At 33.5% G+C, this 41,636-nt stretch carries 30 protein-coding genes and 3 tRNA genes (1 of these 33 only partly in view); 14 read left to right on the plus strand and 19 right to left on the minus strand.

Annotated features, from left to right (window positions below; genetic code table 11):
• The 7 genes from E0F91_RS12090 to E0F91_RS12120 form a co-directional block, all read right to left on the minus strand.
• Positions 1-1,615, minus strand: partial view of a serine hydrolase domain-containing protein gene (locus E0F91_RS12090; protein WP_132066740.1) — the 5' portion only. Its footprint begins 1,382 nt before the window's first position; the window shows 1,615 of its 2,997 coding nt (coding positions 1-1,615); the start codon lies at positions 1,613-1,615; the stop codon falls past the left edge of the window.
• Between the two features lie 13 nt (positions 1,616-1,628).
• Positions 1,629-2,111, minus strand: a complete 483-nt coding sequence (locus E0F91_RS12095) for an ABC transporter ATPase (protein WP_132066741.1) — start codon at positions 2,109-2,111, stop codon at positions 1,629-1,631.
• Between the two features lie 80 nt (positions 2,112-2,191).
• Positions 2,192-2,983 (minus strand): (Fe-S)-binding protein, encoded by a 792-nt coding sequence (locus tag E0F91_RS12100; RefSeq protein ID WP_132066742.1) that lies wholly within the window; start codon positions 2,981-2,983, stop codon positions 2,192-2,194.
• A 70-nt stretch (positions 2,984-3,053) separates the two neighbouring features.
• Complete coding sequence (locus E0F91_RS12105; RefSeq protein WP_132066743.1) at positions 3,054-4,388, minus strand: 4Fe-4S dicluster domain-containing protein; 1,335 nt, start codon at positions 4,386-4,388, stop codon at positions 3,054-3,056.
• 5 nt (positions 4,389-4,393) lie between these two features.
• Positions 4,394-5,359, minus strand: coding sequence for an MlaD family protein (locus tag E0F91_RS12110; protein WP_132066744.1), 966 nt, complete (start codon positions 5,357-5,359; stop codon positions 4,394-4,396).
• Positions 5,360-5,409: 50 nt separating this feature from the next.
• Positions 5,410-6,540, minus strand: coding sequence for an N-acetylmuramoyl-L-alanine amidase family protein (locus tag E0F91_RS12115; protein ID WP_132066745.1), 1,131 nt, complete (start codon positions 6,538-6,540; stop codon positions 5,410-5,412).
• Between the two features lie 48 nt (positions 6,541-6,588).
• Entirely contained in the window at positions 6,589-7,755 is a 1,167-nt protein-coding gene (locus E0F91_RS12120) for an N-acetylmuramoyl-L-alanine amidase family protein (protein ID WP_132066746.1), read from the minus strand.
• Between the two features lie 83 nt (positions 7,756-7,838).
• Here E0F91_RS12120 and E0F91_RS12125 point away from each other — a divergent pair, with 83 nt between their 5' ends.
• Together E0F91_RS12125 and E0F91_RS12130 are read left to right on the plus strand one after the other, a co-directional pair.
• Entirely contained in the window at positions 7,839-10,589 is a 2,751-nt protein-coding gene (locus E0F91_RS12125; protein ID WP_132066747.1) for a putative LPS assembly protein LptD, read from the plus strand.
• A 57-nt stretch (positions 10,590-10,646) separates the two neighbouring features.
• Complete coding sequence (locus E0F91_RS12130) at positions 10,647-11,027, plus strand: RidA family protein (RefSeq protein WP_132066748.1); 381 nt, start codon at positions 10,647-10,649, stop codon at positions 11,025-11,027.
• Positions 11,028-11,160: 133 nt separating this feature from the next.
• Here E0F91_RS12130 and E0F91_RS12135 read toward each other — a convergent pair whose 3' ends face one another.
• The 5 genes from E0F91_RS12135 to E0F91_RS12155 all read right to left on the minus strand — a co-directional run bounded on the left by E0F91_RS12135 (position 11,161) and on the right by E0F91_RS12155 (position 21,096).
• A complete protein-coding gene (locus tag E0F91_RS12135; protein ID WP_132066749.1) occupies positions 11,161-12,012 on the minus strand; it encodes an N-acetylglucosamine kinase in 852 nt (283 codons plus the stop codon).
• A 132-nt stretch (positions 12,013-12,144) separates the two neighbouring features.
• A complete protein-coding gene (gap, locus tag E0F91_RS12140; protein WP_073353102.1) occupies positions 12,145-13,149 on the minus strand; it encodes a type I glyceraldehyde-3-phosphate dehydrogenase in 1,005 nt (334 codons plus the stop codon).
• Between the two features lie 74 nt (positions 13,150-13,223).
• A complete protein-coding gene (gene pfkA / locus E0F91_RS12145) occupies positions 13,224-14,210 on the minus strand; it encodes a 6-phosphofructokinase (protein WP_132066750.1) in 987 nt (328 codons plus the stop codon).
• Between the two features lie 489 nt (positions 14,211-14,699).
• Positions 14,700-16,115 carry an MBL fold metallo-hydrolase gene (locus tag E0F91_RS12150; RefSeq protein WP_132066751.1) on the minus strand — a complete coding sequence of 472 codons (1,416 nt, stop codon included), beginning with the start codon at positions 16,113-16,115 and terminating at the stop codon, positions 14,700-14,702.
• Positions 16,116-16,662: 547 nt separating this feature from the next.
• Positions 16,663-21,096 (minus strand): translocation/assembly module TamB domain-containing protein, encoded by a 4,434-nt coding sequence (locus tag E0F91_RS12155; RefSeq protein WP_132066770.1) that lies wholly within the window; start codon positions 21,094-21,096, stop codon positions 16,663-16,665.
• 199 nt (positions 21,097-21,295) lie between these two features.
• Between E0F91_RS12155 and tsaD the strand changes: the two genes are divergently transcribed.
• The 8 genes from tsaD to E0F91_RS12195 all read left to right on the plus strand — a co-directional run bounded on the left by tsaD (position 21,296) and on the right by E0F91_RS12195 (position 29,327).
• Positions 21,296-22,318 carry a tRNA (adenosine(37)-N6)-threonylcarbamoyltransferase complex transferase subunit TsaD gene (tsaD, locus tag E0F91_RS12160; RefSeq protein WP_132066752.1) on the plus strand — a complete coding sequence of 341 codons (1,023 nt, stop codon included), beginning with the start codon at positions 21,296-21,298 and terminating at the stop codon, positions 22,316-22,318.
• Between the two features lie 2 nt (positions 22,319-22,320).
• Entirely contained in the window at positions 22,321-23,028 is a 708-nt protein-coding gene (locus E0F91_RS12165; protein WP_132066753.1) for a 16S rRNA (uracil(1498)-N(3))-methyltransferase, read from the plus strand.
• A 13-nt stretch (positions 23,029-23,041) separates the two neighbouring features.
• Complete coding sequence (locus E0F91_RS12170; protein WP_132066754.1) at positions 23,042-23,680, plus strand: DUF4159 domain-containing protein; 639 nt, start codon at positions 23,042-23,044, stop codon at positions 23,678-23,680.
• Positions 23,681-24,216: 536 nt separating this feature from the next.
• A complete protein-coding gene (locus E0F91_RS12175; protein WP_132066755.1) occupies positions 24,217-25,161 on the plus strand; it encodes a zinc metalloprotease in 945 nt (314 codons plus the stop codon).
• 296 nt (positions 25,162-25,457) lie between these two features.
• Positions 25,458-26,405: a zinc metalloprotease gene (locus E0F91_RS12180; protein WP_132066756.1), complete on the plus strand. Its 948-nt coding sequence runs from the start codon at positions 25,458-25,460 to the stop codon at positions 26,403-26,405.
• A gap of 78 nt (positions 26,406-26,483) precedes the next feature.
• Positions 26,484-27,575: an AI-2E family transporter gene (locus E0F91_RS12185; RefSeq protein ID WP_132066757.1), complete on the plus strand. Its 1,092-nt coding sequence runs from the start codon at positions 26,484-26,486 to the stop codon at positions 27,573-27,575.
• A gap of 2 nt (positions 27,576-27,577) precedes the next feature.
• On the plus strand, positions 27,578-28,759 hold the full coding sequence (locus E0F91_RS12190; protein WP_132066758.1) for a THUMP-like domain-containing protein: 1,182 nt from the start codon (positions 27,578-27,580) through the stop codon (positions 28,757-28,759).
• Between the two features lies 1 nt (position 28,760).
• Positions 28,761-29,327, plus strand: a complete 567-nt coding sequence (locus tag E0F91_RS12195; protein ID WP_132066759.1) for a hypothetical protein — start codon at positions 28,761-28,763, stop codon at positions 29,325-29,327.
• Positions 29,328-29,331: 4 nt separating this feature from the next.
• Here E0F91_RS12195 and ddpX read toward each other — a convergent pair whose 3' ends face one another.
• From ddpX to E0F91_RS12215, 4 genes are all read right to left on the minus strand, one after another.
• On the minus strand, positions 29,332-29,991 hold the full coding sequence (gene ddpX, locus E0F91_RS12200; RefSeq protein ID WP_132066760.1) for a D-alanyl-D-alanine dipeptidase: 660 nt from the start codon (positions 29,989-29,991) through the stop codon (positions 29,332-29,334).
• 93 nt (positions 29,992-30,084) lie between these two features.
• A tRNA-Arg gene (locus tag E0F91_RS12205) sits at positions 30,085-30,158 on the minus strand.
• 20 nt (positions 30,159-30,178) lie between these two features.
• Positions 30,179-30,253: transfer RNA gene (locus tag E0F91_RS12210), tRNA-Pro, on the minus strand.
• A gap of 18 nt (positions 30,254-30,271) precedes the next feature.
• Positions 30,272-30,355, minus strand: a tRNA-Ser gene (locus E0F91_RS12215).
• 228 nt (positions 30,356-30,583) lie between these two features.
• Here E0F91_RS12215 and E0F91_RS12220 point away from each other — a divergent pair.
• Both E0F91_RS12220 and E0F91_RS12225 read left to right on the plus strand, forming a co-directional pair.
• Positions 30,584-31,762: an acetyl-CoA C-acyltransferase gene (locus E0F91_RS12220; RefSeq protein ID WP_132066771.1), complete on the plus strand. Its 1,179-nt coding sequence runs from the start codon at positions 30,584-30,586 to the stop codon at positions 31,760-31,762.
• A 71-nt stretch (positions 31,763-31,833) separates the two neighbouring features.
• Positions 31,834-32,595, plus strand: coding sequence for a C40 family peptidase (locus E0F91_RS12225; RefSeq protein ID WP_132066761.1), 762 nt, complete (start codon positions 31,834-31,836; stop codon positions 32,593-32,595).
• Between the two features lie 59 nt (positions 32,596-32,654).
• Here the strand turns inward: E0F91_RS12225 and E0F91_RS12230 are convergent, their stop codons facing one another.
• Both E0F91_RS12230 and gyrA read right to left on the minus strand, forming a co-directional pair.
• On the minus strand, positions 32,655-33,923 hold the full coding sequence (locus tag E0F91_RS12230; RefSeq protein ID WP_132066762.1) for a tetratricopeptide repeat protein: 1,269 nt from the start codon (positions 33,921-33,923) through the stop codon (positions 32,655-32,657).
• A gap of 49 nt (positions 33,924-33,972) precedes the next feature.
• The gene (gene gyrA / locus E0F91_RS12235; RefSeq protein ID WP_132066763.1) at positions 33,973-36,594 is read right to left on the minus strand and encodes a DNA gyrase subunit A; all 2,622 of its coding nucleotides are present in this window, start codon (positions 36,592-36,594) and stop codon (positions 33,973-33,975) included.
• 256 nt (positions 36,595-36,850) lie between these two features.
• Here gyrA and E0F91_RS12240 point away from each other — a divergent pair, with 256 nt between their 5' ends.
• Positions 36,851-39,397, plus strand: a complete 2,547-nt coding sequence (locus E0F91_RS12240) for an ATP-dependent Clp protease ATP-binding subunit (protein ID WP_132066764.1) — start codon at positions 36,851-36,853, stop codon at positions 39,395-39,397.
• 138 nt (positions 39,398-39,535) lie between these two features.
• Complete coding sequence (rimK, locus tag E0F91_RS12245; protein ID WP_132066765.1) at positions 39,536-40,918, plus strand: 30S ribosomal protein S6--L-glutamate ligase; 1,383 nt, start codon at positions 39,536-39,538, stop codon at positions 40,916-40,918.
• A gap of 453 nt (positions 40,919-41,371) precedes the next feature.
• Here the strand turns inward: rimK and E0F91_RS12255 are convergent.
• Positions 41,372-41,636: IS3 family transposase (locus E0F91_RS12255; protein WP_132066767.1), on the minus strand; the 265-nt coding region annotated here is incomplete at its 5' end.

Consider the following 41,636-nt stretch of genomic DNA (forward strand, 5'->3'; position numbering starts at 1 on the left):
GCAATAACGAATATGGTTTGGCAAAAACATTAAGAATTACTGTATTGTTCTTAGCTAAAAAATTAATTTTATATAATTCATTTGATTTTAAATCATCATTTCTAAAAGCAACATCAGATTTATGATACCCAATAATCACCATTGTAAAAGGCTGTAATTTAGCTTGAAGACTATCCAAATTAGTTTCTGTAAATTCAGTTACTTCAGCATATTTTTTTAAAGTTGAAACAAAAGCATCGTTGCTATCATCGCCAATTTTTACATAAGCAATTCTTTGTTTGTCGAGATTTTTAATTGGCAAAACAGCCGAAGTATTTTTTAGAACAGTAATCGCATTTTCATACAATTGGTATTGTAATGCATCATTTTCGACAGGATTTAAATCGTCGTATAAATTTTCTGTAACAATTGGTTTATAGACGTTCAGACCAGCTTTATACTTGAATTTTAAAATTTTCTTTACAGAAAAAGCTAGTCGTTCGTCTGAAAATAAATTCAGAGAATATGCTAATTTAAATTTGTCAATCGCAGCAGGGACATTTTCAGGAAACAACAAAACGTCATTTCCGGCCATAAAAGCTTCAAAGTTGATTTCGCTGGGTAATTTAAAATTACTAACGCTTTTCATATTCAAAGCATCAGTAAAAATAAGTCCTTTGAAACCTAATTCCTTCTGAAGAATATCAGTGACTACAGTATAGGAAATCGAAGAAGGAAAATTAGGTCTTGGCTCTAAACTGGGTACGCTTAAATGTGCCACCATCACTGAAGAGAGCCCTTCATGAAACATTTTTTTGTAAGGGTAAAACTCAATATCATTTAGTCTTTCTTTTGAAGAATTAATGATTGGTAATTTTTTATGAGAATCAGTATCTGTATCGCCGTGACCTGGAAAATGTTTGCCTGTCGAAAATACACCTTGACTTTGAACCCCGTTCATAACGGCAATTGCCCGTTCTGTAACTTTGAATTTGTCTTCGCCAAAAGAACGAAAACCAATAATAGGATTTTTAGGATTTGAATTGATATCCAGCACTGGTGCAAAATTAAACTGCATTCCCAATCGCTTACTTTGCTGTCCCATTTGAACACCAACTTTCTCTAACAATTTCAGGTCTTGGATGGCGCCAAGTGTCATATTCCAAGGATAACGATACGTAGAGTCTAAACGCATTCCCAATCCCCATTCGGCATCACTTCCTATAAAAAGAGGGGTTTTTGATTTGGATTGAAAACGATTAGTCAAATCAGCCTGACGAACTGGACCGCCTTGAAAGAAAATTAATCCTCCAATTTTATAATCCAAAATGAGCTTTTCAATGGCATTACTATGAACAGAATCTTTATTGGAATAAGCAGCAACCATAAATAATTGCCCCAATTTCTCCTCTAAAGTCATTGCATTATAGAGACTGTCAACCCATCTAATTCCATCGGGAGATAAGTCAAAAAGTTTAGGAATATTACTGGTATTTATGCTGTCCAAATTTTCTATTTTGGACGGGACAGTCGATACAATTGTTTTATTCTTATTCACTTTTGTACCAACGCAACCAGCAGCAACAAAAATAAATAAGACATAAGAAAAAACAATTTTGATGCCTATTTTTTTCATTGAACTGTTTTGTTTAAAAAAACCTACTGTGCCAGCTGTCAATGGCTGGTACTTCCCAGGATTCATTATATTCTTCAATATTATTCACCAGATTATTGAAAACGATTGTGTTTTCCGTAACCGCTTTATCTTTGACCATTTTCTTAAAATCAATCAAAGGCTTGTGTGCAATATGCTCTCCAAGCTTGAAAGTGACATTCATTTTATCCAATAAATCAACTGAATATTTTTGTTCTAAACTTTGGATAAATTCCACAGAGGAATCAATAGAACAACCTGTTGCAGCTTGAACATCCTGATTTACAGAAATAATAATAAATCGATTGTATTTTAATTGATACGAAGATTCTAAATTGGTTCCGTGAGCAGCCCAACCTTCAAGAAAAGTTTGCAAAGCAGTTTCTATTTCAGAAAATTCCGCATCCGAAAATTTTCTATTCGATTGATATATCCAAATTCTGGATTCTTCAGGTAAATTTTCAAATGGAACGTACATGGTAATTCTGAGTTATGAGTTATAAATTTTGAATTATAAAATCAAAATTCGTAATTTTAAATTTTTAGGACACTATTGATTTACAAATCCTGTGCATTAGCAATCAGTTCTGCAATATCCATCACTTTTACATCGCCTTCCTTTTCTTTATTTTTAATTCCATCTGTCATCATGGTATTACAAAAAGGACAACCTGCAGCAATAATTTCTGGTTTTGTTTCTAATGCGTCTTCGGTTCTTTCAATATTAACTTCTTTATTTCCAGGTTCAGCATCTTTAAACATTTGAGCACCACCTGCGCCACAACACAATCCGTTAGCTTTAGAACGCTTCATTTCTACCAATTCAGCATCCAATTTAAGGATCAACTCCCTTGGTGCTTCATATACATTATTAGCTCTGCCTAAATAGCAAGGATCATGAAAAGTAATCCGTTTTCCCTTAAATTGTCCACCTTCGATGGTCAATCTTCCATCATCTAACAAAGATTTCAAAAATTCCGTATGATGCACTACTTCATATTTACCGCCTAATTCCGGATATTCATTTTTTAGTGTATTGAAGCAATGAGGACAAGCGGTAACAATTTTTTTTGCTTCATAAGCATTTAGAACCTCGATATTCATCATGGCTTGCATTTGGAATAAAAATTCATTCCCAGCTCTTTTAGCAGGATCTCCGGTACAGCTTTCTTCGGTACCTAAGACTGCAAAAGGAACATTCGCTCGATTTAAAATACGAACAAATGCCTTAGTTATTTTTTTTGCTCTATCATCAAAACTTCCTGCACATCCTACCCAAAATAAAACTTCTGGTTGTTTTCCTTGAGCTAACATTTCGGCCATTGTTGGCACTATTAAATTCTCTGACATAACTTATATTTTTTTTCAAATGATCAAAAAAGACCTACTTGTAAGCATTGTAAAATCCTGTTTGGACAAATTAATTTTCATTCTTCCAATTCAATCTATCTTGCTGATTGTATTGCCATGGCGCTCCATTATTTTCAATATTGGTCATCATAGCATTTACAGGCATTGGGGCTGCACTTTGCTCCATTACTAGATAACGTCTCATATCCATAATAATTGAAAGTGGACTAATATTTACCGGACATTCTTCAACACAAGCATTACATGATGTGCATGCCCACAACTCCTCAGCTGTTATATAATCGTTTAAAAGGGTTTTGTTATCAGGAATAAAAATACCTTTATTGGCATCTATATTTCTTCCTACTTCTTCCAATCTATCCCTTGTATCCATCATGATTTTACGTGGAGACAATTTCTTTCCTGTTATGTTTGCTGGACAAGACGACGTACAACGACCACATTCAGTGCAGGTATAAGCATTCAATAACTGAACCCAGTTTAAATCCTGAACATCACTTGCACCAAATTTACTTGGAACTGCATTTTCATCTACTGGCACTGCTGCAAAAGGATCAGCGTTAGGATCCATCATCAATTTTACTTCTTTAGTGACAGATTCTAAATTATCAAATTGCCCTTGAGGATTCAGATCTGCAAAATAAGTGTTAGGAAATGCCAACAGGATATGTAAATGCTTAGAAAAATATAGGTAGTTCATGAAAATTAAAATACCCACAATATGCAACCACCAGAATATCTCTGAAAGCAACATTACTAATTCATTTGACATTCCATTGAAGATAGGTTCAATAAATTGACTTACTGGAAAAAACCCTGCTTTTATGAAATGAGAAAAACCTCCTGGAACATTTTGCAAATGCAAATCAGACGCGTTCATTAACAAAAATAAAGTCATTAATACTACCTCGAAATACAAGATATAATTAGCATCATTTTTAGGCCATCCTTTCAAGTCTGAGCTTACAAATCGTTTCAGTTTGATTGCGTTTCTTCTCGTCCAGAATACAAAAACAGCTATTAAAACTAAGAAAGCCAAAATTTCGAAAGAAGCTATAAGTACATCATACGTAGTCCCTAAAAAAGCAAAAATACGATGCGTACCAAAAAGGCCGTCGATTATAATTTCTAACAACTCTATATTAATAACCACAAATCCTACGTAAACGATAATATGAAGTATTCCCGCAATAGGGCGTTTGACCATTTTGGATTGACCAAGAGCAATCATAGCCATATTAGTCCAACGTGCTTTTGGATTATCATAACGATTTACATCCGTTCCAAGATTAATGTTTCGTCTAATTTTTTTAACACTTGTAAAAAAATATCCAAAACCAATTACCAATAGTATGGCAAATAAAATGTTGTCTAAGTAGCTCATATTTACTATTTTTTTTCTACTGAAATAGAATCATTTTCAGGACCAACGTAAGGTTTATTTTTTTTACCAAAAACAGAGATATTAACATATCGCGTTGGATAAAGTCTTATATCTTGTAATAACAATTCTAATTCTTTGGTAGAAGTTTTAACATTTTGATAGAAAGCATCATCATTTAATAATTTACCCATCGAACCTTTGCCGGACTCTAATCCAGTCACAATACCATCTACTCTTGCTAAAGTTGCATTCAAATTTTTAACGGTTTTACCCAAATCAGCTTTATCAAGTGAGTCTGAAATTTTTGAGAAATTTCCAGATATTTTATTAAAATTGGTAACCACACCATTTATTTGGGTTTTATTAGTGTTCAATAAATCATTAACACTCATAGAAACTTTATGGAATTGTTCAATAGTTTTACTCAATTCAGCCAAAGTGAGTTTTAAATCCTGTTGCCCTTTTGGATCTAATACGTTATTTAAACCTGAAATTAATACTTCCGTGCTTCCCAATAACTTTTCTAATTTTTCTTGAAGTGGCGCTAATTGATCTCCTACTTTATCAGTAAGTCCCATTTTGACTCCCGCTTGCAGTTTTTGGCCATCAACAGCTAAGGTTTTATCTTGGAAATTTGGAATAATTGCAATTTGTTTTCCTCCTATAAAGCCTGGCTCATATATGGAAGCAATACTTGTTTTTGAAATTGGAAAATCCGTTTTCAATTGCAATTCTACTAATAATTGACCTGTACCTTCAATTATAGAGATTTTAGTCACTTTACCTATAACTAAACCGTTTAGCGTAACTGGTGCTGATGTAGCCAGGCCTTCAACGCTTTTATATTCTACGTAAAATGTTTTGTAATTAATAAAAAGGTCTCTGCCTTTCAAAAAACTGTAGCCCCAAATAAACAATAATATGGAAGCAATTACTAAAATAGCAGTTTTAATTTCTCGTGTTATTTTCAAAATTTAAGTATTTTTTACAAATTTAATATAAAATATTTGACTTGTTGTTATTATTTAAGCGCTTCTTCTACACTTATGCTTTTTCCGTCTCTAAATGCAATAATATACGCAGCAGAATACCCTTTGGATTTAACCTCTTTTAAATCTTTTTTTGCAACCGCATAATCTGATGTATCGCCATAAGCATATTTGTAAAACGACCCATTTCTAGTTCTTACTGACACCTTTTTTAATCCTTTAAAATTAGAAGGATTTAATTCAATGTTTTTATTTCCTGCAGCAAATTGAACTTTAAAAACAACATTTGAATTTGTTGTTTTTGATGCTTTATTATCAGCAATTCGTTTTGACTTGGCACGCACCACCGTTTTATTAGACGGTATTTCATCATAAGTGACGTACCCTTGAGATCCAAAATATTCTTTTTTATAAGAAATGATCGCAGTTGCAATTGCCTGTGCCATCTTGTTTTGTCCCGCATCTGAGTTTAGAAAAACGCCCTCCTCTTTATTGGACAAAAAACCTAATTCAATCAATACACTGGGCATGTAGGCGGCATCCAAAACCCATAACGGAGTCTGTTTAATCCCTCTTGATTTTCGATGTACTTTATTTTTAAAATTATTTTCAATTTTTGAAGCTAAATTTATACTTCGATCTAAATAATCTTCTTGAAGAATTTTTAATCCTATTAATGTTTCGGGATTTTTTGGATCAAATCCTTTATAGCTTAGCTTGTAATCTTTCTCTAATAATATCACTGAATTTTCTTGTTTTGCAATTTCCAAGTTGCCTTTGCTCCTTGCCAAACCCATTACAAAAGTTTCTGTACCAAAAGGAACTGGATTTTTGACAGAATTACAGTGTATAGAAATAAATAAATTGGCGTGAAGACTATTGGCTTTCTTTGGCCTGTCCTTTAAATCTATAAAAATATCTGATTTTCTGGTATTTATAACTTGAATACCGCCCTCTTTCCCAAGGAGCTTTTCTAGTTTAAGAGTTGTTTTAAGTGCGATCTCTTTTTCAACAAAACCATGATAAGAATTTCCCGGATCTTTACCTCCGTGCCCAGCATCTAAAATTACTATAAAATTAGAATTAGATTGAGGAAAAATGTTGAGAGAAGAAAATAAAATTAGGATTCCAATTACGGCTTTAATTTCTTTAGCTAAATTCAATGTACTATTGTTTTTTTGTTGCAAATTTAATAAAAATAACAGCGGTTGTTATTTAAGAGCGTCTTGAATGGTTATTTTTTCACCGTTTTTGAATGCAATTAAAAATGCTGAATCATACCCTTTTTCTTTGGCTTCCTGCAACTGTTTTTTAGCTTCATCAAAATCAGAAGTTTCTCCGAACATGTATTTGTAGACTCTATTTTCATAGGCTACCGATATATTTTTTAATCCTTTAAAGTTTCTAGGTACTAATTCTAATCTTCTGCTACTTGCCGAAAGTTGTACTTTGAAAATTGCTTTGGAAGCATCAACTGATTTATTGGAGAGCACTGATCCAGAAGACTGTGCTGTCATTTTTGCTTTTGCAGGAGTAACAGTGTCTCTTATTATTTTCTCGTTGATTTTTTGGGAAGGAAGTTCCTCAAAGATTTCTACTTCGCCATTTCCAAAATACTCTTTTTTATAGCTTAAAATTGCTTCGGCGATAGCTTTAGCAATTTCATTTTGACCCTCCTCAGAATTCAATATATTTCCTTCAGTAGAATTTGAAATAAAACCCATTTCAATCAATACTCGTGGCATATAAGCCTTATGCAGCACCATAAAGGGAGCTTGTTTCACTCCACCACCTCTTATTTTTTTTCCTAAATCACCAAAAGCATCTTCAACCTTGCTAGCCAAGGAAATACTATTATCTAAATATTCTTCCTGCATCAAAGTCATTCCGATCATGGTTTCAGGAGAGTTAGGATCAAATCCTTCATATTTTTGTTTGTAATCTTTTTCCAAAGTAATAACGGAGTTCTCTTTCTTGGCCGCTTCTAAATTAGAAGCCACCTTACTCAAACCCATTACATAGGTTTCTGTTCCATCTGCCGCAGTATTTCTATTGGCATTACAATGAATGGAAACAAATATGTTTGCATTAAATCGGTTGGCAATGTTCGCTCTTTCAATTAAATCTATAAAAACATCCGTTTTCCTGGTATAATTGACTTGCATTTGAGGTGTCGCCTCTAATATTTTACCTACTTTCAAAACGACTGCCAAAGCAATATTTTTTTCTATACGCCCCTCATATACAGCCCCAAAATCATGCGCACCGTGACCAGCATCTAAAGTCACCTTAAAAGTATTGGATTGACTATGCCCGATTACCGAAAATATTATCAAAATAAAAGTTAATATTCTTTTAATTTTATATGTTTTGCGCATAAAGCTGTAAGTTAATTTAATTAAAACACTACCGTTATAAATTTATTTATTTGACTATTTTTGACAAAAAATAATATGTAAGTTTGACATGTCAAAAAACAGGCCATAATTTTACAAAAATAGCATTTAAACCTTTGCATACAAACTTATTTAATATCGTTTTATTATCAATTTTCCTATCTCTAGGTTCTGGTAAATTATATTCACAAGATATAACAAAAAAAAAGACTGTTATACCCGCTAAAAAACAGGCAGATAGCGTAAAACCAACTGTTGACACCACTAAAACTCCCATTTTAGCAGTTAGAATACAAAGAGACACCGTAAAAGGTGATAGCATCAAACCTAAAAAAGCTTTTTTAGACGGCAAGGTAAAATACAAAGCAGATAAGTATGCGAAAATTGACCAAAAGAAAAAAACCATTACGCTTTACGATCAAGCAGAATTATACTATCAAGATGTCGAGCTAAAGTCCGGTATAATTGTGATGGATTATGAGAAAAATGAAGTATACGCTGGCCGCATAAAAGATTCCACTGGTGCATACACACAATTCCCCAATTTCAAGCAAGGTGCTAACGTCATTGAACCAGATTCTATTCGTTTTAACTTTAAAACAAAAAAAGCATTAATATGGAATTCAAGATCGGAACAAGGTGAATTCAAAATAAAGGCGGCTGTTACCAAAAAAGAAAATGATTCTGTTTATTTTTTAAAAGGAGCACGTTTCACCACATCAAAAGACGTGGACAATCCTGAATATTATTTTCAAACGAATAAAGTAAAGTTTATTCCAGGCAAAAAGGTGGTAACCGGATTAACCAACATGGTTATTGCTAACGTCCCAACCCCTATAGCTCTTCCGTTTGCTTTTTTTCCAATGAGTAAAGAAACCAGTATTTCAGGGCTTATTTTGCCCAGTTATAATGATTCAAACAACAGAGGATTTTCTCTCCAAAACTTAGGTTATTATTTTGCGCTAAGTGATAATTATGACTTAACCGTTTTAGGGGATTATTACACCAATGGTAGTTATGGTTTGCGATTTGAAACTTCCTACGCCAAAAGATACAATTTTTCTGGTAATTTAAATATTCGATTCGAAAACTTGATTACTAGTGAAAGAGGCTATCCCGATTATTTGAAACAAAATATTTATAACATACAATGGTCCCATTCCAGAGATTCCAAATCGAATCCCAATTCTAGTTTTTCAGCTTCTGTCAATTTGGGGAGTAGTAGATACTTCCAGCAATCGATCAATCAAGTCAATATTGGTTCCAACCTAAATAACACATTGAGTTCCTCTGTCTCTTATTCTAAAACTTTTACTACAGTACCCCAAGTACGAATGTCTTTGACTGCAACTCACTCCCAAAATACACAAACCGAAGAAATAAATATGACCTTACCAACACTGCAATTAAGTGTGGATCGAATTTATCCATTTGTAGGCAAAGATGGGGTTAGAAAAGGATTTATAAAAAACATCAATTTACAATATAATTTGAACGGAAGAAACAGCATTGTTACCAATGACTCTTTATTTTTTAAACCACAAATGTTCCGAGATGCTAGAATTGGATTTCAACATAGCATTCCCTTAAGTACCAATTTCAAGTTATTTAAATATTTCAGTGCATCAACGGCTGTAAATTATGAGGAAATCTGGTATACCAAAACAATTGAAAGAAGCTATGATACCGACCAGAGCAAAGTAGTAGACAAAACAATCAATGGATTTGACGCTTTCAGAACGTATTCCTTCTCCTCTAGCGTGGGAACTACTATTTATGGAACATTTAATTTTGGCAATGACAAAAAAATAAAATCAATACGACACGTCATGAGACCTTCTGCTTCCTACGGATATACTCCTAGTTTTGAGAAATATTATGACACCTATGCTTCAGATGCCAGCGGAACGATGATACAGCAATATTCCCGATTTGAAAATGGAATTTTTGGCGCTCCAGGTTTAAGTAATTCCAATACCTTGGGTTTTGATTTGAGCAATACTTTTGAAGCCAAAGTTACAGATCGAGATAGCACTAAAGTTGAACCAAAAAAAATCATGTTGCTGAACAATTTAAATCTTTCTACTAGTTACAATATGGATGCTGATGGCATAACCTCCCTAGCTTTTTCTCCAGTAAGAGTTAGTGGCGGTACAACATTATTCGACAATAAAATGAATGTCAATTTTGGAGCAACATTAGACCCTTACGCAATTGATAATTCTGGCAGACGAATTAATGTTTTTAATATAGATAACGGAGGAAGCCTTTTTAGAATGACAAGTTCTAATATGACCCTAAATTATTCGATTGCTAGTACAGGCAAAGACAAAACCAAAAAGGACAAGAATTCACTAAGTCAACGAAATGGTGGTCGTGAAGATGACTTATTTGGAACAAATACAGACTTAGGAGACAGTAGAAGAAGCCAGTTTGAAGATGAAGAAGAAAGTGAAGGAGAAGATAAAATTTCAGAATTCTTTAACTCTAAATTACCTTGGGACATGACCTTCGCTTATTCCTTGACTTACGGAAACAACAACAGGGAAAATAAAATCATTGGGAATTCTATTATGATATCTGCCAATGCCGATATAACTCCAAAATGGAAAGCTGGTGTCTCTACGGGCTATGATTTTGTACAAAATGGAGTTACTTTTACGCAATTGCGATTTGAAAGAGATTTATTAAGCTGGAGAATGGATTTTAACTGGTCGCCTTTTGGTACCAATGCGAACTGGGGATTTTTCATTGGAATAAAATCTGGTGTGCTTAGCGACATTAAATGGGACAAACGAAGCGTTATCAACCGATAAAGCGTTTCAAAAATCTACAATAAATATAAATTTAGAAATTATAACGATATGCCTTTTATGAAAAAGATAATTTTTACCGAAAAAGCACCAGCACCCATCGGTCCTTACAACCAAGCAGTGCTAAAGGGAAACACACTTTATACCTCTGGACAAATTGCGATCAACCCTACAACAGGAGAATTAGTAACTACTTCTATTGAAATCGAGACAGAACAAGTAATGCAAAATATGAAAGCGGTGTTAGAAGCTGCTGGAATGACATTTGAAAACGTGGTCAAAACAACCATCTTTATAATGGATATGAATGATTTTGTGAAAATAAACACGGTTTACGGTTCTTATTTTGATGAAAAAACTGCTCCAGCACGTGAAACAGTTCAAGTAGCTTGTTTGCCAAAAAATGTAAATGTTGAAATTTCAATGATTGCGATTCTTTAAACAATTGTATCATCAAATAGTGTTGTCAACTCTAAGATAACCATGCTAAACTTAAATAAAAAAAACACTACTATTTTACTTGAATCGAGTAAAATAGTAGTGTTTTTTTGAGTTTAAAGCAACTTTTAAAAAATTACTTATTCTTAATGTGATAAGCAATCAATCCATCGATTGGTCTTCTTAGGACATTACCTAATTGTAATTCGTATTTATCAAATGTTTCTTGTAGTTCTTCTTTCAAGTAAAAGGCAATAGAACCAACAAAATGCACCGGAACCTCTTTGCAATTATCATATTGTTTAATATAATTTTTGACAAAAGATTTCATGCCTTTGAAGATAATTTTTCTACAAAACTCTGTTTCTTTATGTTGAATTAAAAACTTGGCAAAAGTCGCCAAATAAGCATTTGGATTCGGCTCTTTGTACAATTTGCTTTTTATAGCATCTGGATCTAGATCGTATTCTTTTTCAAATTCGACTGCCAGTTCTTTTGGCATTTTATTGAAATAATATTTTCTAATTAATTCTTTACCAAAAACGTTTCCACTGCAATCATCCATGGCAATATAACCCAAGGATTGTACTTTTTGATGCAATTCTTTCCCATCAAAATAGCTACAATTAGATCCTGTTCCTAAAATAGATACAATCGCTTTTTCGCCTTTTGGTGTAGTTGCATACACTGCTGCATACGTATCTTCCTTAACATCTATAATAGCATTAGGAAAATAAGTTTGAAAAACCTGAGAAAGGCTGATTTTCATTTTTTCAGTACCACAACCTGCACCATAAAAGAAAAGATGGCTTGCATTTTTCTTATTCTGTAAGATATCAAAACGATCATTTAGACGGTCTATGATCTCATCTGCTTCAAGCACTTCAGGATTCAAGCCTAAAGTTTGTGTAGTAAACAATATTTTTCCCTCATCATCTATTGCAATCCAATCGGCTTTTGTAGAACCACTATCAACTATTAATCTCATTTTCTTTTGGTTTTTTTGGTTTGGGAGCTATCTAATTTAAAAATGAGTTTAACTGAAAACGCTTCTTCAAAAAAGTAACAAAAAATAAAATCCCGTCAAAATTAATATAACGGGATTTGTAAATATAAAGAATTATTTTAAACCTGCAATATGAACAGATAAATCAATCAATTTGCTAGAATAACCATATTCGTTATCATACCAAGATATGATTTTGAAGAAAGTAGAGTTCAATCCAATTCCAGCATGTACATCGACAATTGAAGTTCTAGGATCCGATACAAAATCTTGAGAAACCACTAAATCTTCAGTATATCCTAAGATCCCTTTCATTGTAGTTTCAGAAGCAGTTTTTAATACCGCCATGATTTCTTCGTAGGAAGTCTCTTTAGCCACTTTCACGGTCAAATCTACTGCAGAAACATCTGTTGTAGGAACACGGAAAGCCATACCTGTTAATTTTCCATTTAATTCAGGAATCACCTTTCCTACTGCTTTTGCAGCACCAGTTGAAGAAGGTATAATATTTACTGAAGCAGCACGTCCACCTCTCCAATCTTTTTTAGAAGGACCATCCGTTGTCATTTGAGTAGAAGTTGTAGCGTGAACAGTAGTCATTAATGCTTCAACGATTCCAAAATTATCATTAATAACTTTAGCTAAAGGAGCTAAACAGTTAGTAGTACAAGAAGCATTAGAAACGATTACGTCAGAAGCTTTAGCAGTTTCATGGTTTACACCCATTACAAACATAGGAGCATCAGCTGAAGGCGCAGAAATAATTACTTTTTTAGCACCACCTTTGATATGCTCATTTGCTGTTTCAATTGTGGTAAAAAAACCAGTACATTCAGCAACTACATCAACATCAACTTCATTCCATTTCAAATCGGCAGGATTTCTTTCAGCAGTAATGCGGATATTTTTTCCGTTTACATATAATTTTCCTTCTTTAACTTCAACGGTTCCATTAAAACGACCGTGTACTGAATCATATTTTAATAAGTAAGCTAAATGATCCACATCTAATAGATCATTAATTGCAACTACCTCAACATTATCTCTATTGTAAGACTCTCTGAATACAATTCTTCCAATTCTTCCAAATCCGTTTATTCCTAATTTTACTTTTGACATTTTACTTTAATTTTTTTGTTTATTTCTATTAACTCAACCTAAAGTCTAATTTCCTCACAATAAACTTTAACCACTTATGTAGACATAATGTCTGAAACTCTTAATAATTCTCTATCAATCATTGTTTTTCCTTTTATTGCTTGCTCTAAAGGGGTCAATGAAACTTGATCATTTTGCAAGCCAACCATATAATTGGATTTTCCTTCTAATAAGGATTCAACCGCTTTTACACCTAATCTACTTGCTAGAACTCTATCAAAACAAGAAGGTGATCCACCACGTTGCATGTGCCCTAATACAGAAACTCTAACGTCATATTCGGGTAAATTCGCTTCTACATAATCTTTTAATTCGAAAACATTTTTACCTATTTTATCGCCTTCTGCAATAACAACTATGCTGGATGATTTTCCTGATGCCTTACTTTTTTGTAAAGATTCCAAAAGTCGGTCTAGACCTAAGTCTTCTTCAGGTATAAGAATTTCTTCGGCACCTGCTCCAATTCCGGCATTCAACGCAATATGACCGGCATCTCTACCCATAACCTCAACAAAAAATAGGCGATTATGAGAACTTGCAGTATCTCTAATTTTATCGATTACATCCACTACAGTATTTAGAGCAGTATCATAACCTAAGGTATGACTCGTTCCAAAAATATCATTATCAATTGTTCCTGGAATCCCCATTACTGGAAAATTAAACTCCGTATTAAATAGCAATCCTCCGGTAAACGTTCCGTCACCACCAATTACTACCAAAGCATCAATTCCTGATTTAACTAGGTTTTCGTGTGCTTTTTTTCTGCCTTCTGGAGTTTTAAATTCTAAAGATCGAGCTGATTTTAAAATGGTCCCACCTTTATTTACAATGTTGTTTACACTTCGAGGTCCCATTTCCTTGAAGTCTCCCTCAATCATTCCTTGATATCCTCTATAAATTCCGATACATTCTATGTTATGATAAGCACAAGTTCGAACAACTGATCGAATAGCTGCATTCATACCCGGTGAGTCACCTCCCGAAGTTAGAACACCAACTTTTTTTATTGTTTTTGGCATTATTTAAAGTATTAAAGTGTAAAATTAGCAAACATTAACCACTTTCAAGGCCGCGTTTTTAATAAATTAGGAAAGTATTCTAAATTCAAACGTTTTCGTTGATAAGTTTATTGGAATACCCAAATAAATTGAATTTTATTTAACAAAAATGAAAAATAGGTAACTTTTATTTAACAATTAACAATTCCTCTGTCTTTAATTAAAAGAAAAGCCAATCCTTTGTATTATTTATCAATCACAATTTAATAACAATTTCATTTTTCAAGTTGAAAAATTATAAAAAGTAGTTTTCAATATTAGTGCTATTCCATTTTTTTTTAAGAATGTTAAATTGAAGAGAAATGAAAAACCAACGCACTTGAATACAAAATAATTTTGTGAAGAGCTGGGGGAATTTAGTAGGCTGAATGGACTGAATAACAAAAATCAAGCGCTAAAAAAAACGCTACTTTTATGTAGCGTTTTGATAAAAATAGATGAGCTGTATTTCTATAATAATGTAGTTGGACAAACATAATCAGTGATTGAGAGATTGGTTTTTTTGATCGCTTCAAATCCACCAACAACATCAACAAAATTATCCCAACCCCGCTGTTTTAATATAGATGCTGCAATCATACTGCGATACCCTCCAGCACAATGCAAAATAAATTTCTTGTCTTTTGGAAATTGAGCAAGATGACTGTTTATTTCGTTTAGCGGAACATTAGTTGCCTCTATTAAATGTTCCGATAAAAATTCACTTTTTTTCCTAAGATCAAAAATTAGAGTTTCTTCAAAATTGATATTTTTTTCCAATTCTTCAGCAGTAATTCGATCAATAGTATCGGTTTCAAAACCTGTGTTCTTCCATGAAGAAAAACCTCCTTCCAAGTAACCAATGGTATGGTCATACCCTATGCGAGATAATCGTACCATACTTTCCTCTTCATTTCCCAAAGTGGTAACCAATAAAATTTCTTGTTTTATATCAGCGATCATTTCACCAACCCACATTGCAAAATTTCCATCTAAACCAATATTAATACTGTTTGGGATGAAACCTTTTGCAAATTCATCAGCAGCTCTTGTATCCAAAATTAATGCTCTTGTTTCATTTGCAACAGCTTCAAATTCAATTGGGTTTAGCGGCGTTTTTGCTTTCTTCATCACTTCGTCTAAACTTTCATATCCTTTAATATTCATTAAAACATTAGCAGGAAAATAGGCAGGAGGAGCAGTTAAACCCGTTAAAACAGCCGTAACAAATTCATCTTCGCTCATTTTTGGATTCAAAGCATAATTGGTTTTCTTTTGGTTTCCTAAAGTATCAGTGGTTTCCTTGCTCATCATTTTACCACATGCTGAACCCGCACCATGATTTGGATATACAATTAAATCATCTGACAAAGGCATTATTTTTTCTCTCAACGAATGGAATAGATGACGCGCTAATTTATCTTGCGTTAACTCTGCAATAACGTGTTGCGCTAAATCCGGTCGCCCAACATCTCCAATGAATAAAGTATCTCCAGTGATAATGCCATGTTCTCTTCCATTTTCGTCAATCAGCAAGTAGGTCGTGCTTTCCATGGTATGTCCTGGAGTATGGATAACTTTTACTTTGTAATTTCCGACTTCAAAAACTTGTCCATCAGTAGCTGAAATTATCTCATAAGCAGGCTTGGCTGTTGGACCGTAAATAATTTTAGCATTTGTTTTACTAGCTAAATCCAAATGTCCAGAGACGAAATCAGCATGGAAATGAGTTAGAAAAACGTATTTTATTGTAGCATTATCCTTAAATGCTCTGTCAATGTAAGGTTGAACCTCGCGTAAGGGATCAAAAATTGCTGCCTCACCATTGTTCTCAATATAATAAGCTGCATGAGCAATACATCCTGTGTAAATTTGTTCTATTTTCATAATCAAGAGTTTTTAAATAAATACTATTCTTTCGAATTTTAACTAAGCAAAAGTAGGTGCAACCTATTTCAACTTGTGTGATAAATATCATGGAAAAATAACTATTTTATGAGTAAATACAGTATGTGACAAATGTCACAGAAGAAAATTAAAGAGGATCAAACATATAAAAAACCATCCTGTTTAAAATGTTTTTTTATAATTGTTGAAGAAGTTTAATAAAATATTTTTTTGGCCGATAATCTGTATCGCTTATTTAGAAGGAGACAATAAGTACATTGCCATATTAACAGGAATCACAATCCGGAAATACTTAAAGATTATTCGCTGGAAGTCCACACCGAGTATTTCAAATAGAAAAAACATCAGGCACTAATCGCTTGCAAACCTCAAGACAACTTTACAATAGTGCGTCAAAGACCAAATATATGAGGAATTGATTTTTTGTCTGTGCATTCTCGCTTTTGAAGCATTTGGAATTACCAACAATTCATTTCTGAGGCACTTTAAAATAACGCTCTACATCGAACTAACAAACCCTTATGAGTTAATTTTCCTCTGGAATCAAGCCCTCTTGATTTTTTTTAATTTTTGCAGTAGTGGTTTTCTTAGATTTGGTAAAATTAATGTAGTCGGGAGATAAGTTGGAATCTTGATCTTCGGATGCAGGAGTTGTTACTTTATCAAATTTAAGGTTTTTAAAAATCTTATCTACAAATTCTTTGAAAGTATCAAAATCTACCTCATAAGAAACCCCTAATCCCTGTGTGTATCCAATTCCTTGACCAATGTAATTAATATCATTCTCTTTGTTAAAAAGTCTTAGATTTAGTGTTCCGTCTTCGTTAACACGAAATAGAACTTCCACATCTCCTACAATTGCAGACTCATTTATACCTCCAAAAGGAACTCCAAGTTTACCATTTATAGTCACTCTTTCATTAATCTTAGATGAAATTGTGGCAACGAATCTTCCGTCTGTTTCTTTCCCAATTCTTCGATCTGCACCAATAAAATTAAGCCCAACCTTAAACTTTTCATCATCTGATTGTATGATCCCTCCTAAAATACTTGAAGCAGTTTCAAATAAACTACCGGAAAAATCAGATTGATTAACTCCTTCTGGACTTAAAAAACCTCCAGAGGATAACAAATACAACGCTTGTGTTTGTCTGACATCTTTATCGTTAAGTTTGTACTGAATCTCTGATTTCAATACATTACTAACTGTTGGAAATTCGATGTTAAAATCGGGTTCCGGACTGGTTAAATCTCCACGAACTCCTATGACAACTTCCACTGGAACTTTGGTATTGAAAGACGCGTTATCTAATAAAACTGCTGGATTTGCTGATGTTTTATAAATGGCCTCTAGGTTTAACTGTGCTTTCATAGGGTTTCCTTCCCAAGTGATTGACCCTCCCTTTTTTACTTCAAATTTCTTATCAATAAGTCCTCCGTATTTAAAGTTATAAGTTCCCTCATAAGCTTGAAAATCTCCCCACATGTTAAATTTCCCTAATGTATTGATTTTAAATAGTAACGACCCAAAGCCTTTCCCTTTCATTCCGTGACCGGTATTGCGATCCAAAATCACTTCTACTTCGGCATCTGGAGTAATATCAAAGTCAAATTCAAGTTCGAGTCCGTTGTAGTTCCTGGTGTTATCAACGATACCATTCATTAAATTGTATTTTTCTTTAGCTGTTACAAAATGAATAAAGATATTATCACTTACACTCTCCGCATTATTAATGGGGATTTTTACAGCAGTTCCTTTCTCTGATTTAGCTTCTACTTTTATAAAAAGAGAATTCGTAGGTCCTTTAATCGAAGCAGTGCCATCTATAAAGGCAGTTCCATAATAAGCAGCATCTTCACTATCTTTAGTGTCTAAGGCTAATAATCGCTTAGAACTAATTGTTAGATCTAATTTCCAATCTGTAAAATTATTGTGCTCAATGTTTCCATTTAAGCTTCCTATAGTTCCATATTTAGTATCCGTTAGCGTATTATTTCTAAATAAGAATCGCTCATCTGTTAAATCTATAATTGCATTATCAGCTAATCCATAATCTACATTCAAATAGGGAATGGTTATACCTGCATTATCTAAGTAAAGGCGACCATTGATGTTTGGTTTTTTAAGATTTCCTTCGATGGTAGAATTCCCTGAAATAGAACCTCTAATATTAGACAATACTTCTCCGCCAAGCGAGTTCAATGTGGCTATATTAAATTTTTCGAATTTTAATTTTAAATCAAGGATTGTCTCTTTGTTCACGATTTCAAAACTCCCATTTGCATTAAATGCCTCAATATTTTCATTTTCTAAATTCGAATTGATCGTAAACTTTTTCAGATTCTCATCTCCTTCTATATCAAAATTTAAAGTTCCTAAAGGGGTTTTATTTACATCTAAATTGTCAATCACTATCGAAGCCGTAGGTTGATAAACATCATTATTCTGTTTAAAATCAACTTCTCCATTAATATTCCCCTGCAAAACAAACTTATTATTCGTAGGTGTAATCTGATTTAAATTAACATCTTTAAAACTCAATTTTAAGTCCTTTATAGTCGTATCCTTAAAAACCCCAGCTAATGAAATCGACTGATCTTCATGGGATAGAATTATATTATCGATATTAAAATTTTTAAATGACTTATCAAAAACAATTTGATTATCTGGAGTTTCATTTTCATTTAAAAACCATAGATAGTCCTTGAACTTAATTTCTGATTTGCTAATGCCCACAACATTATTATTATCCTTATTTATAGTATGGTATAAATTCAGATTGTAATAGTCTTCTGCATTTGGACCCCCTTTAAATTCTGAACGAAAGAATAATGTATCCTTCATCGTAACATTTATCAAACTAAAATCACGTATTTTATAATATTTTGTTTTGATACTATCGAGCTCAATAAAGGCATTATAAAGAGGATTTTTGTTGTCAACTGCTACTCTGATATTATCAAATGTCGTATTTGATGCTTTAATTTGAGGCGAATCAAAGTTGAATTTAAATTCCTGACTATCTGAATTGATGTTTCCTTTAACAATAGTATTAGCCCCTATTGAAATTTCAGGATAAAATATTTCGATTATTTTATTATAAATCGAAAAATTAAACTTTAGGAACTGTCCTCTTTTGACCTTATTTGGCTTAAAATTAGTGTATAAACTTCCTAAAGAATTTTTTACTAAATTTTCCAGTTGATTGAATTCATATTTACCCACAATTTCTCCTTGGACAATATCCGGAGAATTTACAGTTATCGTTCGTATCCTATCTTGATCAAAAGCAGAATTTATAGTGAAATCATCAAAATTATACGTGTCTTTCGCATTTTGATAAGAGGTTTTGTTTATATAAACATTTCCTTGAAAATTCTCTATGTTATTTCCTGAAGCCTGAACCACAACATCACCCCTAAATACAGAAACCGAGTCTTTTACTAATTTTAGTTTGTTTAAATCTGCATTTTCAACAATGATATGAAAGTCATACCGACTGTCTTTTTTACTTAAATCCAATAAGCCATCAAATGTCATTTTCAAATTTGGGTCATTTATTTCTATTTGACCTTTATAATTGGGACTCTCTAGCGTTCCATTAACAACGATATTAGTATAATTATACGTTTTATACTCTATTTGACTTATATCACCCTTTATGGCCGTATTCAAATATTCTTGTTTAAATCCTTTACCATCCACATCAATATTTAAACTTACCCGACCTATTTCTTTTTGATCCAATAAAGTTCCAATGTCAAAATTTTCAAAAATTACATTTCCTAAATAAGAAGCCTTATCAATTACGTTTATATTTTGAATGGCTAATTTTGAAGTTACTTTCCCTAATGCAGTGCTCATAGAAAAATCTGCTTCGACTGCGGTAGTGGAAACATTGGAAGATCCTGAAGCTGAAAATCTACCTAGTTTTTTTAAGGAAGTCGGTAATTTATTCCCCAAAATATTAGGCAGAATTACGATCAAATCCTCGTAGCTGGAGGTTAATTTATCAAATTTGGCATACATAGAAAATTTTTGCCCCTTTTTAGCAAAAAGATTCTTAAAATTTACGTCTCCAATTATTTGGGTCTTTCGATCGTCTACTAATTCCAGATTTTTAAATTTCAAATCGTTAAGTGTACCTTTAATACTTGCCTTAACGTAAAAATGTTGATTTTTTCCAACTTCTTTATAGAAATACCGAATATCATTTGAAGCTATAGAAGCCGAATTCAATTTGATATCAAAAAGAACTTTATCGGTAAAATTAGAGAAATCTTCTATTTTATAATTCAATAAAACCGTTCCTACTAAGGTGGATTCTTTCGTTAATAAGTCTAACTTTTCGAGCTTTATATTTTTTTTCGAATAGGTGAATTTTGATTTTAAATTTTTAACATACAAACCTCTAAAATCCAAAAATGACATTTTATTGATATTGGTTGTAACATCGGGACCAAATATTTTAAAATCAGTTACGGAAGCATTCAGTTTAGTAAAATCCAACTCTTTTGGAATCTCCCGATTTTCATCAGTTAACATGAAATGTCCAGAAAAAATTTGAAGTTTATTTGCTTTAAGCAAAAATTTTCTACTGGACGGCTTTCCGGTTTCGAATGCTTTAATGAATTTATCAAGATTTGACTCTTTTTCGTTTTTATACGTTTTTAGATTAAAAATTAACCCATGCAAATCCAATCCATCAAAAATTAAATCACCATCCAATAATTTTTTCCCTTCCAAAATGGTAGTTGCAATTCTTTGGGAATAAATTAAGGTATCTTTACGATGATCGCGAATCAATACATTTTTGAATTTTATTCCCCCAAAAACGGAAATTGCAACCCCATCAATAGCAATATTTGTCCCAAAATCTTTATTAATACTGTTCGTGAAATAGCGAGCAATTTTAGTTTGAACAGCTGGCAAAGTGAGTGCGATAGCAAGAACTAGCAAAAGTAGGATTAGCCCAAGCAGGGAACGAAGCACTATTTTTATAACTTTTTTGATACCTATTTTCTGTTTAAATTTTTCACTACTGCATTTTGCCTTTAGAAACGGGGTCCTTTGATAAAAATTCTCTAATTTTGTCCTTTGACAAAATATTTTTTCTTTAATTGACCCGTCAAATGTAATTCAAAATTTGTGCCTTTTTATGCAAAATTCCGAGGTTTTTATTCTTGCCATCGAAAGTTCGTGTGACGATACTGCCGCTGCCGTTTTACACAACGACAAAGTACTATCAAATGTTGTGGCGAATCAGCTAATCCATACCCAATACGGCGGCGTAGTTCCTGAATTAGCCTCCCGTGCACATCAACAAAATATTGTTCCCGTAGTTGCTGCAGCACTCCGCAAAGCAAATATACAAAAAGAACAGTTATCAGCAATTGCATTCACGCAAGGTCCTGGACTCATGGGATCTCTTTTAGTAGGCAGCTCTTTTGCAAAATCAATGGCGCTAGCATTGCAAGTTCCGCTAATTGCAGTCAACCACATGCAAGCCCATGTTTTAGCTCATTTCATACAGGAAGAAGGCTATGAAAAACCGGACTTCCCTTTCCTAGCCCTAACCATTAGCGGCGGACATACTCAAATTATTAAAGTCGATCACTTTTTTGACATGACTGTTATAGGCGAGACAACTGATGATGCCGTAGGTGAAGCATTTGATAAAAGTGCCAAAATTTTAGGTCTGCCCTATCCCGGAGGTCCTTTAATTGATAAATACGCACAAGAAGGAAATCCAAAAGCTTTCGTTTTTACAAAACCTAAAGTTCCTGGATTAGACTTTAGTTTTTCTGGTTTAAAGACCGCTATTTTATATTTTATACAGAAGAAAAAAGCAGAAAATCCAAATTTTATCGAAGAAAACCGAGATGATATTTGCGCCTCTATTCAACATACGATTATTGAAATTTTGATGGACAAATTAAAATTGGCCGTGAAAGAAACAGGAATAACTCAAATCGCTATTGGCGGAGGGGTTTCTGCCAATTCAGGCATCCGAAAAACTTTAAAAGAGGCCGAGAACAAATACGGCTGGAAAACCTTTGTTCCCAAATTTGAATATACCACTGATAATGCTGCAATGATTGGAATTGTAGGTTATCAAAAATTTTTAACTCAAACATTTGAAACTTCAGCTGTGGTTTCTAAAGCAAGAATACAACTATAATTATGCAATTATTTTACAGTCCTACTATTACTGAAGCTACTGAAATTTTTTCTTTTGACAAAGAAGAAAGCAAACACATCATCAAAGTTCTGCGCAAAAAAGACACTGACATACTGCAGGTCACTAATGGTTTAGGTTTTTTATTTACAACTGAAATCACCTTAGCCTCAGACAGTAAATGCACGGTTAAAATTATTTCTTTTGAAAAAGCACCTCCATCAAAATTTAGATTGCATTTGGCTGTTGCTCCCACTAAAATGAACGATCGATTTGAATGGTTTTTAGAAAAAGCCACTGAAATTGGTATACATGAAATTACCCCAATCATTTGCGACCATTCTGAACGAAAAGTTATCAATATCGAACGATTTGATAAAATCCTTTTGGCAGCAATGAAGCAATCCAATGAAGTGTACCTTCCAAAATTAAATAATGCCGTGACTTTCAAGGAATTTATTAATCTTAAACAAGAAGGTTTAAAAATGATTGCTCACTGCGAGGAAACAGATAAAAGAACGCTAAAATCAGTTTTAAAACCCAATCAAGAGCTAACAATGCTTATAGGTCCTGAAGGCGATTTTTCAGAAAAAGAAATCGCATTGGCACTTGATAATGACTTTATTCCTGTTTCATTAGGCAATACAAGATTACGAACGGAAACTGCGGCCATTGTCGCCTGTCACAGCGTAGTCTTTATTAACGAAGAATAACGGATTATACCACATGAAAAAAATATTTTATCTTTTATTACTCTTGTCCATACCATCATTTTCACAAGAAATTGCTTTGGTAAAATATAGTGGCGGTGGTGATTGGTATGCCAACCCAACATCACTGCCTAACTTGATAAAATATTGCAACGCCAATATTAACACCCGCATAAAATTAAAGCCGGCCACTGTCGAACCTAGTAGCCCTGATTTATTTTCGTATCCTTATGTTCACATGACGGGTCATGGAAATGTTGTTTTTAGCGATGCAGATACAAGTAACCTAAAAAATTATTTGCTAGCGGGTGGATTTCTACATATTGATGATAATTACGGAATGGATCAATATATTAAAAAAGAGATAAAAAAAATATTCCCAAACAACAACTTAGTAGAAATTCCTGCTAATCATGTAATTTTTCAGAAACCCTATTCGTTTCCAAATGGATTACCGAAAATACATGAGCACGATGGCAAACGGCCACAAGCGTTTGGTATTTTCATCAAAGAAAAACTCGTTTTACTTTACACCTATGAATGTGATTTAGGAGACGGCTGGGAAGATCCTGAAGTAAACAATGACCCAAAAGAGATTCGTGAAAAAGCTTTAAAAATGGGTGCTAATATTATAAGTTATCTTTTTACTAATTAGGCATTTTTTTTACTTACTACCCTATTCTTCATTCCGTTTGCAGCGCTTCCTTTTTGATTTTAAAAGTCAAACGCCCTACTCCTTTAGCATAACTTTTGATATTTATATTTTAACATAAATTTTAGAAAAAAAACACTTTTGATCTACTTAAAATCAAAGAATAATTAGACAAATCAAGTACCAAAATCTCATGATTAGCTTGACCCATTACTGAATTTGTCTAACAAAATATAAAATAAGCTAAACAAATTCGTTGTTGTTTTTTATTGAAATTAGTATTTTTTAAAATAATTTAATAAAAAAAAGCATAATTACTTCCATAAAAAACTAAAAACTAGAAGATTGTTTACATTAAAACCAAAATGAACTATCAGAAAATACTTTGAAACAAAAATATTAAATATTACGGAAACCCGTAAAATGAAAGAGTTACAAATTATTTTTAAAATAAAACAACCATTAATTTTTTTTATGAAATAATTGTTATAAAATTGTGAAATAATTAACCAAATCTATTAATTTATAACAAATTCATTATGAAAAAAATTCTTTTATCTGCAGCAGCATTAGTAATGCTTTTCTCTTGTCAAAATGACACTACAGAAACAGCTCCAGAAACCAGTGCTGTAGCAAAACGTGGTTGTGCGTCACAAGAAGTTCTTGCAGCACAAATGAAAGCAGATCCAACCTTAGCTTTAAGAATGAGCAAAATTGAAGCTTTTACTGAAAAAGCGATGCTATCCGGACGTTTAGTAAACGGTAAAATAGAAATTCCAGTTGTAGTAAACGTGTTGTACAGAACAGCAGCCGAAAATATATCTTTAGCTCAAATCCAATCTCAAATTGACGTTTTAAACGAAGATTTCAATGCAACAAATTCTGATTTTAGTAGTACTCCAGCTCTATTCTCTGGTGTTGCTGCCAATGTTGGAATTACATTTGTTCTACAAAATGTTGTAAGAAAAGCAACAAGAACAACTTCATTTTCAACTAATGACGCAATGAAAAGCGCTAACAAAGGAATTGCGCCTACTACACCTAACACAGTATTAAACATGTGGTCTTGTAATTTGGGAGGTGGTATTCTTGGTTATGCTCAATTCCCTGGGGGATCATCTGCAACGGATGGAGTTGTAATGGATAATAATGCATTTGGACGTACTGGAACAGTTTCAGGAGTTTACAACTTAGGAAGAACTGCTACTCACGAGGTGGGTCACTGGATGAATTTACGTCACATTTGGGGTGATGCAACTTGTGGAAGTGATCTAGTTTCTGACACTCCTACACACAATACGGCTAACTATGGTGTTCCAGCTTACCCTCACTACAGTACTTGTACAGGTACTCCAGTAGAGATGACAATGAACTATATGGATTACACAGACGACAGAGGGATGTATATGTTTACTAACGGTCAAAAATCCAGAATGGCAGCCATTTTTGTTTCTGGTGGAGCAAGAGCAGGTTTCGGAATTTAATTCAATTCACTTTAATAGTTTAATCTCTAGAGGTGGCTAATAGTCACCTCTTTTTATTCAAAATATACTCCTTTCTTTTTACCTATTATAAAACATCTTAAGAAGGTGATTTTATAAAAGTAGTCGTTCAGCATGTATTTATTCCTGAGCTACTGTATTTACGATTAGTATCCTAAAGACACAATTTTAACATATTTTCTCAATCATTTGAAAAAATATTTAAATAATCATTCGAACTAGTTATCATTAAATTGTCAAATAATTAACCAAATCTATCTATTTATAACAAATTTATTATGAAAAAAATTCTTTTATCTGCTGTAGCATTACTAATGCTTTTTTCTTGTCAAAATGAAAATACAGAAATTACTCCATCAGCTGATGCAATTACAAAACGTGGTTGTGCCTCTCAAGAGGTCCTAGCCGCCCAAATGAAAGCAGATCCATCGCTAGCGTTAAGAATGAACGAAATTGAAGCATTTACTCAAAAATCAATGTTGTCAGGTCGTTTAGTAAACGGAAAAGTTCAAATTCCGGTTGTAGTGAATGTTCTTTATAGAACAACTGCTGAAAATATTTCATTAGCGCAAATTCAATCACAAATTGATGTTTTGAACAGAGATTTTAATGCTACAAATTCTGATTTTAATCAAGTTCCTTCTTTATTTGCAGGTGTAAAAGCAAATGTAGGAATCTCATTTGTACTAGAAGCTGTTTACAGAAAAGCTACTACCAAAACCTCTTGGGGTACTAACAATGCAATGAAAATTGCTTCTCAAGGCGGAATTGCTCCAACTACACCAACTACTAGGATGAACCTTTGGTCTTGTACTATTGGTGGTGGAATTTTAGGTTATGCTCAATTTCCTGGTGGATCTTCTTCTACGGACGGAGTTGTAATTGATTCTAAGTATTTAGGAACTACTGGTACAGCTACATTTCCTTTCAACTTAGGAAGAACGGGAACTCATGAAGTAGGACACTGGATGAACTTACGTCATATTTGGGGTGATGCAACTTGTGGTAGTGATTTAGTATCTGATACACCTACTCACAATGCAGCAAATTCTGGAGTTCCAGCTTATCCAAGTTACAGTACTTGTTCTGGTAATCCAGTTGAAATGACAATGAACTATATGGATTATACTGATGATAGAGGAATGTATATGTTCTCTAACGGTCAAAAATCAAGAATGGCTGCCGTTTTTGTTTCTGGTGGATCAAGAGCAAGTTTCAGATTGTAGTTTTTTAGTTTTTTAAGAATTCAAAACTCGCTACTTGTTAGCGAGTTTTTTTTTATATTTACCAACTAAAAATAAAAAATGATTACATCAAAGACGATTTCCAACGGTATTTTGAGAGCGCTATTGACTTTAGCTTTCTGCGGTTTAATTTTATTATTTTTTTACCAAATTCAATCAGTCTTAATTTATCTGGTAATATCGTTTATAATGACGTTAATTGGAAATCCAATTTTAGACTTTTTTAAAAGACGGCTAAAATTCAATCATATCTTTGCTACAATACTAGTTTTATTCATTTTTATATTAATTATCTTTGGGTTTTTAATGATGTTTGTTCCGCTGGTTTTATCACAAGGACAAAATCTTTCCTTACTAAATACGGTAGAGATTGAAAAAGATATTGTTCAACTAATGGAGCAAATAAGTGTTTTCCTTGACAGCCATCAAATTGATTCTGCACAACTTTTAAAGGAGGCTAACGTAACCTCAAAAGTTAACTTTAACTTTATCCCTAATTTTTTAAACACGATATTAAACACCATTAGTAGCTTGGGCGTAGCTTTAGGATCGATTTTATTTATAACCTTTTTCTTTTTAAAAGACCGGTTGATGTTTATTGTTGGTGCTAAAAAATTAATTCCAAATAGCCATGAGGATCAGATCTTACATTCTTTAGATAAAATAAACCATTTATTGTCACGCTATTTTATTGGTTTATTGATTCAATTATTCATCGTATTTATTTTATATATGATTGTATTATTTATTTTTGGAGTACCCAATGCGCTTGTTATTGCATTTCTATGTGCTGTGTTAAACATTATTCCCTATATCGGTCCGTTAATTGCTTCGGTGTTAGCCGCAATTTTAACAATGCTAAGTAATTTGGGCAGTGATTTTCAATCTGAAATTTTACCAACAACAATATACGTTTTAATCGGTTTTTGGATGGTACAAATAATTGACAATAATTTTTCTCAACCTATCATTTTTTCTAAAAGTGTAAGTTCACACCCCCTAGAAATTTTCCTAGTAATTCTTATTGCTGGTTTCCTTTTTGGAATTTTAGGAATGGTGGTAGCAGTTCCTCTTTACACAATAATCAAGGTAATTGGCAAAGAATTCTTCCCAGAAAATAAAATTATCATGTTATTGACTAAAGATATTTAATTGTGGATACATCCTTATTAAATCCAGAAATACAAGCTTTTATAAATGATACTATTGGTGCAAACATATCAAAATTAGCACTGCAAAAAAATCCATTTCCACAGTCTAATTGGATTGGTGTTTTGAGCCAAATTGAAGCAAAGACAAAAGCAAAAAACAAATTACCGACTTGGTTTGCAACCAAAAATATAATTTATCCAAGTAAAATTTCAATCGAACAAACCTCATCTGAAGCAACCGCTTCCTATAAAGCCTCCATTGTTTCAGGAGAATGTCTAATTGATTTAACTGGAGGTTTTGGAGTAGATGATTATTATTTTGCAAAAAAAATAGAAAAAGTATCCCATTGCGAAATTAATCCTTTACTATCTGCTATTGTAGGACATAATTTTAAACAATTAAATACTTCTAACATTACTTGCTATTCCGCAGATAGCTTTGATACTTTAACAACTTTACAAACAACATGGGATTGGATTTACATTGATCCGTCTAGGAGAAATGATTCAAAAGGAAAAGTATTCATGCTGAAAGATTGTTTGCCAAATATTCCAGAAAATCTAGCTTTTTATTTTAAAAATTCGAATGCAATTTTAATAAAAACAGCGCCTCTTCTTGATATTTCTGCTGGATTATCTGAATTGCAACATGTAAAAACAATTCATATAGTAGCCTTAGAGAATGAAGTAAAAGAATTATTATGGGAATTACACAAAGGATATTCTAAAAATATTAGCATTAAAACCATAAATATTTTAAAGGGTAAAACAGAGAAATTTGATTTTATTTTGAATGAAGAATCCAAATTCATACACTTTAGTTTGCCTCAAAAGTATCTCTACGAACCCAATAGCGCTATCATGAAATCAGGTGGATTTGATGAAGTTAGCTTGTTTTACAACGTAAACAAATTACACAAACATTCGCATTTATATACTTCAAACAACTTAATATCCTTTCCAGGGCGTGTTTTCGTAATTGAGAAAACATTTCCATACAATAAAATGGAAATGAAAATTCACTTAGAAAACAGTCAAGCGAATATTACAACTCGTAATTTCCCAGATAGCGTAGAAAATATTCGAAAAAAATGGAAAATCAAAGATGGAGGATTCAACTACTGTTTTTTCACAACTGATTCAAATAACCATAAAATAGTTTTAATTTGCACCAAAATAACATAAAATGAAACACTTGCTCCTTCTTGCCTTATTTCTTTTCAGCTGCAGTTTATTTGCTCAAAAACCTTGTGAATACAGTTCAGAAGTAGCTGATTCCTTAGGAACTTATAAATCCACAAAGGAATACATGATTAGCGAAAAAAAATTTGCTGGAAATTCTAGCTATATTTTTTATTCCCTTGCTTTAACAGACGGTATGCCCACATTGAATATACAACTTATTCAAAAAAGTAAAGATTTTTTAAAAGCGAATTGTTTTGATAAAAATTCTAAATTATTTTTACAATTAAATAATGGAAAAATAATTACACTGATTCATGTTGACCAAGAAAATTGCGGAACGCTATTGCGGGATGATAAAGGTTTTGACAACAGAGTTAATTCTGGAGTTTTCATGTTCATGAAAGGTAGTTTTGAAGAATTAAAAAACGTTCCAGTATCCATGATGCGTATAAAATATTTGACTGATACAGAAGATTATATCTTGAAAAAAGAGTTTACATCGGAATTGACAAATGAAGTGTACAATCCGGAGACCTACTTCATTAATTACCTACAATGTATAGAATAAGGTACTATTTGCAATCCCATTTAGCATTAGATACTTTATCATTCAAACCTGACTTCAAATTGTAGTGCCACCATTCGGAATCAAAAGAATTGAATCCACTACTAGTCATAAGGGTTTTTAATAGTATTCTATTTTGTTTTACTGCTTCTGAAACTTTCGGATAGTTATGACTGGCTTCGATTCCAAAAAAATCGAATGTGGTACCCATATCGAGTTCTGTTCCGCTATCATCTACCAAAGTAATATCTACCGCTCCTCCTCTATTATGAATAGAGCCCTTAGCAGGATTTGCTACATATTTAGGATTCGAAACGATAGTCCACATTTTCTTTTGAATATCCAAAGGCCGGTAACAATCAAAAATTTTGATTTTATATCCTTTTTCTATGAATTTTTTATTGGCTTCAATAAGTGCCTTCACCGTTTTTAATCTTAAAAAGCATTCGGCACAATCGTACACTTTTGTCTTTAGAAAATTATCTTCTGTTGCGTACTTCATGTCATAAACAAAATCACTAGTATACTCTTTCAAATTTACAAATGTGGTATCATTACTTAATGAACTATTTATTTCCAGTTTATCAGACAAAATGGCTTGCGACTTACAAGAGGCGAAACAAAAGAAAATACAAAAAGGCACGAGAAGTTTGAAGTAGGAAAGCATATAATCTATTTTTTATAAAAATACCATAAATAAAGAGATTTCAGGAATTATTAAAACAAAAAAAACCGATACTAATAAAAGTATCGGTTTTTGTGAAGGCAGAAGGATTCGAACCTTCGACCGCCTGCTTAGAAGGCAGGTGCTCTATCCAGCTGAGCTATGCCTCCATTACTGCTGTAAAAACTAGTCGGGGTGGCAGGATTCGAACCTGCGGCCTCCTGCTCCCAAAGCAGGCGCGATAACCGAGCTACGCTACACCCCGTAAACAAAAACTATAAAGCGGAGGGACAGGGACTCGAACCCTGGCACCGATTGCTCGATGACAGTTTAGCAAACTGCTCCATTACCACTCTGGCACCCCTCCAAGCTCAAGGAAACGTGTCCTGTTTTGCGGTTGCAAATTTAAGACATCTTTAGACTTCTCACAACTATTTGAACCCTTTTTTTTAAACTTTTTTATCCTTTTTTTAAAAACACTTCACAATCAAACAAATACAATAGAAATAAATATAAAAAAGATAATCTCTTTATCAAAATATGAAATTGTTTAAAAAAGATTAAATTTGCTTCATAAACCAACATTATGAAAGTCATGAACAAAAGAGTTGTTATCGTTTCTGCCGTTAGGACACCTATCGGAAGTTTTATGGGGGGATTATCTACAGTCGCTGCTCCTAGATTAGGCGCAATTGCTATTAAAGGCGCTTTGGACAAAATAAAATTAGATCCAAATTTGATTGATGAAGTATATATGGGCAACGTAGTTCAGGCTGGCGTAGGTCAAGCTCCTGCTCGTCAAGCCGCTATATTTGCAGGTTTACCAAATACTGTAGCCTGTACCACAATAAATAAAGTATGTGCTTCTGGAATGAAAGCAGTGATGCTAGGCGCGCAAGCCATTCAATGTGGTGATGCCGAAATTGTAGTAGCAGGTGGAATGGAAAACATGAGTTTAATTCCACATTACATGCATTTGAGAAATGGAACAAAATTTGGCACTACAACTATGATTGATGGAATGCAGCGAGACGGATTGTCTGATGCCTATGACAACAATGCTATGGGCGTCTGTGCTGACTTATGTGCATCGGAATATAATTTTACCCGAGAAGACCAAGACAAGGCCGCAATTCAATCCTACGAGCGTAGTGCTAAAGCATGGAAAGAGGGAAAATTTGATAATGAAGTTGTTCCCGTTCCTGTTCCTCAAAGAAAAGGAGATCCGATTATCGTTTCTACTGATGAAGAATTTACAAATGTAAAAATTGACAAAATACCCTCTTTAAATCCAGCATTTACAAAAGAAGGCACGGTGACAGCCGCTAATTCTTCCACAATTAACGATGGGGCTGCTGCAGTAATTTTGATGAGCGAGGAAAAAGCACTTGAATTAGGTTTGAAGCCTTTGGCTTATATCAAAGGATATGCAGATGCGGCTCAAGAACCAAAATGGTTCACAACAAGTCCTTCAAAAGCAATTCCTAAAGCTTTAGAAAAAGCAGGAATAGCCATTGGCGATGTTGATTATTTCGAATTTAACGAAGCTTTTGCAGTTGTAGGTTTAGCTAATTCTAAAATTTTAGGCTTAGACAGTAGCAAAGTAAATGTAAATGGAGGTGCTGTATCTTTAGGACATCCACTGGGTTGTTCTGGAGTGAGAATCATTGTCACATTACTTAACGTTTTAGAACAAAATAATGGAAATATCGGTGCTGCTGCAATTTGCAATGGTGGTGGTGGTGCTTCAGCAGTTGTTATTGAAAGAATTTAATTAATTATGAGTTATGAGTTATACATTTTGAAACGTATGGCTCATAACTCTTACCTCATAATTCAACATACATGTTTGGAATTTGTAATCTAGCAATGATACCGCTTCGGTTTGAACCAAGTGATAAAAGCGAAATTGTTTCTCAAGTTTTATTTGGAGAACATTTCGAAATTTTAGAACAACACAAGCAGTGGTCTTTTATCAAAATGCAATATGACGGTTATGAAGGCTGGGTTGATTCTAAACAATTTCAATTAATTTCTGAATCAGGTTTTAATCAATTATCAATAGAAGCCATCATTCTAAATGCTGATTTAATTGAATATATAACCACGCCATCCAATTTATTGATTCCAATTCCTCTAGGTTCCTCCGTGTCGTTTATTAATAACAATGAGATCAATACGTCTAATTTTGATTTCGAAGGAACTAAAACAAGCGGAGAGAAGACCAAAGAGAACCTTATTAAATCTGCTTTTATGTATTTAAACGCTCCTTATCTTTGGGGGGGGAAAAGTCCTTTTGGAATAGATTGTTCAGGATTTACTCAAATGGTGTATAAATTAAATGGGTACAAATTACTCCGTGATGCTTCTCAACAATCAACTCAGGGAGAAGCTTTGAGTTTTATTGAAGAAAGTGAGCCTGGAGACTTAGCTTTTTTTGATAACGAGGAAGGCAAAATTATTCACGTAGGCATCATCATGGACGATAATTACATCATTCATGCTAGCGGTAAAGTTCGCGTGGATCGATTGGATCATTTGGGAATTTTTAATGCCGAGACAAATAAACACACCCATAAATTACGAGTTATTAAAAAGATTATATAAAAAAACCTATCTAGAATTCTCTAGATAGGTTTTTTATAGTATCAATGCGAATTGACTTTCTAATTCTTAGCTTTCAACGCTTTGTATTCTGCTGTCATTTCCAAAGCATTATAAACCCCTAAAAGTGTTTTAGAAACATCCGAGTTTTTAGGATCTAATTCTACTGCTTTTTGAAGATAAGGAATAGCACTTTTGAACAAATCTTCTCTCTTCTTTTTCAAATCATCATAACGCTTCATATCCTTAGTAGAAGTTCCAAGTTTATTCATTTCATCAATAATAACTTTTTCATTTTCTAATTTCAAAGCGGATAAATTAATATAGGCGTTGATGTATTTTGGATCGATTTCAATCACCCTTTTATAGTATTTTTCAGCCTCAGTAACGTTTTTGGCATTGGCACTTATCACACCTAAGTTAAAAACTAAATCTGCGTCGTTAGGGTTTTTTTCTAAAACTTCAGCGATTAGTTTTTTGTACATTTCAAAATCTTTAGTTTCCAAGTAAAGATTAGCCTCTGTCAAAAGCAAAGAATTATCTTCTGGATTTGCTTTTCTAGCTTCAGAAATTGCTTTTTTAGCCTCGTCTGTTTTTCCTTTTTCAACTAAAATCAAAGCCATATTTTTATAAATCTCTCCTCTTTTAGAAGGAATAGCTTCGGTTCTTGGCTTTTCATGCGTTCCTAACTTCACCATTCTATCTCTTTCAGCAGCAGTAGCAAAAAAATCTTCTTGGCTGGTTAATTTATTCACTGCAAAATAGCTAGTACCTTGTCCTGAATAGTTCAAGTTTTTTAAATTCTCGTATAACTCTAGCGCTTTATCATATTCATTTGCATTTACATAAGTAGAAGCTGCATAATATAAATTGATAGTGTCTTTTTTATCTAACAAATAAGCATCATATAATTTTTTAGCACTATCTGAATGCTTTTCAATTTTTGAATCAGCAATTGCACCATTAATTAATTTGAATTTGATATCTGTTATTGAAGCAGCTGCTTGTGTTGAGAATTTTACTTTCCCAGAAAGTTTTTCAGCTGCAATTAAATCCTGATATGATTTTGCGGCAAGCGAAAGATTCGTATTGGCATCAATATTCTTGTTTGCTAAATCTAATAAAGCATTTCCTTTTACAAAGAAAAACTGTGCCTTTTCAGCATCTGTAGCAGTAGCTATTAAAGATTCTGCTTCCATCAAAATGATGACTGCTTCTTGGGATTTTCCACCTTTAAGCGCCTTTTCAGCAGCTTTAATTTGATCTTTTTGAGCAAAAGTAGCTACTGATATCAATAACGCTGATGCTAAGATTACATATTTACTTTTCATAATATTCTGTGTTTATTTAATACTTATTGTTACTTAATCTATTTTAAATTTATGCTTCATCATCCGAATCGTCTTCATCAGTTTCATCGTCAGCGTCATCTTCTTCCGTATCATCTTCATCATCCTCCTCCTCTACACCTTCGTCCTCAAGAACTTCTAAGACGGGCTTAACTCTTTCAATAGCTTCTGTTTCAATAACATTCCCTTCCTCATCTACAACTACTTCAGCCACATCATCTTTCATGACTTTTGTAACCGCTGCAATCGAGTCATTTCCTTTAATGTTAATCAATTTCACTCCTTGCGTAGCGCGACCCATCACTCTCAAATCTTCAACAGCCATTCTGATAGTCAACCCAGATTTGTTGATGATCATTAAATCATCGGCATCTGTAACTGAATTTATAGAAATTAGCTTTCCTGTTTTCTCGGTAATATTTAAGGTTTTAACACCTTTACCACCACGATTTGTAATTCTATATTCATCAAGACTAGAACGTTTTCCATATCCATTTTCAGCTACAACTAATATTTCACTGCTCATATCATTTACAGTAACCATGCCAATAACTTCATCCGTATCATCCTTCAGAGTGATTCCGCGAACTCCTGAAGCGGTTCTTCCCATTGGACGGGTTTTAGTTTCTTCAAAACGAACTAATTTACCTGATTTCACAGCTAATATAATTTGGCTTTCACCATTCGTTAATTTGGCTTCTAATAATTCATCCCCTTCTTTAATAGTAATTGCAGCAACTCCATTTACTCTTGGCTTAGAATATTTCTCTAATGACGTTTTCTTTACCTGACCTTTTTTGGTCACCATGATCAAATTATGACTATTAATATAATCTTTATCTTTTAAATCTTGAGTACAAATAAAAGCTTTCACTTTGTCATCGCTTTCAATATTTACCAAATTTTGAATTGCTCTACCTTTAGCGGTTTTACTTCCTTCTGGTATTTCATAAACACGCATCCAGAAACATTTTCCTTTTTGAGTAAAGAACATCATATACTGGTGATTCGTTGCCACAAACATGTGTTCTAAGAAATCTTGATCTCTAGTTCCAGCACTTTTTTGACCAACTCCACCTCTATTCTGAGTTTTGTATTCAGTAAGATTGGTACGTTTAATATAACCTGCATGAGAAATGGTAATAACTACATTTTCATCGGCAATTAAATCTTCGATACTTACATCACCTCCTGAATATTCAATTTTAGAACGACGTTCATCTCCATATTTATCACGGATTTCAGTCAGCTCTTCTTTAATCAAGGCTATTCTTAAGTTTACATCCGCTAATAAAGCTTTCAAATGCTCAATTAACTTCATGATTTCATCGTATTCTGTTCTTAACTTGTCTTGTTCCAGACCGGTTAATTGACGCAAGCGCATTTCTACGATAGCACGAGATTGAATATCTGATAATTTGAATCTTTCGATTAATTTCTCTCTAGCTTCTTCTGTACTTTTTGAAGCTTTGATTAACGCAATTACTTCGTCAATATTATCCGAAGCAATGATCAAACCTTCTAATATATGTGCTCTTGCTTCCGCTTTCTTCAATTCAAATTGCGTTCTGCGAGTTACTACATCGTGACGGTGTTCGATAAAATAATGAATCAAATCTTTCAGATTCAACATTTGCGGACGTCCTTTTACAATGGCAATATTGTTTACACTAAAAGAAGATTGTAATTGTGTAAATTTATAAAGTGTATTTAAAACTACGTTTGGGGTAGCATCACGTTTTAAAATATAAACGATACGCATCCCGTTTCTATCCGATTCGTCACGGATATTCGCAATTCCATCAATTTTTTTATCATTTACCAAATCAGCCGTACGCTTAATCATGTCAGCCTTGTTGACTTGATATGGAATTTCGGTAACAATAATACATTCTCTTCCGTCTACTTCTTCAAAACCAACTTTTGCACGCATTACAATACGCCCTCTACCTGTTTTGAATGCTTCACGAACACCTTCATATCCATATATTATACCACCAGTAGGAAAATCTGGGGCTTTAATATGCGTCATCAACTCGTCAATTTCAATGTCATTGTTGTCCATGAAAGCTAACGTACCGTTGATTACCTCAGTTAAGTTGTGAGGTGGCATATTAGTAGCCATACCTACCGCAATTCCTGTCGCCCCATTTATTAATAAGGTAGGAACTCGTGTTGGCATTACTGTTGGCTCTTCTAACGTATCATCAAAATTCAATTTAAAATCAACTGTTTCTTTATCGATATCTGCCAAGATTTCTTCCGAAATCTTACGCATTCTAGCCTCCGTATAACGCATTGCTGCAGGACTATCACCATCTACAGACCCAAAGTTACCCTGACCATCAATCAATAAATAACGCATGCTCCACTCTTGTGCCATACGTACCATGGCATCATAAACAGAGGTGTCACCGTGAGGGTGATATTTACCAAGAACTTCCCCAACAATTCTTGCAGACTTTTTGTGGGCTGATCTCGAATTAACTCCTAAATCATGCATTCCAAATAGTACTCTTCGATGTACTGGTTTCAAGCCATCTCTAACATCTGGAAGCGCTCTTGATACAATTACTGACATCGAATAATCGATGTAGGCCGTTTTCATTTCATCTTCAATGTTAATAGGAATTAACTTTTCTCCTTCAGACATAAGTTGTTATATTAAATAATTATATTAGTTTCAAAACGTGCCAATATACGCTTTTTTGAAATTTTTAAACCAATTTTAAAACACTTATTTCAATGATTTATTAACAAAATAAACTTCTCTTTTAGTTAATAATTTAAGGGAAATTTAACTCATATATATGTATAATTTTTGTCTCTTAGCTGACACGACTACTTATAGGAATGGTTTTTGTTTTTCTATCACTAATTCACTAAATTTACGATATCAAATATATATTATGGATGATAATTTTTCACCAAGAGTAAAAGACGTTATAACCTACAGTAAAGAGGAAGCTTTGCGACTGGGTCATGATTTCATCGGCACAGAACACTTAATGCTTGGAATTCTAAGAGACGGAAACGGAAAAGCTATTCAAATATTGAATAACTTGGATGTTGATCTAGACCATTTACGAAGAAAAGTAGAGATTCTAAGCCCAGCAAGCCCCAGCGTCGAAGTAAACGTCGAAAAGAAAAATTTGCACTTGACACGTCAAGCGGAACGAGCCTTAAAAACTACTTTTCTGGAAGCCAAAGTTTTTCAAAGTACGTCCATCAGCACCGCGCATTTACTATTATGCATCTTAAGAAACGAAAACGATCCAACAACCAAGCTATTGAATAAACTCAAAATTGATTACGATATAGCTAAAGAACAATACCTAAATATGACTCCAAACGAAGAAGATTTTATAGAAAATTTACCCCGAAACGAATCGTATAATGACGATTCCGGACAAGATGACAGTCTAAAAGAAGGGACTTTTAACAATCCAGCTAATAAATCCAACAAAAAATCTAAAACTCCTGTTTTAGATAATTTCGGAAGAGATTTAACAGAAATGGCCGAAGAAGGAAAACTGGATCCCGTTGTAGGACGTGAAAAAGAAATTGAACGTGTTTCTCAAATTTTGAGCCGTCGCAAAAAAAACAATCCTTTACTTATAGGAGAACCTGGAGTGGGAAAATCAGCTATTGCTGAAGGCCTAGCCTTGCGCATTATTCAGAAAAAAGTATCGCGTACTTTATTCAATAAGCGTGTGGTTACCTTAGATTTAGCGAGTCTTGTTGCCGGTACAAAATATAGAGGGCAATTTGAAGAACGCATGAAAGCAGTGATGAACGAACTGGAAAAGAACGACGACATCATTCTTTTTATTGATGAAATTCATACCATTGTTGGTGCTGGTGGGGCAACAGGATCTTTGGATGCATCCAATATGTTTAAACCTGCATTAGCTAGAGGAGAAATCCAATGTATTGGTGCTACAACCTTAGACGAATACAGACAATACATAGAAAAAGATGGTGCATTAGAAAGACGTTTTCAAAAGATAATTGTTGAGCCTACATCTGTTGCCGAAACGATTACTATTTTGCATAATATTAAAAATAAATACGAAGATCACCACAATGTTACCTACTCTGAAGAAGCAATAGAGGCTTGTGTTAAATTAACAGATAGGTATATGTCTGAACGTTTCTTGCCGGACAAAGCCATTGATGCATTAGACGAAGCAGGTTCGAGAGTCCATATTACCAATATTGAAGTTCCGAAGCAAATTTTAGACCTCGAACGTCAATTAGAAGAGGTCCGTGAACTAAAAAATGTTGTAGTCAAAAAACAAAAATACGAAGAGGCTGCCAAACTTCGTGATGATGAAAAACGAATTGAAAAAGATTTAGCAATTGCTCAAGAACAATGGGAAGAAGATGCTAAAAACAACCGAATTGAAGTTACTGAAGACAATGTTGCCGATGTAGTTTCTATGATGAGTGGTATCCCTGTTAATCGTATTGCTCAAACTGAAAGTAACAAACTTGCAAAATTACCAGAACTTATTGAAGGAAAAGTAATTGGACAAAGAGAAGCTGTAATGAAAATTGCACGTTCCATACAAAGAAATCGTGCAGGGTTAAAAGATCCGAATCGACCAATTGGTTCTTTTATTTTCTTGGGACAAACCGGTGTTGGTAAAACGCAATTAGCCAAAGTACTCGCCAAAGAATTATTCGATTCTGAAGATGCTTTGATCCGAATTGACATGAGTGAATACATGGAAAAATTTGCAATCTCTCGTTTAGTTGGAGCACCTCCGGGATACGTAGGATATGAAGAAGGCGGACAGTTAACAGAGAAAGTTCGCAGAAAACCCTATTGTGTTGTCCTATTAGATGAAATAGAAAAAGCACATCCTGATGTTTTCAACATGTTATTGCAAGTTTTAGATGACGGATATTTGACTGATAGTTTAGGCCGAAAAATTGATTTCAAAAACACTATAATTATCATGACTTCAAATGTTGGAGCCAGACAATTAAAAGATTTTGGACAAGGTGTAGGTTTTGGAACTGCTGCAAAAGTAGCTCAAGCTGACGATAATTCGAAAAGCATTATCGAAAATGCATTGAAAAAAACTTTTGCTCCTGAATTCCTTAACAGAATAGACGATGTAATTGTCTTCAATGCTCTGGAGAAACATGATATCGATTTAATTATCGAAATCGAATTGAAAAAATTATTTGCTCGTGTTGCTGAATTAGGCTACCAATTGAATCTTTCTGATAAAGCAAAAGCTTTTATTGCAGAGAAAGGTTTCGATAGACAATTTGGTGCTAGACCTTTAAAAAGAGCTATTCAGAAATATGTTGAAGATGCACTTGCAGAAGAAATTATCACTTCGAAAATTAGTTCCGGAGATGAGATTTTCATGGATATTGAAGAAGGTTCACAAGAACTTACAGTTCAAATTCATAAAGCTGGAGAGCCTACAAATCCTTAAATTTACAAACAAATTCAGTAAAATAAACCCGTTACGTTTTTATAACATAGCGGGTTTATTCTTTACAGTAATCATACTTTTTTTGAAAACAAATATTTACATTTGATTTTTATAAAAAAGATTTAATAAAATTAATTTATGTCAGATAACAAAGTTATTCTAGGGAGTGAAGAATGGTGTTCTTTTCCAGAATTAGGAATTCCTACTATTAAAGCCCGTGTAGATTCAGGTGCAAAAACATCTGCTCTACATGCTATAAACATTGCTCCATTCATTAAAAATGAAAGCAACTGGGTAAAATTTGACATTAACCCAATTCAAAATAATTTAAAAACGGTCATTCATTGTGAAGCACCTTTAATTGACAAACGAATTGTTAAAAGTTCCAGTGGATTTAGAGAACAACGCTATGTAATCCAAACAAATCTACAAATTGGAAGTTCGCAGTGGCCAATAGAAATGACATTGACCAATCGAGATTCCATGGGTTTCCGAATGCTTTTAGGTCGTGAAGCCATGAGCGGAAGAGTTCTAGTTGATCCCGAACAAAAATATCTTTTAGGACAACCAACAACTGACACTTTAAAAGAATTATATAAAAACTCGGAAAAAGCGAGTTCTGGTTTACGAATCGGACTTTTAGCCAGTAATCCTGAATTGTACAGCAACAAGCGTATTATGGAAGCGGGCGAAATGCGTGGTCACGAAATGCACTTTCTGAACATCAAGGAATGCTATATGAAACTGGATGCAAAAACGCCAGAAATTCATTATCGTGGCGGTAAAATACTAAATCAATTTGATGCCATTATACCTAGAATCAGACCTAGTATTACTTTTTACGGGTGCGCTTTAACGAGACAGTTTGAAGCCTTAAAAGTATATTGTTTGAATTCATCTAATGCTATTACGCAGTCACGCGATAAATTATATTCGTTGCAATTACTACTGAATCACGGTGTAGAAATTCCAACTACAGGTTTTGCCAACTCTCCTTTGGATACCGATGATTTAATAAAAATGGTAGGCGGTTCTCCTTTAATCGTAAAATTGTTGGAAGGAACTCAAGGGAAAGGTGTCGTCTTAGCCGAAACTAAAAAAGCTGCAGAAAGTGTTATTAATGCTTTCAAAAGCTTAAATGCCAATATATTAGTTCAAGAATTCATCAAAGAAGCGAACGGAAAAGACATTCGTTGTTTTGTAATTGACGGAAAAGTAGTCGCCGCTATTCAGCGCGAAGCCATGCCTGGCGAATTTAGAGCCAACATTCATCTTGGAGGAACGGCATCCATTATAAAAGTAACAGCAGAGGAAAAACGTATTGCCATAAAAGCTACAAAAGCAATGGACTTAAAAGTGGCTGGAGTTGATATCATTCGTTCTTCAAAAGGTCCCTTATTACTGGAAGTAAATTCATCACCAGGATTAGAAGGAATTGAAGGTGCTACGAATAAAGATATTGCTGGCGAAATGATCAAAGCTATTGAAAAAAATTTCAAACAAAAAACAGACTTAAAATAACATTTTGCTACCCTTTAATTTAAAAAACCTGACTGAAGTTTTGGTCATCGTATAAAGTTAAAAAACCAATTAGTAAACCAAAAAAAATGAACGAGTACCTTGCTATAATTCTTCGCAGTAGTGCCGTTTATTTTTTTATGGTTGTCTCTTTACAACTTTTGGGCAAGAAAGAATTGTCTCAACTGAACACTGCTGATGTACTATTAATTCTGCTCATCAGTAGATGCAATGGTAGGAAACGATACCAGTTTATGGCGAGGATTAGTAACGACTTCGGTCCTTTTTACTATTAATTTTATTTTAAAGAAATTGATATACAAGTATCAAAGATTCAGTGATTTCATGCCAGAAAATTAGAAATCCGGATATACGATGGCAATCTAGATATAAATTTTGGAGCATAAAAAAACCATTCTGAGTGGACTGCACCCAAAAGTTTAGACAAATTTATAATTAATTTTGATAATAATGAGCTCGATATTGTATCGGGCTCATTTTGTTTAAATTTGATTTAATTCTGTCGTTATTGTAATATACTATATACTCTTGAATCTCTTTTTTTAATTGATTTATTGAGTTGTACTTTTTAAGATAGAACAACTCCGATTTGAGTATTCCAAAGAAGTTTTCAATGATAGCATTATCTAAGCAATTGCCTTTTCTTGACATACTTTGTTTAATTCCTTTTTCCTTTAAGAGCTGTTGATATTGTCGCATT

The organism is Flavobacterium sandaracinum, from assembly GCF_004349135.1.
Lineage (GTDB): Bacteria > Bacteroidota > Bacteroidia > Flavobacteriales > Flavobacteriaceae > Flavobacterium > Flavobacterium sandaracinum.

What these genes read in the sequence shown, in the direction of transcription:
- E0F91_RS12130 (WP_132066748.1), top strand. Translation starts at nt 10,647, where the DNA reads ATGAAAAAGATAATTTTTACCGAAAAAGCACCAGCACCCATCGGTCCT.
- pfkA (WP_132066750.1), bottom strand. Translation starts at nt 14,210, where the DNA reads ATGCCAAAAACAATAAAAAAAGTTGGTGTTCTAACTTCGGGAGGTGAC.
- E0F91_RS12175 (WP_132066755.1), top strand. Translation starts at nt 24,217, where the DNA reads ATGAAAAAAATTCTTTTATCTGCAGCAGCATTAGTAATGCTTTTCTCT.
- E0F91_RS12230 (WP_132066762.1), bottom strand. Translation starts at nt 33,923, where the DNA reads ATGAAAAGTAAATATGTAATCTTAGCATCAGCGTTATTGATATCAGTA.
- E0F91_RS12195 (WP_132066759.1), top strand. Translation starts at nt 28,761, where the DNA reads ATGAAACACTTGCTCCTTCTTGCCTTATTTCTTTTCAGCTGCAGTTTA.
- E0F91_RS12135 (WP_132066749.1), bottom strand. Translation starts at nt 12,012, where the DNA reads ATGAGATTAATAGTTGATAGTGGTTCTACAAAAGCCGATTGGATTGCA.
- E0F91_RS12180 (WP_132066756.1), top strand. Translation starts at nt 25,458, where the DNA reads ATGAAAAAAATTCTTTTATCTGCTGTAGCATTACTAATGCTTTTTTCT.
- E0F91_RS12100 (WP_132066742.1), bottom strand. Translation starts at nt 2,983, where the DNA reads ATGTCAGAGAATTTAATAGTGCCAACAATGGCCGAAATGTTAGCTCAA.
- E0F91_RS12185 (WP_132066757.1), top strand. Translation starts at nt 26,484, where the DNA reads ATGATTACATCAAAGACGATTTCCAACGGTATTTTGAGAGCGCTATTG.
- E0F91_RS12220 (WP_132066771.1), top strand. Translation starts at nt 30,584, where the DNA reads ATGAACAAAAGAGTTGTTATCGTTTCTGCCGTTAGGACACCTATCGGA.
- gap (WP_073353102.1), bottom strand. Translation starts at nt 13,149, where the DNA reads ATGTCAAAAGTAAAATTAGGAATAAACGGATTTGGAAGAATTGGAAGA.
- gyrA (WP_132066763.1), bottom strand. Translation starts at nt 36,594, where the DNA reads ATGTCTGAAGGAGAAAAGTTAATTCCTATTAACATTGAAGATGAAATG.
- tsaD (WP_132066752.1), top strand. Translation starts at nt 21,296, where the DNA reads ATGCAAAATTCCGAGGTTTTTATTCTTGCCATCGAAAGTTCGTGTGAC.
- E0F91_RS12150 (WP_132066751.1), bottom strand. Translation starts at nt 16,115, where the DNA reads ATGAAAATAGAACAAATTTACACAGGATGTATTGCTCATGCAGCTTAT.
- E0F91_RS12095 (WP_132066741.1), bottom strand. Translation starts at nt 2,111, where the DNA reads ATGTACGTTCCATTTGAAAATTTACCTGAAGAATCCAGAATTTGGATA.
- E0F91_RS12225 (WP_132066761.1), top strand. Translation starts at nt 31,834, where the DNA reads ATGTTTGGAATTTGTAATCTAGCAATGATACCGCTTCGGTTTGAACCA.
- ddpX (WP_132066760.1), bottom strand. Translation starts at nt 29,991, where the DNA reads ATGCTTTCCTACTTCAAACTTCTCGTGCCTTTTTGTATTTTCTTTTGT.
- E0F91_RS12240 (WP_132066764.1), top strand. Translation starts at nt 36,851, where the DNA reads ATGGATGATAATTTTTCACCAAGAGTAAAAGACGTTATAACCTACAGT.
- E0F91_RS12120 (WP_132066746.1), bottom strand. Translation starts at nt 7,755, where the DNA reads ATGCGCAAAACATATAAAATTAAAAGAATATTAACTTTTATTTTGATA.
- rimK (WP_132066765.1), top strand. Translation starts at nt 39,536, where the DNA reads ATGTCAGATAACAAAGTTATTCTAGGGAGTGAAGAATGGTGTTCTTTT.
- E0F91_RS12165 (WP_132066753.1), top strand. Translation starts at nt 22,321, where the DNA reads ATGCAATTATTTTACAGTCCTACTATTACTGAAGCTACTGAAATTTTT.
- E0F91_RS12170 (WP_132066754.1), top strand. Translation starts at nt 23,042, where the DNA reads ATGAAAAAAATATTTTATCTTTTATTACTCTTGTCCATACCATCATTT.
- E0F91_RS12105 (WP_132066743.1), bottom strand. Translation starts at nt 4,388, where the DNA reads ATGAGCTACTTAGACAACATTTTATTTGCCATACTATTGGTAATTGGT.